We start from the raw sequence: 57,420 nt of genomic DNA, 5'->3' as shown, positions 1-57,420 counted from the left end.
CGCTGGGCAGATAGCGCTGCACCACACGCACGGAAAACTGCGTCACCGCTTGCATCGAGGTTCCCTCTAGCGATTTGTCGTTATGGGTTGCTGCTGACGAGCGTCACACCCGCTCGATCACCGTGGCGATGCCCTGGCCCACGCCGATGCACATGGTGCACAGAGCGAAGCGCTTGTGGCTGCGCGCCAGTTCGTAGGCCGCCGAGCTGATGATGCGCGCCCCCGACATGCCCAGCGGATGGCCCAGTGCGATGGCGCCGCCGTTGGGGTTGAGCCGCGGGTCGTCGTCGGCCACGCCGAGTTCGCGGGCGCACGCCAGCACTTGGGCGGCGAAGGCTTCGTTGAGTTCGATCACGTCCATCTGGTCGAGGCTCATGCCCAGCCGGTCGAGCAGCTTGCGGGTCGCCGGCACCGGGCCGATGCCCATGATGCGCGGCTCAACGCCGGCGGTGGCCATGCCATGAATGCGCGCGATGGGTTCGAGCCCGAAGCGTGTTAGCGCCGCCTCGCTCGCCACCAGCATCGCAGCCGCGCCATCGTTGACCCCGGAGGCGTTGCCGGCAGTGACGGTGCCACCCTCGCGGAACGGCGTCGGTAACTTGGCCAGCGCCTCCAGCGTGGTCTCCGGGCGCGGATGCTCGTCGCGGTCGAAGATCAGCGGCGCCTGCTTGCGCCGCGGAATCTCGATCGGCACGATCCCCTCGCCCAGCCGCCCGGCCTCCTGTGCCGCCTGGGTCAGTTGCTGCGAGCGATAGGCGTAGCGGTCCTGATCCTCGCGCGAGATGGCGAACTGCTCGGCCACGTTCTCGGCGGTCTCGGGCATCGAGTCGACCCCGTAGCGCTTCTCCATCAACGGATTGACGAAGCGCCAGCCGATGGTGGTGTCCTCCATCTGCTGCTTGCGCGCATAGGGGGAGCCGGCCTTGCCGATCACGTAGGGGGCCCGCGACATCGACTCGACGCCGCCGGTGAGGATCAGCTCGGCCTCGCCGGCACGGATCGCCCGCGCCGCGGTGCCGATGGCGTCCATGCTCGAGCCGCACAGGCGGTTGATGGTGGAACCCGGCACGCTGGTGGGCAACCCCGCCAGCAGCGCCGCCATGCGCGCCACGCTGCGGTTGTCCTCGCCGGCCTGGTTGGCGCAGCCCATGATCACGTCGTCGATCACCGCCGGGTCGAGCTGCGGATGCTGCGCCAGCACCGCCTCGAACAGCCGCGCCGCCAGATCGTCGGGGCGCACGCTCGCCAAGGCGCCACCGAAGCGGCCCACCGCGGAGCGCAGCGGCCGGCACAGATAGACGTCGTTCATGCGTTCTCTCCCATCTCGTTGCCGGCGTGGTGGCGTGCGGTGCGCGCCTTGAGCTCGCGCAGTACCTCGAGCTCCTGCTCACCCGGCTCGGGCGTGGTCTCGAGCCGCTCGGCGAAGCAGATCTCCCAGCCGGTGGCCTCGCGCACCTGCTCGGCGGTCACCCCCGGATGCAGCGAGACCACCACCAGCTCCTTGGTCTCGGGGTCGGGCTTCATCACGCACAGGTCGGTGATCACCCGGGTCGGACCGCGGCCGATGTGGGGCACGCCGTCGCGAGCGGTGCCGTCGCGGCCGAAGCCGACCGTGGTGACGAAATCCACCGCCTCGACGAAGGTACGCTTGGAGTGCTTGACGGTGATGAACACCTCGCCCGCGTTGGTGGCGATCTCAGGCGCCCCGCCGCCGCCCGGCAGCCGTACCTTGGGCTCGCGGTAGTCACCGATCAGCGTGGTGTTGAGATTGCAGTAGCGGTCGATCTGCGCGGTGCCCAGAAAGCCGACGTCGACGTGCCCGCCCTGCAGCCAGTAGCGGAACATCTCCGGCACCGAGACGGTGGTCAGCGCGGTCTCGCACAGCTCGCCATCGCCGATCGACAGCGGCAGCACATTGGGTTTGGTCTGCAGGGTGCCGGACTCATAAATCAGCACTACGTCCGGGGCATGGGTCAACCGCGCCAGGTTGGCCGCCTCACTGGGCAGGCCGATCCCGACGAAGCAGGTGGTGCCGTTTTCCAGCGCCCGGGCGGCGGTGACGGTCATCATTTCCGCAGCGGTGTAGTCGAGGCTCATCAGGCGGCTCCTCCGGCGTGGTAGACATGTTCCTCGAGCCAGGCGGCGAAGCTCTCGCGGTCGCGGGCGATCGCATCCCAGGCCTTGTAGAAGGCGTTGTCCCGCGGGTAGTAGCCATGGGCGTAGGAGGGGTAGGCGCCCTGCTCGGCCACGGCGATGGCATCGATCGCCCAAGCGGGAATGACGCAGGCGTTGGGCCCCGCCTCGAGATCGTCGACCACCTCCTCGACGGTGACGATGCTGTGGCGCGCCGCCAGCACCACCTCCTTCTGCACGCCGATGATCCCCTCCACCAGCACGTTGCCGGCGCGGTCCGCCTTCTGCGCGTGGACGATACCCACGTCCGGCCGCACCGCCGGCACCGCGGCCAGGCGCTCGCCGGTGAACGGGCACTCGATGAACTTGATCTGCGAATTGACCTTGGGCAGATCGCTGCCCACGTAGCCACGCAGCACCGCCAGCGGCAGACCGGCGGCGCCGGCCTCGAAGGCGCAGGCCATGGCGGCGTGGCTGTGCTCGAAGATCTCCAGCGGCTGCGGATAGCCGTGTTCCACCGCATCGCGCAGGCGGTGCAGCGAGCCCACGCCGGGGTTGCCACCCCAGGAAAAGATCAGGCGGCGGGCGCAGCCGGCGCCGATCATCTGGTCGAAGATCAGATCCGGGGTCATGCGGATCAGGGTCAGCTCACGCCGCCCCTGGCGGATGATCTCGTGCCCGGCGGCAAACGGAATGAGATGGGTGAACCCTTCCATGGCAAGGGTTGCCCCATCCTCGACATGACGCGCCACGGCGTCGTGAAGTGACAGGAATTCGGCCATCGTGCTCGACTCTCAGGTTGGTCCCACCAGGTTGGTCTCACACACAATGTTCGCTAAACGAACGCTAGTTTGTGATACGAACACGCTATCCTGTCGTCACTTCGTGGTCAAACGCCGAGCACAACGGCTCACGCAGAGCCATTTTGTGGCGTCTCTATTTTTATGATTTCAAATCAATCATTTAAAAAGATTGCAAATAGGAAAGGCAGCGGTCGACCTGGTGCAGGCTACTACCAATGTATAGTTCGATCGCGAGCGCCGACCGCACCTCGTCAGGATCAAGGCCCTCGGCGACGGCACTGAATTCGAGCAGCACCTCGGCGTAGTCACGACATTCACGGCGCGCCTCTTCTCCCGCACGCTGCGCCAGTTCCAGCGCGTCGTCGCTACTCATGATGTCGCATAACAGGCGCGTCGCCGGTTCGGCCATGATCGCCCCGCCGCTCAAGCGCAGATTGCGCTTCATCGACGCCTCGTGGACTTCCAGGCCCTCGAGCAGCGGCACCATCGATTCCAGCGCCCCCTCCAGACTGAGCACGGCATCCAGTAGTGGCGCCCATTCGGCGTGCCACTCGCCCAGTCCCCGCTCCAGCGGTTGCGCTCCGGCGTTGACGATGACCCCATGCTGACCGTGAATCTGGCGCGCGGCGGCACGGATGCGCGCGCAGGCGACCGGATTGCGCTTGTGCGGCATCGACGACGATCCGCCCACCCCGGGGGCCGCGGGTTCGCTGAGTTCACCTATCTCGCTCTGGCACAGCAGCGCAATATCCAGTGCCGCTTTCTCCAGCGCCACGGCAACGGCATCGACGGCCCCCATCAGTTCGAGGACCGGCTGGCGGTCGGTATGCCAGGGCAGCAGGGGGCTCTCCAGCCCCAGCGTCCGTGCCAGAGCCTCCATGATCGCAATGCCACTCGGGTCCAGCCCGGAATGGACGCCCACGGCACCGCCGAACTGCACGTAGAGCCTGGTGTCGACCACCGCCTGCAATCTCTGCTCCGCCTGGCACACTCCCCAGGTCCATTGCGCCACCTTGACGCCGAAGGTGATGGGCAATGCCTGCTGCATCAAGGTCCGTCCGATCATCGGCGTATCCCGGTAACGCCGCATCAGCTCGCCCTGGGCCCGGCGAAGACGCGCCAGATGCGACAGGCACGACTGCAACCGGGGTTTCAACAGCAGCATCAGCGCGGTATCGACGATGTCCTGGCTGGTCGCCCCCCGGTGAAAGGCCGGCTTGAGCGCCTCCGGCAGCATCGACCGCCCCTGCTTGACGAAAGGAATGGCAACATTGCCCCCCTTGCCGACATCGTCCGCCAGCGCAGCGAGATCGAAGGCTTCAAGGCGCAACGCCTGTTTCAGCGCCGCGGCGGTACCGGCTGGCAGCAAGCCTTCGGCCTCCTCTGCCCGAGCCAGTGCCGTTTCGACCTGGCACAGGGCTGCGACGACGGATGCCGCGTCCAGGGCGTCAATCCCTGCGCGGCTCATGAAGGGGTGGCGAAAGAAGTGATCGAACATGGAAGGCCCCGTCTGTGCGGGTCGTATGCCCGCCAAGCACTGACAATGGATGGTAGCGAGCATCGCCGATCGGTGTGGCGCTCGCCGTTGTACAAGGGGCAGAGCGCCCCGGACCTGGTGCGACACTCGACTCCGGCAAGCAGCCGTCGATGGTGTTCGAATAGCGTCAACAAGTTCGCATTATGAATTTTCGAAACCTGCCAGTGTCAAGTTGGCGCCTGTCAGCGCCTCACCAAAATCCGGTGGCACCTCGAAAGCATGCGGCAACGGTGGTACTTCACGCCTGACCTTCGTCTAACATCAACTCGCCCTTGCCGTCAGGCATTGCCCCGACGCGGTCTCTTCCTGCGAATCCCACCATTCCTGGCCCTCGCACCCGGAAAATTCTCTGGAACAGATGTTCGGCTTTCGAACTTTTCTCTGACACCGTAAGCTCACAGCCATCGATCCGGCAGACAGCAAGGAACTTCCAGGCATGCCCAGCAAGGATGAAATGCTTACTCCCGACGACCGCGACTTCGTCACCGCACTCGCCAGTGGGCTCGAAGTCATTCTCGCTTTCGATCAACAGTCGCCACGCATGACCCTCAGCGAGGTGGCAGCCAAGACGGGGATGAACCGAGCTCGTGCGCGTCGCTTCCTGCTCACGCTCCATGCCCTGGGGTACGTGCGCAAGCAGCACCGCTCCTTCGAACTGGCGCCCAAGGCCCTCCAGTTGGGTTATGCCTTTCTCTCCTCCAACGGCTACCGCACGGTGATCCAGCAGCATCTCGAGGCGATCACCGAAGCGACCGGGGAGTCGTCGTCGATGGGCGTGCTGGATGGAGACGAGGTGACCTACGTGGCACGCTCGGCGGCGCCGCACAGGCTGATGTCGATCTCGCTGTCGATCGGCACGCGCCTGCCGGCGGCCTACACCTCGATGGGACGTGTGCTGCTGAGCCAGCTGACGCCGGAGGAGCAGGATGCGTTTCTGGCCCGGGTGACGTTGACGCGGCACACCGAACACAGCCTCACCGACAAGTCGGCGCTGTGCGACTCGCTGAAGGCGGTGCGTGAACAGGGTTACTGCGTGCTCGATCAGGAACTGGACTCTGGACTGCGCTCACTGGCCATTCCCGCCTTCGATGCCCATGGCGAGCTGATCGGCGCGATCAACGTCAGCACCAATGCCGCCCGTATCAGCATCGCCACCCTGACCGACGAATTCCTGCCGATGCTGCGCGACAAGGCGGCGCAGATCGCGACACAGGTCAATTGACCCCTGGTGGCACGGGCGCCGCTTAAGTGAATTCACTTGCCGCTGGCGCCCCCGGGGCTCATGCTATTAGCCATAAGTCTAATTGGCAGCGATCAGAGCTTCGTGAACACCATCCTCGGCGCCATCATTCCCATCTTCATTCTGCTGGGTATCGGCTACCTGGCCGTACTCAAGCGTGTCGTCGACAAGGCCCATATCCAGGGCATGGGCCGTTACGTCATCAATATCGCGTTGCCAGCACTGGTGATCCAGGCGCTGCTGGAACGCCCGCTGGGTGATGTCTTCAACGTTCCGTATCTGCTGACCTATGGCCTCGGCTCGGGGCTGGCCTTCGCTGCCATGTTTGCGTGGGTCACCTGGCGCAGCGATCAGCCGCTGGAGCGCCGGGCGATGTATGCGCTGGGCACCTCGGCTTCCAACAGCGGGTTCATCGGCTATCCGGTGGCGGTGCTGGTGATCGGCCCCACGGCGAGCATCGCCATGGCGCTCAACATGCTGATCGAGAATCTGCTGGTGATTCCCACCGCACTGGTGCTGGCGGAGTTCGCCCGCCAGCCCGACAACGGTTTCTGGGCAACGCTCAAACCGGTGGCCGTGCGTATCCTGCGTCATCCCCTGATCATCGCCATCGCGGCCGGCACGATACTGGCGGCGCTGAACCTGCACCCGCCGGAACCGATCGCCCGGGTGCTGCAGATGCTGGCGGCATCGTCGTCGCCGGTGGCACTGTTCGTGATCGGGGGAACGCTATGCGGCTTGCGAGTGAGAGGCATGGTCGGAGACGTCTCGCAGATCGCCCTGGCCAAGCTGCTGCTGCATCCACTGAGCGTGCTGCTGATGATTCTGCTGATCCCCGGGCTGACGCCGGTGTTCGCCACCGCCGCCATCATCTTCTCCTGCGCGCCGATGCTGAGCATGTATCCCCTGCTCGGGCAGCGTTACGGTTTCGCCGAACTCGGCACCGCCGCCCTGGTCATGGCGACGGTGCTCTCCGCGGTGACGCTGGCACTGGGCATCTGGTTGAGCCATCTATGGTTGATGTAGGTCGCGCCGGCCCCGCTAGGTTCGCGATGCCAACAGCGATTCCAGGGCGTGCTTCCCCTGCAGCGCGGCCATGCCCGTCGGCATGACCCCGAGCGAATCGCTGAAGATCTCCAGCGACAGCGGCCCCTGATAGCCGGTTCGTTCCAGCGCTGTCATGAAGCGCTCGATGGGCAGTTCTCCGTCGCCGGGAAACGCTCGCCAGTGTCGGCTCAGCGATTGCAGCTCCTGTCCCCGCGGCCACGGCGAGTCGGCCAGTTGCACCAGGCCGATCCGGTCGCCGGGGATCGTGGCGAGGGTTTCCAGCTCTAGCTCCTGGGCGAGAATGTGGTAACTGTCGAGCACGATGGAGAGCGCCGGATGATCCGCCTGTCGAACGGTCTCCCAGGCGTCGCGATAATCGAAGACATGGCGCCCCCAGGCCAGCGCTTCGTAACCCACTCGCAGGTTTCTCTCGGCGGCCAGCTCGGCCAGATCGCTCAGCGTATCGACGGCACGGTCGATGTCGTCCTCGGCCTCTTCCCGGGTGCTGCTGCAGGCGAGCAGGAAGTCCCCACCGAGATCCGCCAGCGTATCGAGGTGGCGCCTGGCCTCGTCGAGCATTGTCCGCTGTAGCTCGGGCGGTAGCGCCTCGACATCGCGAAACGGCTGTAGCGCCACGACCGTCAGGCCAAGCTGCCGACAGCGATCGCCCACGGCTCGCGGCGACAGCCCACTGGACTGCAGGTCGTCGACGAAGATCTCCACCCCATCGAATCCCGCCCTCGCGATCGCCTCGAGCTTGTTGGTCAGTTCGCCACTCAGGCAGAGCGTCGCCATCGCTTCCGTCGTCATATTCCCTCCCGATCGTTGCCACACGGCACCGCGCTTAGCGTAGTCGATCCGCCACCTCCTCGAGGCGCTGATATACTGCCGCCTCGCTCGTTTCTGGAACCGCCACGATGTCGTCTTCGGTTACCGTTCTCCCCTGGCGTCAAGGGTTATCACTGCTGGCCTTGCTGGGCGCTCTCGGCTGGCTGTTGCTAGGCAGCGCCGATGGCTCGGTGCTGCAGGCCGGTATCGTCGTGGTGCTCTGTATCGGCCTGTGGGCCACGGGCTGGTTGCCACAGTGGCTGACCGCGCTGATCTTCTTCACGCTGTGCACCGTGGCGAAAGTCGCCCCGGCCTCGACGGCGTTCGCCGGCTTCGAGTCGGCGGCGACCTGGCTGGTGTTCTCGGGCATGGTGATCGGCGCCGCGATCAACCATACCGGCCTGGGCGAGCGCGTCGCCGCCAGGATCGGCCCTCACCTCGCATCGGGTTATCCACAGGCGGTCGTGGGCATCGGGCTGCTGGGATTGATCGCCTCGTTCTTCATGCCGTCGGCGATGGGCCGGATCGTGCTGCTGGTGCCGATCCTGCTGACCCTGGCCGACCGCTTCGGCTACGCCCCGGGCAATCCAGGCCGCAGCGGCATCCTGCTCAGCGGCATCATGTCGAGCTTCCTGCCCACCTTCACGATCCTGCCGGCCAATGTGCCCAACAACGTGCTGATGGGGGCCAGCGAAGCGGTGCTCGGCTTCTCGCCCAGTTACGGCGAATACCTGCTGCTGCACTTTCCCGTTTTGGGGCTGCTCAAGTGGGCGCTGATCATGGCGCTGATTCTATGGCAGTTCCGCGCGGAGTCACCGTCGCCGTTCGCGGCCGAGGCGGCTCACCCGCTCGGCCGCGGGGGCACCATGATGGGCGCACTACTGGCCTTCGCCGTGCTGATGTGGATGACCGATGCCTGGCACGGCATCTCGCCGGCCTGGATCGGCATGCTGGTGGCGCTGGCCTGCCTGTTTCCCGGCAGCGGACTGCTGCCGGCCAGGCCCCTGCAGCAGATGAATCTGGAACCGTTCATCTATGTGGCGGGTATCGTCAGCCTGGGCGCCCTGGCACACCAGAGCGGGCTGGGCGAGGCGATCGCCGGTCGGCTGCTCGAGGTGCTGCCGCTGTCACCCGAGTCGACCGCCGGCAACTTCGCCTGGCTCGCCGTGATCGGTACGGTGCTGGGCATGCTGGTCACGCTGCCCGGCATCCCCGCGGTGATGACGCCGCTGGCGCCGCAGTTGGCCGATGTCACCGGCTGGTCGCCGTCGGCCGTGGTGATGTCCCAGGTCATCGGCTTCTCGACCGTGGTGTTTCCCTATCAGTCGCCGCCACTGATCATCGGCCTGCTCACCTCCGGCGTGACCATTCGCCAGGCCATGCGGATCACGCTGCCGCTGGCGCTGATCACCATCGTGCTGCTGTGGCCGTTGGATTTCGTCTGGTGGCGTTGGCTGGGCGTGATCTGAGCGCGGCCCGAATTTTTTGCCTGGGGCGAGGGAATAGATCACCTAGAATGAGCGTCATACGAGACTCGGAGCAAGTCCCGGCGCGCGCCGAATGGCGCAATACGCATCCAGCCGCGCGCTGCCCGCGTATCCACGACATGCCACTGTTGGCGGTTGGAGACTCATCATGTTGATCAAGATTGCCAAACCCGGCGACCTGCGCGAATCGGACGTCACCCCGGAATCGGTCTACCTCTCGCGTCGTCGCTTTATGGGCGGTCTGGCGGGCGTCGGCGCGGGGCTGGCGCTGGCCGGCCGCGCCCAGGCCGCCGCGTCCGACTATCAGGACGTACCGGCCGGCAATCCGCCGGGCTGGTTCAAGCCAAAGCTGGAAAACGCCGAGTGGGATAGCGTGGTACCCGCCGATCGGGAGCTGGACAAGCTGACGCCGTTCGAAGACGCCACCCACTACAACAATTTCTACGAATTCGGCACCGGCAAGAGCGACCCCGCCCGCAACGCCGACTCGCTCGAGACTCAGCCGTGGAGCGTGGTGATCGACGGCGAGGTCGCCAACGGCGGGCGCTTCGACCTCGAGGATATCGCCAAGCCCTCTCGACTGCAGGAGCGCATCTATCGGCTGCGCTGCGTCGAGGCGTGGTCGATGGTGATTCCGTGGCTGGGGATTCCGCTGGGTGACGTCATCAAGCGGGCCGAGCCGACCTCGAAGGCCAAGTACGTCAAGTTCGAGACCCTGGTCGCACCGGATCAGATGCCGGGGCAGGACTCGTCGTTCGCGCTGATCGACTGGCCCTACACCGAAGGTCTGCGCATGGACGAGGCGATGCACCCGCTGGCGATCCTCGGGCTCGGCATGTACGGCCGCGAGCTGCCCAACCAGAATGGCGCGCCGTTCCGGCTGATCGTGCCGTGGAAGTACGGCTTCAAGAGCATCAAGTCGATCGTGCGCATCTCGCTGGTCGAAGAGCAGCCGGTCAACTCGTGGCAGGCGATCGCCCCGGACGAGTACGGCTTCTATGCCAACGTCAATCCGAAGGTCGACCATCCGCGCTGGAGCCAGGCTACCGAACGCCGGCTGCCCAACAGCCTGTTCAATCCCAACATCATCGACACGCGAATGTTCAACGGCTACGCCGACGAGGTCGCGAGCCTCTATCAGGGCATGGACCTGAGGAAGAGCTTCTAATGTCGATGCCACGCTATACGCTGACGCTGTGGCGCATTGCGGTGTTCATTGCCGCGCTGGTGCCGCTGGCCTACTGGAGTTCCCAGGTCGCCATCAACGCCGCCGGCCCGGAACCCGGCCGCTATCTGCTGCTCAATATCGGCCAGGGCATTCTGTGGATGCTGCTATTGACGCTGAGCCTGACCCCGCTGACCAAGCTGACGCGCTGGAAGGGCTTCACCCTGATTCGACGTCAGCTCGGCCTGTGGACCCTGACCTACGCGCTGCTGCACCTGTTCTGCTATGCCGTCTTCATCCTCGGGCTGGATCTGTCCCGGCTCGGCAGCGAGATCGTTCGTCGCCCTTACATCATCGTCGGCATGCTGGCACTCACCGGTCTGATCGTGATGGGCGTGACCTCCAACAAGTGGTCCATGCGCAAGCTGGGCAAGCGCTGGAAGACGCTGCACAAGATCGTCTATCTGGTGCTCGGCCTGGGGCTGCTGCACTTCCTCTGGGTGGTCCGTGCCGACCTGGAGCAGTGGAGCCTCTACGCCGCCGTCGGCGCCCTGCTGATGATCCTGCGTTTACCGCCCATCGCCCGGCAGCTGCCGAAATTCCGTCAGTTGATCAAGCGGCCCGGGCAGGCTCGCGCTTGATCCCCGCGTCCTCTCTGGCGGCTTGCGCTCAGAACCGCGTCGGGGCGTAGGGCGCGGGGTCGATATAGGGTGTCTCGCCGCAGATCATTTCCGCCAGCAGCCGTCCGGATGCCGGCCCCAGCGTGAAGCCCTGATGCGCGTGCCCGAAGTGCAGCCACAGCCCAGGGTGTTTCGGCGCCGGGCCGATGATCGGTTTCATGTCGCTGGTGCAGGGTCGCGCACCCAGCCAGGACGAGGTTTCGACCGCCTCGCCGAGATCGAGAATCTGGCGCGCCGCGACTTCGGCCTTGCCGGACTGCATCGGCGTGGCGCGGGCATCGAGACGCGCGAATTCCGCGCCCGTGGTGATCCGAAGCCCGCGGTTCATCGGCGCCAGCATGATGCCGTTTTCCGCATCCAGCATCGCCATGCCGAGCGGTTTCTGCATCGCATAGTGGCGATGGTAGCCGCGCTTGACGAACAGCGGCAGGCGATACCCCAGACGCCGGGTCAGCGTATCCGCCCAGGGGCCGAGAGCGATGACCGCCTGTTCGGCATCGATCACCCCTTCCTGAGTGGTCACGCGCCAGCCGCTGCCGTGTCGTACCAGCGTCGTCGCGTCGCCGTTGGCGAAATGGCCGCCCCGCTGTCGAAACAGCTCGGCGTAGCTCGCGACCAGTGCGCCGGGATCGCGCACCGACCAGGGCTGGGTCCAGTGCACCGCACCGGCCAGTTCGCGCTTGATGCCCGGTTCCTGCCGGCTGAGTTCCGAACCCTCGACGATCGCGTGCTCGACGCCATACTCGCGCTGCAGCCGCTCGGCGTGCGCGATGCCCTGCGCCATGGCGCCCGGTGTCCGAAACGCCGTGCGCCAGCCGGTCTGGCGCACCAGCGCTTCGGCGCCCGCCTCTCGGATCAGGCTGTCGTGCTCACTCAAGCAGTGCTCGATCAGCCGGCTGTATTCCCGCGCGACCCTGGCGTAGCGCGACGGTGACGACCACCACCAGTACTGCGCCAGTGGCGAGGCCAGCTTGGGCAGCGCCAGCGGATGATAGTTGACGTCGATGCCGCCCTTGCGCATGACCTTGAAGATCATGCGGCTGTCGTGGGGAAACGGATAGGGCTCGACGGCTTCGCGCTGAATCAGCCCAGCGTTGCCATAGGAAGTCTCCTCCCCCGGCGCCCGCCGATCGATCAGCGCCACCTGCCTGCCCCGCCGCTGCAACTGCAACGCCGTCGACACGCCGATCATGCCGGCACCCAGCACCACAACGTCCGCTTGCATCGTCACGCCTCGCCTCATCACGAATATACCGTCCACATTACAAGGTTCCGCCAACGGCGCCACCCCAAGGCGGCAGCCATCAGTCCGCGTTTCACTCGTCCAGGCGTTCGTCGGACCAGCCACGCGATGACATTCCCGGCCACTCGCGCGCTCACTGGTCTAGACTTTCGTCGGAGCATCGTCTCAAGGGGCCGGGTTTGTCGGTAAGCTCGTGCGTCTCTCGTCTCGCGGGCGTTGACGTCATCGCCCGCGGCATCATGCATCTTCCAGCCGGAGAGTCTTCCATGCGCAAGCGCATCCTGGCGTACCGCCGCCTCAACGACCAGCAACTCGACCAGCTCAGCGAACGCTTCCACGTCGACTACTTCGGCAAGCTCAAGTCGCCCGACGACCCGGCGTTTCGCGAAGCACTGGGCGAGGCCCACGGCCTGATCGGTGCCGGGGTCACCCTGACGCCAGAGCTGCTCGACGCCGCCCCCAGCCTCGAAGCGATCGCCAGCATCTCGGTGGGTGTGGACAACTACCCGGTCGAGGAACTGACCCGACGCGGCATTCTGCTCTGCAACACCCCGGACGTGCTCACCGAGACCACCGCCGATACCGGCTTCTCGCTGATCATGTCGACCGCGCGTCGGGTGGTGGAGCTGGCCGAGTACGTCAGGCGCGGCGACTGGAAAGCGAGCATCGGGCCCGAGCAGTTCGGCAGCGACGTCCACGGCAAGACGCTGGGCATGGTCGGTTTCGGCCGTATCGGCCAGGCCGTGGCTCGCCGGGGCGCACTCGGCTTCGGCATGAAGATCCTCTACGCCAACGCCTCGCCCAAGCCGGCGCTCGACGCGGAACTGGGCGCCCACCACTGCGAACTGGACGAGTTGCTGCAGCAGTCCGATTTCGTCTGCGCCATCGTTCCGCTGACCCCGGAGACCCGCCAGCTCATCGGTGCCCGCGAGTTCGAGCTGATGAAGGAGAGCGCCATCTTCATCAACATCTCCCGCGGCCAGGTGGTGGACGAGGCGGCGCTGATCGAAGCCCTCGAAAGCGGCCGCATTCGCGGTGCCGGTCTCGACGTGTTCGAACAGGAGCCGCTGCCGGCGGACTCCCCGCTGCCCAGGATGCCCAACGTCGTCGCACTGCCGCATATCGGCTCCGCCACCCATGAAACGCGCACGGCAATGGCGCAGCGTGCGGTGGACAACATCATGCTGGCGCTGGAGGGCAAGCGTCCGCTCAGCCCGTTCAACGAGGAAGCCTGGGCAGGCCGTTTCGACTGATATCACGCTCGTGTCTTTGACAGTGCCGCGCTCATCCGGCCGGGGCCTCTGCGTCGAGGCTCCCGACTGCCGGTGATGGGATATACCACCAAAGGGGGATAGGCGACATCGTCGTGGCACACTAGCCTTTTCGACACTTTTGGATCGATCCAAATACGAGGATACGATGGGATCCACTGCTCGAACCCGCGTGACGCTCAAAGACATCGCCGCCCATGCGGGCGTGTCTCGTTCGACCGTCTCGCTGGTGATGCAAGAGAGTGAATTGGTGGCGGGGGCGACCCGAAAGCGGGTGCAGGAAGCCGCCGCCGCGCTGGGTTACGTCTACAATCGCGGCGCCGCGACCTTGAGAAGCTCGCGCACCGCCACCGTCGGGGTGGTTGTCCACGATATCGCCAATCCGTTCTTCGGGGCCTTGATGGCGGGGATCGACGAGACACTGCAGGCCGCCGACTACATCCCCTTCCTGGCCAGCAGCGGCGACAGCCTGGATCGTCAGGCTCGGTTTCTCGCCCGCATGCGTGAGCATCGGGTCGACGCACTACTGCTGTGCCCGGCGGAAGAGACACCGGCGGCATCGATCGAAGCGATAGCCGACTGGGGCATGCCTTGTATCGAGGTCATGCGACACGTCGGCAAGTCGCCGCTCGGCGACTATGTCGGCGCCGATCTCCGCACCGGCGTCATCAATGCCGTTCGTCATCTCGTCATCCAGGGGCATCGCCGCATCACGCTGCTCGCGGGTATCGCCGATCACTCCGCCGGCCGGGAGCGCCTCGCGGGCTATCGACACGCCATGCACGAAGCCGGTCTCGACGATCTGTCGAACGTCGATCGCGGGCCATTGACCCGTTGCGCGGGGCGCGAACGAACCCTGGCGCTGTTGCGCGGCAACACCACGCCTACCGCACTGATCTGCCACAACGATCTGGTCGCGCTCGGCGCCCTGCTGGCGCTGTCGCATCTCGGGCTTCGCGCGGGACGGGATTGCGCGGTGATCGGCGTCGACGACATCGAGGAAGCCGCTCTCGCCGAGCCCGCCCTGAGCAGCATCGCGACGCATCCTCGTGCCATCGGTCGCAACGCCGCCGAACTGGCCCTGAAGCGGATAGCGCAGCCCGAAGGCGAGCGACAGCGCATCGTGCTCGAGGCGCCCCTGGTGATTCGCGCCAGTTCCCGAATCTCATCCGCTGTCGCGCAGGAGTTGACATGAACCACCGCCCCTCGGCCTATCGCGGGTTCGCCACCGCCCTGCTGACGACACTGGCGCTGACGGCCCTCGTCGCCATCATTCCTCACGCCCAGGCCCGAGAGCTGATCTTCGGCCATGGCGCCACCGAGGACACGGCCTATCACCTCAGTGCAAAGCGCTTCAAGCAGCTGCTGGAGGAGAAGACCGACGGCGGCCTGACGGTCAACATCTACAGTAACTCGGTGCTGGGTCACGAAACCGAGATGTTCGAGCAGCAGACCGCCGGTGCGCTGGACCTCTCGATCGTCAACCCGGGGCTGATCTCGGAGTTCTCGCACACCGCCAGCATCTTCTCGATTCCCTTTCTGTATCGCGATCTCGACCACTGGCGTCACGTGCTGGATGGCGAGCCGGGCCGGGAAATCGCCCGGCGTATCGAGGAGGAAACCGGGGTCAAGGTGCTCGCCTACTACGGCGGGAGCACGCGTCAGATCGTCAGCACGCGACCACTCGAGAATCTCGACGCGCTCCGGGGCATGAAGCTGCGCACCAATCCGACCCGCCCGGTGATCACCGCCTGGGCGGCGCTGGGTACCCAGCCGACGGTGATGGCCTACAAGGAGATCTACACCGGCCTGCAGCTCGGCGCCATCGACGGCCTGCTCAACGAGGCGGAGTGGATCTACCGCATGCGTTTCCACGAGGTCGCGCCCTATATCGGGCTCTCCGAGCACGACATCACCGTACGCCTGCTGACGCTCTCCGACGACACCTGGGACTCGCTGACGCCGGCACAGCGGCAGGCGGTGCAAGCGGCTGCCGACGAGAGCGAGCAGTACGCGCGCAACCTGCAGATCCGGCTCGACAAGGAGTCCCGGGACAAGCTGAAAGAGGAAGGCGCCACTTTCTACCCCATGGACCGTGAGCGGATGCAGCAGCTCGTCGCCGAACCGCTGGGACGGGTCATCGACGACATGGGGCTAGGCGATCTCCACGAACTCATCATCGACACGGATTGAGGAGCACCTCATGCCATTCGCAATGGCCCTGGGCCGCGTCAACCGCCAGCTGGAGCGCTTCCTCAATGGCGTGTTGCTGCTGTTGCTGGCCAGTTTCATCGTACTGATCGTCTATCAGATCGCGAGCCGCAACCTGGGCTTCATGCCGCGGCTCTACTGGACCGAGGAGATGAGCCGTTTCGCCTTCCAGTGGATGATCATGCTGGGCACCGCCATCGGCGTGCTGCATGCCGACCACTTCGTGCTGGAGGCATTCCCGCGCGGTTCCCGGCCGGATCGGATCACGCGAGTGATTCGCGACGTCGCCTGCCTGCTGGTGGGCGTGATCTTCGTCGTGTTCGGCTTCGACTTCCTGCGCTCCGGTTTCGATCGCATCGCCAGTGCCTCGCAGCTGCCGATGATGGTGACCTACTCGACCTTCTTCGTCAGCGGCCTACTGATCGTGCTGTTCAGCCTGCAGCGCCTGCTGGTGACGATGGCCCACGGCGTCGACGCCATGGAGCGCAAGCTCGACACGCCTTCCGAAATCGATGAGCCGGGGTACGCGCCCCCGACGCAGACACTCGGCTCGCCGGAGAACAGATCATGATGCCCACTGACTGGTTACCCCTGCTGCCGTGGCTTCTGTTCGCGCTGCTCGGCGTATTCATCATACTCGGCGTCCCAATCGCCATGTCGCTGGTGCTGACGTCGTTCTCGATCATCGTGCTCGACCCACGTCTCATACCCTGGGTCATGTTCCAGCGCATGTACTACGGCATGGATTCGTTCGTGCTGCTGGCGGTCCCGCTGTTCCTGCTCGCCGGCAACCTGATGAACGCGGCCAGGATCACCGACCGCCTGATCACGCTGTGTCTCAATCTGGTCGGCCATGTCAAAGGTGCACTGGCCCACGTCAACGTGCTGGTGAGCATGCTGTTCGCCGGGGTTTCGGGCTCATCGACGGCGGATAGCGCCGGCATCGGTACGGTGCTGATCCCGGCAATGAAGAGAGAGGGCTACCCGGCCCATTTCAGCGTCGCTGTCACTGCGGCCTCCTCGGTGATGGGCATCATCATTCCGCCGTCGATCAACATGATCGTCTGGGGTGCGCTGACCAGCACCTCGATCGCCGGGCTGTTCTTGGGTGGAATCATCCCCGGGGTCCTGATCGCGGTGGCACAACTGCTGCTCAACCTCGGCTATGTGCGCCGCTACGACGTGCCGACGCGCAAGCGGGCCACGCTCAGGCAGCTGGCCAGCTCGGGCAAGGACGGCCTGCTCGCCGCCGGCATACCGGTGTTGATCATCGGTGGCATTACCCTCGGTATCGTCACGCCGACCGAGGCGGCGGTAATGGCGGTGCTCTATGCCCTGCTGCTGGGTTTCATCGTTTACCGCGAGCTGACCTTCAGAAGCGTGCTGGACGCCTCGACCGACACCGTTCGACTCTGCTCGCTGTCGCTATTCAGCCTGGTGGGTGCCGCCATCTTCGGTTACCTGATCAGCTTCTATCGCATTCCACCGCAGCTGATGGCTGGCGTCGAGATCAGCGACCCGACCACGCTGCTGATCATCGCCACCATCGTCATGCTGCTGGTCGGCACCTTCATGGATTCGCTGCCGGCGATGGCGATTCTGGCACCGATCTTCCAACCGCTGGCGGCGCAGGCGGGCGTCGATCCGCTGCAGTTTGGCGTGATCAGCGTCATGGCGCTCGGCCTTGGCCTGATCACCCCGCCTTACGGCCTGTGCCTGATGATCTCGGCCAAGATCGGCGGCATCCCCCTGCTCGCGGCGCTGGGCACGACGATGATCTATCTGTTGGTCATGCTGCTGGTGATCGGCCTGCTGATCGCCTTCCCCGACCTGATCCTCTACCTGCCCCAGACTTTCGGCCCGGACGCCGGCTGATATCGGATGATCAAAAAGTGTGCAATTTCTGGGGAGCCCTTTGCTCCGGCTTGTGATTTCCAGCCAGGGCGACTAAAGTTGCAAGACAGATTAAAAACAGTGTTCCGTAATCCTACAGTCTTCGATCACGGGGCCGATAATCAGAGAACTGGAGTCAACCGCAGCGGCCCGACACATCATCACCGGCCGGCGTAACATCCACTGACAGCGCCCTCGAGGCGACCCACCATGCCCGATCCCCTCTGCTTGCTTTTCGATTGCGATGGCACTCTGGTCGATAGTGAACCCCTGCTCGCCGAAGTCATGGCGAAGTATCTGAATCAGGCTGGCTTGCCCTTTCAGGCCAGCGAGTACATGACGGACTTTCGTGGCGCACGGTTCGCCAGCATCGTTTCCCATCTGGAACGACTGCACGGGCGTCTCGAGGATCCCGTTCGTCAGCGAATCGAGACGGCGATGCGTCAGGAGATGCACGAACGCATGGTCGACGAACTCAAGCCCATCGCCGGCGTGCCGGAAGCGCTCGACGCGCTCGGCGCCCTGCCGCGCTGCGTTGCCTCCAACGGGCCCGAGACCAAGATTCGGCGAGCGCTGGACAGCACGGGATTGCGGGGCTTCTTCGGCGATCACATCTACAGCGCCTACACCGTGGGCAGCTGGAAGCCGGCGCCGGGCCTGTTCCTGCACGCCGGCCGCGACATGGGCTTCGCACCGTCCGACTGCATCGTGATCGACGACGCCCAGGTGGGCGTCCGCGCCGCGCTGGCCGCGGGAATGCGGGTCGTCCATCTCAATCGCTTCCCCGACCTCGAGCCCACGCCCTCCGGCGCCATCGGGATTCGCCACATGCGCGAACTGCCGGCGGTGATCGACAAGCTGATCCCGGCCCTCGCCGTCGGCAACCTCTAGCAGCTCGACCGAGCGCGTTCGGCGGCAGCCACCGACCGAGGATCCACCGCTGACGGCGATGATCGCGGCCCGAGCCCCTGGCTCGGGCCGCGATCGTTGTGGATCGCTCGTTAGCGGCCGGATGGCCGCGTTATCATGTGCCCTTCACGTCTTATCGGAGTTCCCATGCCTTCGTTACAGGATCAACTGCGCGGTCTGGTCTATTCGACCGAACATGGCGAGACCTGCCCCGACTGCCGTCGCCCTGTCGCCGAGTGCGAGTGCCGGGCGCGCGAGGAAGCCGAACGGATCGCCGCGCTCGACGGCATCGTTCGCATCCGGCGTGAGACCAGTGGCCGCAAGGGCAAGGGGGTGACGACGATTCAAGGCGTGCCGCTGGATGCCGAAGCGCTGAAAACGCTGGCCAAGTCGCTCAAGAAACGCTGTGGGACGGGCGGCTCGGTCAAGGATGGCGTGATCGAGATCCAGGGCGACCATCGCGATGTGCTCAGGCGTGAGCTGGAATCGCTAGGCTACAAGGTCAAACTCGCCGGGGGGTGATCCCGGAGAGCTCCCGCGCCGTGCCCGGTGCAGGGAATTTACGCTCCGTTCTCCTGTCCCAGTGGTACCGCCGCGCGCTTCAACGCTCAAGGGGATTCGATGTTCTCGTTCAACGCTTCATGGTGGCTCCGACTCGCCACTGCCGCACTGGCACTCGGGATGCTGGCGGGCTGTGCCGGCGGCCCCCGGTTCGACACCCTCGCGGCTCGCGTGGTTGCCGACGAGCCGGTCACGTTGCCCGAATCCGCGGTGCTCGAGGTCCAGCTCAAGGACATTTCCACCGGCGACGTACTGGCCAGCAGCCGCTACGAACAGCTGGGGCGGCTGCCGATTCCGGTCACGCTGCAGTATGCCGCCGAAGCGATCGATCGCGACGATCTCTATCGCCTCAGCGCGCAGATTCGCGACGACGACCGTATCCTCTACCTGAATCCCGATCCGGTGTCGGTTTTCGGCGCCGGTGACGCCGCCGAACCCGACATCCCGGTCACGACCACCGGCGCGGCACCGACTCGCTGAAGAGACCACCCGCCGAAGGTACGGCTTGTGGTGGACGGGCTGGCACCTCACCCTGTAAATCTTCGATTCATCACCAAGGAGGGCAGGATGGAAACACTGACATTACCGGGTACGGATATCGTCACCTCGCGTATCGGCCTCGGTACCTGGGCCATGGGCGGACGCATGTGGGGCGGCACCGACGACCCCAACGCGATTCGCACCATCCACGCCGCCATCGACCGGGGCGTCAACCTGATCGATACCGCCCCGGCCTATGGCTTCGGCCACTCGGAGGAAGTCGTCGGCAAGGCGGTTGCCCAGTCCGACCAGCGCGACAAGCTGGTACTGGCGACCAAGGCCGGCCTCGAGTGGTACGACGACAACAGCCTGGCCCGCAATGCCACCGCCAAGCGCCTGGAGAAGGAGCTCGACGACTCGCTGCGGCGACTGAAGACCGATCATATCGATCTCTATCAGATTCACTGGCCGGATCCCCTGGTCGAGCTCGAGGAGACCGCCACGGCGATGGCGCGCTTCCACCGCGAAGGCAAGATCCGGGCGATCGGCGTGAGCAACTTCTCCCCCGAGCAGTGCGACATCTTTCGCCGGTCGGCGCCACTGCACACGCTGCAGCCGCCCTACAACCTTTTCGAGCGCGATATCGAAGGCGAGATCCTGCCTTACGCCGAGGACAACGACCTGACCCTGCTCACCTACGGCGCGCTCTGTCGTGGGCTGCTCACCGGCAAGATGCACCCGGACTACACCTTCAGCGGCGACGATCTGCGCAACAAGGATCCCAAGTTCCTGCCGCCGCGCTTCGCCCAGTATCTGGCCGCCGTCGACGCGCTGACCGAACTGGCCCGCACCCGCCACGATAAGAGCGTGCTGGCACTGGCGGTGCGCTGGATCCTGGACCGTTCGCCCAACATCGTCGCGCTGTGGGGCGCCCGCAAGCCGGAACAGGTCGACCCGCTGGGCGACATCACCGGCTGGCGTCTGAGCGACGAGGACATGGCGGATATCGACGCGATTCTGTCGAAGCAGGTGAAGGACCCGGTCGGCCCGGAGTTCATGGCACCGCCGACGCGCCAGTGAACGCCCGGTACCGCTGGCGACATCAGAACCCGGCCTCGGCCGGGTTCTTTCGTTCCGGGGCGTTGCCGCGTCGCCGCCGTTCCAGCTCGTCGACCAGCGCCGTCAGCGTCGGCCCGATCGGCGCCGCGATCTTGAGCGCGAACAGCTCATCGGCCCGCGTGGTGCCGAGATTGACGCAGGCGAGCGACTTGCCGTCCCTGGCCGCCCGACGGGCAAAGCGAAACCCGGAATAGACCATCAGCGACGACCCGATCACCAGCACCCCCGAAGCCGCCTCGAGGGCATCGAAGGCCCGTTCGACGCGGGCCCTGGGGACGTTGTCGCCGAAGAACACCACGTCCGGCTTGAGAATGCCGACATGACAGCGATGACAGTTCGGCACCACGAAGGTCGAAAAATCGTAGCCATCGAGATCGGCATCGCCGTCCGGCCCGAACTCCGCGGTCAACGCCAGCCATTGTGGATTGAGGCGGGAGAGCTCGTCGTGGAGCGCATGGCGCATCATCGTCGCGTCGCAGCGCAGGCACTTCACCACGTCGGCCTGCCCATGCAGATCGATGACGCGACGGGCACCCGCACGCTGATGCAGGCCGTCGACGTTCTGGGTCACCAGCGCGGTGATGCGCGACTGCCGTTCCAGCACCGCCAACGCCCGGTGCGCCTGGCCGGGATGCGCGTTGGCCAGGGCACGAAATCCGACCAGGCTACGCGCCCAGTAGCGCTGCCGAACCCCGTGACTCCCCATGAAAGCCTGATGACTGACCGGTGGCGGCCGCTTCCAGTCGCCCCGCGCATCGCGATAGTCGGGAATGCCGCAGTCGGTGCTGACGCCGGCGCCAGTCAGCACGAACAGTCGCGGGTGGCGCTCGACGAAATCGACCAGCGCCGCGAGATCCGGAATTGACTCTTTGGACATGCTATTTTCCGGCGACCGATGTTAGATATGAAAGATAGATACGATTCGTTGACACAATATAGGCGTCTTCGACGCCGGATGGCTGCCGACATGCCCGATACGCCTCTGGATCCCGTGGTCGACAAGCGTTTGAGGGGCATGTCTCGCTAAACGCATCTACGCGCCACGGACCCTTGGGCTTCTGATTGGCGGACTGTGCATCGGTAGCGCGCTCCATGAATTGCCGACCCCACCTTGGGTCTGGACGCTGTGGGCAAGGCAGATCCTGTTCTGGTCTCGCCTACTGGCGAGCGAGGCACCACGCCTCACCCTATCGTGCCGAACGTCAGAATCTCGGCGCCATCAGGCGCTCTACGCGGCCAAGCATGCCGGACGCAACCGGATCTGCATCGACGGCGCACCAAGATCGCAGACGACACTCGACCTCGGCTAGAATGGAGCCTCTTCCCGCCCACGCCACTGCAAGGACAACCGCTCATGGCCTGGTTGGAGTACGTGCTGCCGCTGATCTTTCTCGCCCCGCTGGGCGCCGCCGCGCTGGTGGCGATCACCCTGCGCGACGTGCAGACCGTCGGCCTCCGCTCCCCGCACGACGGCAAGCCGATCCGCGAAATCGCCCAGGCGCACCGGGACCGGCTGGAAAAAGCGCGCATGGTGTTCTTCCTCGATGCCACGCTGGCGCCGACGCTCACCCTGATGCCACTGGTCTACGGCATGGGCCGGATGCTGTTCGCCGAGGAGCAGAGCTGGCTGGAGTGGTCGCTGTACGGCGTCGTCAGTACCTTGCTGGCGATGCTGTTCTGCTTTTTGATCCTGCGCGACGTGCAGCGGGTGCGCCGCCTGACGCGCAGCCTCGCCTGTGAACTGGCGGTGGGACAGGCCCTGGACCACCTGATTCGCCCGCTGGCCAAGCCTTACTTCGTATTCCACGACTTCCCCGCCGACTCCTACACCATCGACAACGTGCTGGTGACGCCGCAGGGCGTGTTCGTGATCCAGACCGTGGCCCGCGAGTTTCCGCTCGATATCGAGGGCCACCCCATCAATACCGTCTCGGTGGAGAGCGAGCGGCTGCGCTTTCGCGGCTGGAACGAGCGTCAGGTCCTGCGCAAGGTCAGGCTTTCGACGGTCTGGCTACGTCAGTGGCTGGCGCGTCACGCCAAGTTGAGCGTGCCGGTGAGCGGCATACTGGTGCTGCCCGGCTGGGAGATCGATGACGAGACCGAGCATCTCGGCGACAGCCGCGATGTCCGGGTAGTCGATGGCGCCGATCTCGCCACGCAGTTGGGCACTGCCCAAGGCGAAGCGATCGACGACGCCCAGCGCCAGCATCTGGTGGAGGTCCTGAACCGGCGCTACCAACGCGTCGAGAACAAGCCACCGCCCCAGTGACATCTCCGGGGCGACGTTTCGCAGCGGCTCCCCGGACGCGACTTCCCCACTATTCTTTCACGTCACGTTTTCGACAAAGCGTGCTTGCACCCACCAGGAGACGCCATGCCCCGTTCCGATACCCGCACCGATTACGATGTCCTGACGTTTGGCGAGGCGATGGCGCTGTTCATCGCCGACGATCAAGGGCCGCTGGATCAGGTGACGAGATTCCATCGCCGCACCGCCGGTGCCGATACCAATGTCGCGATCGGACTGTCGAGGTTGGGCTTCGACGTTCGCTGGCTCAGTCGGGTCGGCGCGGATCACAACGGCACCTTCCTGCAGCGAGCGCTGGAGGCCGAGGGCCTCGACTGCCGCCATGTCCGGCATGACGCAGCGAACGCCACCGGAATGATCTTCAAGGAGCGTGCCATCAACGGCGCCGATCCTCACGTCGAGTACGTCCGCCGGGGCAGCGCGGCCAGCCACCTGAGCGTCGCCGACGCCAGCGATGTCGAGCTGGAGACGGCCCGCCATCTCCACGCCACCGGTATTCCGCCCGCCATTTCCGATTCGGCGCGCGAACTCTCCTTCCACCTGCTGCGCCAGGCTCGCCGCGCCGGACTGTCGGTCTCGTTCGATCCCAACCTGCGTCCCAGCCTGTGGCCCAGCGAAGCGGTCATGATCGAGACCCTCAACGCGCTGGCCGCGGAGGCCGACATCGTGATGCCGGGACTGGGCGAGGGGCGCATGCTGACCGGCCGCGAGACGGCCTACGACATCGCTGGCGACTACCTCGATCGGGGCGCCAGGGCAGTGGTGATCAAGCTCGGGCCGGAAGGCAGCTATTTCCGCACCGCCGACAGCGAAGGCACCGTCGGCGGCTCGCCCGTCGCGCAGGTCGTCGATACCGTCGGCGCCGGCGACGGTTTCGCGGTGGGCATCGTCAGCGCGTACCTGGACGGACTGGACTGGCACGCGGCGCTGCATCGCGGCAACCTGATCGGCGCCCGCCAGGTCCAGGTGATCGGCGACATGGAAGGTCTGCCCAACCGGGAGCAGCTGGTCGCCATGGAGCGCAGCGGTGACGCCCGCTAGCCAGGAACGCGCTCGTCATCCCGCGTCGATGGCCGACCGTTGGCGGCCTCGGCGCGCGCTCGGTCGCGAAGCCCGGCCAGCACCGCCGGCTTGAGGGCACCCAGCGCCTCGCCGGAGAGGCCGCTGAGAACGATCAGCCTGGCATGGCGGCCCGGCCGCCCTGGCGCATACCCCAGCCACAGTGGAAATTCGACCGGACGCAACGTCGCAGGCATGACCCGCAGCGCCCACCGCCGCGGCCGGGCCAGTCGCTCCCACAGCCACCAGCGCTCGAACTGCGAGAGCGTCGGCGGGCCACCGCCTTCCAGGACCAGCGCGCCGTCACGTTCCGCCGGGTGGGAGGTCAACGCCCCCGCCATCAGCATGGCTCTCGGCAGATTGTCGGCCGCCAGCAACCAAGCCAGCGTTTCTCCCGTGTCGCGGCCGATCGCCAGTGCCCACAGCGACAGCCACGCCGGCTCGAACCGCTCGGCACCGTAACGCCGCAGCCGGGGCTCGGCGGCGACGGCGCCCAGTCGCCGAGGCAGTCTCGCCGTCGGCGCCGTCGTGCCCACCTCCGGCATCATCCGCCGCTCGTCCTCGCGATCAGCCATTGGCCCAGGCCTGCAGCAGCCCCAGCGCGGCCAGCGACACGAAGAACCAGAGGATCAGGCCGAGGCAGCGTCGCCGCGTCAGGCGCGCATCGCGGCCAATCTCGGCGGCACCGTCACTGCGCCCCTTGAGGATCGCCTGCATGTCGGGCGCGGTCTCGTCGATCACCACGTCCGAGAGCTGCGCGGCCGACGGTGCCGGCGCGGTCAAGCTCACGGCGTAGCCGACGACGACCGAGACGATCAGCCCCACGAAATTCTGGTAGAGCCAGGAGACATCGGTCTGCGAGACGGCCCACACCGCCGCCATACCGACGATGATGCCGCTGACCGCCCCCCTGCCGTTGCTGCGATGGCTGAGCACGGCCAGCAGGAAGGTCCCCAGCAGCGCGCCGTAGAACCAGGAACCGATGCGGTTGACGGCTTCGATGACCGGGCCGAGATTACCGGCGAAGAACGCGAACGCGGTGGCGTAGAGCCCCCAGAAGATGGTCGCCCAGCGCGACGCCTTGAGGTAGTGCTTCTCGTCGGCGTCGGGCCTGACGTAGCGGGCGTAGAAGTCGCGCACCGTCACCGCGGAGAGCGAGTTGAGCGCGGAATCCAGGCTCGACATCGCAGCCGCGAACACGCCCGCGATCACCAGCCCGGTCACCCCGACGGGAAAGGCGTTGACCACGTAGCGCGGGAACAGCTCGTTCAGGTTGTCCGGCGCGGTGAGGCCGTGCTGCTGGTAGTAGGCGGCGAGCATTACGCCGATGAACAGGAACAGCAGCATCTGCGGCACCAGCAGATAGCCGCCGATCAGCAGCGAGCGCTGCCCCTCGGCGATCGAGGGGCTGGTCAGCACCCGCTGGATCTGGCTCTGGTCGGTCCCGAAGTAGGCGACGTGCATGACCACGCCACCGATCAGCCCCGCCCATAGCGAGTAGGTCACGGTGGGGTCGAGCGATAGGTCGATGGTATCGAACATGCCGCTGGCGGCACCGTAGGCGAACACGTCGCCCCAGCCGCCGGGCAGGCTCGAAACCATCAGCACCATGCTCAGGATCGCGCCCAGCCACAGCACAAACATCTGGATCACGTCGGTCCAGATCACCGCGCTGATGCCGCCGAGCACGGTGTAGCTCACTGCGATCACCGCCATCAGCACGATGGTCAGATTGACATCCCAACCGGTCACAACCGAGAGCACCAGCGCCGGCGCATAGAGCACCACGCCCGTGGCGAGGCCGCGCGCGATCAGGAACAGCAGCGCCGCCAGCGACCGGGTCAGTGCCCCGAAACGACGCTCGAGCAGCTCGTAGATGCTGTAGATGCCGGCGCGATGGAAGATCGGCACCAGCACGACGATCAGCACCGCCATCGCCAGCGGCACGTTGATGAACGTGGCCAGGCGTTCCAGGCCACCCTCGAAACCCCAGCCGGGCGCACCGATGAACGTGATCGCGCTGGCCTGGGTTGCCATTACCGACAGGCCGATGGCCCAGCCGGGAATCTTGCGACCACCGAGAAAGTAGTCCTGCGTGCTCTCCTGATCCTTGCCGAAGCGGGCTCCCACCCAGGCAATCCCCACCACGTAGACGATCAGAACCGCGGTATCCCACCAGGTGAAAGCGCCCACATCCCGTCCTCACTTTTTTGTTATCGACAAAATTGAGCGTAGCACGTCGCTCTCGCCGCGCTTGGCGACATCACGGGTTAGGTATCGCGTCCGATATATCCCAGGGCGGCACGATCGATCACGAGGACATCCCCTCATCCGCGCTCGCGCTGGTTCAGCGTGTGGCCGCGCGCATGGGGGTCGATCACGCTGGATTCGACGTCGCCATGGTCGGGGATCACCCTTTCCTGTTCGAGCTCAACCGTCTGTTCGGCACTCAGGGGATCGCCGACCCCGGCAGGACGACCGCTACCGCGATCCTGGAATGGCTCTCCCGCAGCCAGGGCACGCCTGCCGCGAATGATGCGGGCATCGAGACGCCTTCCGGACAAAAAGACCCCGGCCAGATGGCCGGGGTCGTGGTCAGCGAGAAGAGAACCGATGTCAGCCTGGCGGCTGCTCGGGACTATCGGGCATGTTGATACTCCCTGGTTCCATGCGATTGAGATGCAGGAACTGCAGATGTCGCTCGTACTGGTCGAGGATGTCATCGATGACCTGCTCGCGGCTATAACCCATCAGGTCGTAGCCCTGGCTACCCTCCAGCAGGTATACCTCCAGACGATAGTAGCGACTGCTGCTGCGCGGTGTTCGCATGGCGAAGGACGGCGTCGAGAACGGATGCGTCCAGATCTGGTAGGCGAAGTTCTGCTCGCTGCCGAGATCGACGTAGAGCGAGAGGTAGTCGTCACCGTTCTGCGTGCCGGTGCTGATATCGACCTCGACGCCCTGCTTCATCAGTTCCTCGCGTACCGCATCCATCGCAGGCCGTCCGGTCTCTTCCAGGAACTGCTGCGCCTGCTGACGATTGGGGAACGACATGGCTCGCTTGAGTCGTGTCTTCCAGTCGTGAGCCCGATCGCGACTGCCGACCGACATACGCCCCGAGAGCGAGCCGGACAGACTGAGCCGATGGCTATCTTCCTTGAACGCCTCGACCTTCAACGCCTTGTAGAGCCCCGCAATCATGAAGAACAGTACGATCGAGAACGGCAGACCGGTGATGACCACAGCACTCTGCAGCGTCGACAGCCCCCCGGCCAGCAGCAGCGACAGGGTCAGCACCCCGATCACCGCCGACCACAGGATGCGCATCCAGATCGGTGCATCGCTGTTGACGTCCTTCAGCTTGGAGGTGAAGTTCGACAGAACCAGGGCGCCCGAGTCACCGGAGGTGACGAAGAACACGATGGCCAGAATACTGACCGCAATGGTCGAAATGACCGGGAACGGGTACTGCTGCAGGAACAGATAGATTCCTGCCGGCGGCGTCTCCATGACCTGCTGACCGAAGTCGGTGGCGCCGTTCATCGCCATGTCGAGCGCGCTATTACCCAGAATCGACATCCAGATCATCATGAACGCGATCGGCAATGTCAGCGTTCCGGCCACGAAAGTGCGGATGGTGCGACCGCGCGAGATACGCGCCAGGAACAGCCCGACGAACGGGCCCCAGGCGATCCACCAAGCCCAGAAGAACAGAGTCCAGCCGTTCAGCCAGTCGGTCGGACGGTCGAAGGCGTAGGTGTTGAACGACATCGAGATGAAATTGGACAGGTAGTCACCGACATTCATGACTAGGGCGTTGAGCAGGAACACCGTCTTGCCGGCGAACAGAACGAACAGCAGCAGGGCAATCGCCAGCAGAATATTGAACTCGGATAGACGGCGAATCCCCTTCTCGACACCGGTCACCGCGGAAATCGTGGCGAACAGCACGATCATCAGCACCAGGATGGTCTGGGTCCAGGCGCTTTCCGCGATGCCGAACATGAAGCTCAGACCGTAGTTGAGCTGGATGACGCCGATTCCAAGACTGGCCGCGATGCCGAACACCGTGCCCAGCACGGCGGCGATATCCACCACATGGCCGATAGGGCCGTAGATTTTCTTGCCGAAGATCGGATAGAGCGCGCTGCTGATGGTCAGCGGCAGGTTGTGCCGATAGCTGAAGAACGCCAGAGACATGCCCACTAGCGTGTAGATCCCCCAGCCCGACAGGCCCCAATGGAGGAAAGTCAGCTGCATCGCGTGACGGGCGGCTGCCACCTGGTCACTCGGCGTATTGGGCGCGTTGTAGAACTGAGTCAGCGGTTCCGCCAGGGCGAAGAAGATTACCCCGATACCGATGCCGGCAGAGAACAACATCGCCGACCAGGAGAAGATATTGAAGTCGGGCCTCGAATGCTCCGGCCCGAGGCGAATCTTGCCAAAGCGGGAAAAGCCCACAAACACCACGAAGGCCAAGTAGATGACGACTGTCAGAAAGTAGTACCAGCCGAAAGTGTTGGAGATCCAACCCAGCAGCGCGTTGATGATGCCGTTCGCTTGCTCGGTAGCGATCATCGCCCATAGCGAAAAGGCGACGATGCCAATGACCGACCCATAGAAGACGATTGGATTCAGCCTGTCCTGGGTCGTGGAATTATTATCGGGGCTTGTGCTCATGCGGCTCCCATCATGTTCAGATAGTTTGCGTTGACGAGCATCAGCGCACCCTGGAGGCTGACGTGGCCTGCAGGGGCACAGGGCGTTGAAACCCTTGACTCGTTTCCGTATTCCCGCCGCGAGGCCTTATGACCTCGAGTTGAGTTAAGTCGACCTCGGTCGTTGAATCCAGCCACACCTTCAACGGAAGATTCGACCCACTCTTTGCCCTGACACTCCGCAGTCGCCTGCCGGGCTTCGTGTCAGGTCGTGGAACCGCCAGCCAACTCGTCGCGCATCTTTGCCAGGTTGGTGATGCCGACACTGGCGTATGAAAGATGGCTCATCGCCGGATAAAAGCGAGAATGGTTTCTCCCATCGGGGGGGAGGCGGCGACATTGACAAGCGGTCTGAAGCTATCGACAGTAATTTTTATTGATTAACCGTTCAATTAAAATACGGCGTTATGGACCGACTTTCAACAGCCCTACCCAACACTCGCATGATGCGATGGGCCGATGGGTACCAAAAACGACGAGGCCGGACACGGGCCCGACGACGAGATGAAAAAGCGGGGGACTCAGTCGCCCTTGAGGCGCCCACCCATCTCCTGGGCCAGTTCGACCGCGTAGTGGTCGGTCATGCCGCCGATGAAATCGAGCATTCGACGATAGCTGTCGTAGAGCGGCCAGTTCGGCTTCGGCGTGTTCTCGCCGATCAGCGCGAGGACACGCTGATGCTTGAAGGAGGAGTGCCCGGTGTGATGCAGCTCGTGGGCCGCGCCGATGAATGCCTCCAGCAGAATACCGAGCGTGGTATAAGCGCCGATCTCGAGCTTGGCCTTGCGCTCGTTCTGGAAGATGCGCTCGCGGGCCAACTGCTTGGCCGAGGAAACGCCCCAGGTGAGATCCGGGTGACAGAGCTCGAGCAGATCATCATTGAGCGTGCCGTTGAGCAGCGCTTTCTCGTGTTGAACGAAGACATCACCGACTTCATTGACGGCGCGCTCCATCGCCGCACCGCGCAGCGCCGCGATCCGTCGGCGCTGCGACACCCCTTCGACGGCCATCTGCTCGTATCCCGTCGGCGGCTCGCCGGCAATCTGTAGCAGCACCTGTGCGACCTCTTCATACCGCAAGATGCCCATCTCCAGGCCATCTTCGAGATCAAGCAGCGCATAGCAGATATCGTCCGCGGCCTCGACCAGATAGGCCAGGGGATGGCGGCACCACTTGGAACCATCGACGGACTTGAGCCCGAGCCGCTCGGCGACCTCGATCAGCAAATCCTTCTCGGACTGGTAGCAGCCGAACTTGCCCATCTGGCCGCCGTGCTCGACCGTCCACGGATACTTGAGCAGCGTGCCCAACGTTGCGGCGGAGAGCCGCATGCCGCCGCGAAACTGGTTGTACTCGATCTGGGTCACGATCCGGAAGCCCTGGGCGTTCCCTTCGTAGGTCAGCAGATCCCGGCGCTGCGCCTCGTCCAGCCCCTCCAGCAAACCGCTCCCCTGCGCCTCGGCCCACTTGAACCAGTCGCGAATCGCATATTCACCGGCATGGCCGAATGGCGGGTTGCCGATATCGTGGCCGAGACAGGCTGCCTGGACAATGACGCCGAGATCGGCGGGCGTGACCCAGCCCGGCAGGCTGTCGCGCAGTTGCTCGCCGACGATCATTCCCAGACTGCGACCGACACAGCCGACCTCGATCGAGTGGGTCAACCGGGTATGGATATGATCGTTATCGGTCAGCGGATGAACCTGGGTCTTGCGTCCCAGGCGCCGAAATGAACCGGAGAAGACGATACGGTCGTAGTCCTTGTGGAACGGACTACGGCCAATTTCACCACGCGACGTCCGAGCATCGTGCAGTCGGACGGGATCGAGCAGGCGTTCCCATTGCATGACAGTCATCGTCATCTCCGTTCGAGGAAAATACAGCTTCGGGCGGCCTAGAATGCCGCTTCGTGACAACAAGGGAAACCGCTGACCGGATCGACCCGACGCTTACCAATGTTTCGCCGCGCAGCTCTACTCGTCGTCGCTCGTAGCCTTGGCTCGTCGCTATTCTTTCACATCCATGTACTCGCGGGCCCAGATCCGATACTCCTCGAGCGTCGAGTACCGCGTCGACAGCTGCGAAGCGTCCAGGTCGTTGGTGGCAATGTTGCGCTGCTCGCGCAGGCAGTCATAGGTCGCCTTGATCGCCGCGAAGTAGGCGGCGTGACCGTTGACCACGATGCGCACCCCGAGCCTGGCCAGTCGCGCTCGATCACGTAGCGCCGGATTGTCGTAGGTCACCAGCATCAGCGGCACCGTCAACGGCGCCGCCAGCTTTTCGAGATGCTCGAAGTCCCTGACGCCGACCAGGCAGATGGCATCGACGCCGGCCGCCTGATAGGCCCGGATGCGGGCGACGGCAGCATCGTCATCGAGCTGGCCGGCATTGGTGCGTGCAATGATCGACAACGCCGGGTCGATCCGCGCCTCGAGTGCCGCGCGCATCTTGCCGACACCCTCCTCGACGGGAATCAGATCGGTCGACTTGTGCCCATACTGCGCCGGCAGCAAGGTATCCTCGATCGTCAGCGCGGCGACACCGGCACGCTCCAGTTCGGTGATCGTACGCATCACGTTGAGCGCGTTGCCGTAGCCATGATCGGCGTCGGCGATCACCGGCAGTCGCGCCACGCGGCCGATCCGGGTGGCCTGTTCGACGAATTCGCTCAAAGTGATCAAGGCGAAATCGGGCGCCGCCAGCACCTGCAGCGAGGCGACCGATCCCCCCAGAATGCCTACCTCGAAGTCGAGATCGGCGGCGATGCGAGCCGACATCGGGTCGAACACCGACGCGGTGTAGTAGCACTCGCCGCTGGCGAGCAGTTCGCGGAAGGCGTTGCGTAAATCATGCTGCGAAGGGGTCGTCACGGGACACTCCTGTTCTTTACCCCCGTCATTCGAACTGGGGCGCGATGGAAAAAACTCCCGGCCGATGCCGATGGCACGTCGGTGAATGCGTCGGCGGGGGTCGACAATCCTACCACTAAAGTTTGAGAGCGCGACGCCGGTACGACAGGCCACGAATCTCACGATGAATGATGCACATGGCGACCTTGAACTGGCTTCATTGGCCGAATGGCCGCCCAGCCCGCATCATTGGCGACCTCGGTATCGACGCTCGCCGATGACACCGCATGGCGAAGTCCCAGAACAGGAGACAGATTCATGTCACAAGCGCATCCCCCATTCCGAGCCGATATTGTCGGCAGCTTTCTTCGTCCGCCGGCGTTGAAAGAGGCCCGGGCCCGGCACCAGCAGGGCGATATCGACGACGCCGCGCTCAAAATCGTCGAGGATCGAGAGATTCGCCAGGTGGTCGAGCAGCAGGAAGCCTCTGGCCTCGAGGTGGTGACCGACGGGGAATTTCGCCGCGCCTGGTGGCACTTCGATTTTCTCGAGCAGCTCGATGGCGTCACCGGCTTCACCGGCGACCAGGGCATCCAGTTCCAGGGCGTGCAGACGAGTGCAAAACAGATCCGGGTCGACGGCAAGGTCGGCTTCAACGATACCCATCCGATGCTGGATCATTTCCGCTATCTGGCCAGCGTCGCCAACGTCATGCCCAAGATGACGATCCCGAGCCCCAGCGTGCTGCACTTCCGCGGTGGCCGCAAGAAGATCGATAGCGGCGTCTATCCCAGCCTGGACGCCTTTTTCGCCGACACCGCCGACGCCTACCGCGACGCCGTTCGCGCCTTCTACGATGCCGGCTGTCGCTATCTGCAACTGGACGACACCGTGTGGGCCTATCTCTGCTCGGAAAAAGAACTGCAGGCGGCCCGAGACCGCGGTGACGACCCCGATCGACTGCAGGCGATCTACGCCGAGATGCTCAATCACGCCCTGGCCGACAAGGCGGACGATCTCTACGTCTCGCTCCACGTCTGTCGCGGCAACTTCCGTTCCACCTGGATCAGCGAAGGCGGGTACGAGCCGGTAGCCGAGACGCTGTTCGGCAGGGTCAACGTCGATGCCTGGTTCCTGGAGTACGACAGCGATCGCGCCGGCAGCTTCGACCCGCTGCGCTTCGTCCCGGAGGGCCATCAGCAGGCGGTGCTGGGGCTGATCACCACCAAGGTGGGCGAGCTCGAGGACCCGCAGGCCGTCAGAGCGCGTCTCGACGAAGCCACGCGGTTCGTCGACAGGCGTCAGCTCTGCCTGAGCCCGCAGTGCGGTTTCGCCTCCACCGAAGAGGGCAACGAACTCGCCGAACGGGCACAGTGGGACAAGGTACGCCTGGGAGTCGACCTGGCCCGCGACTACTGGGGCGGGTGAGACGCTGACGAAACCCGGCGCGCGGACTCAGCCCTGCCGCGCGCCGCCCTCTTCCTGCCCCATCAGCGACCCCAGCAGCCGACTGAGGAATCCCTTGCGCTCGGGGTCGGGCTCCTGATCGATCAACGCCCGGGGGTCGATGCTGCCCCGGTCGATATGCACGAACGCCGCCTGGAATGCCGGCAGCGTCAGCCAGCCATCACGCAGATGCGCGGTAAAGCCCGCCTGGAAGACGATGTCGCCGGCACCGGCGGGCAGGCTGGTGGATCGGGATTCGCTGGTGAGATTGAAGACCGCCAGAATCGCCTGGTCCCGCGAGACCCGCAGCCAACCCAGCAGTTCGTCGTCGAAGTCACTGAGGATCAGCGTGCCGTCGACCATCGCCGATTGCGATTTGCGCCAATGCAGAAACTCCCGCGTGACGTGCAGCGTGCTATCCGCGCTGGACAGCTGTCTTTCGACCGAGAGTTGGCGATGATGCCCATCTACTGGCAACCACGACTCCACCGAGGTGAAACCGCCGTGCTCATCACTCGTCCAGGGCATCGGTGTGCGGCAGCCATCACGCCCCTTGTACTCCGGCCATAACGCCAGACCATAAGGATCCACCAGACGCTCGTAGGGCACGTCCGCTTCCGGCAGGCCCAACTCCTCCCCCTGATAGAGACAGATGCTACCGTAAAGCGAGCAGAGCATGACCGTCGCGACCTTGGCCACCAACGGCCCATGCTGCTCCAACTGGTCATGTTGGGTCCAACGCGATACGACGCGCATGACGTCATGGTTGGAGAGCGCCCAGCACGGCCAAGCGTCACCCGCATAATACTGGAAGTGCTCGATGATATCGCGCAGCCGCTGCGCGCTGAACTCGGCATCGAACAGGTCGAAGGTGTAAGCCATGTGCAAACGATCGTTGCCGATGGTGTACTCGACCATGCGCTCCAGCGGCCGATCGTCGGAAATCTCTCCCACGGTCATGGTGCCAGGATACGCTTCCATCAACGCGCGCAGCTCGTTCAGGAACCCGAGATTTTCCGGCTGGCTGATATCGAACTGGTGGCGCTGCATCGAATAGGGGTTCGATGCCGGTACGCTGGGCGTCTTGAGCTCACCGCTGCCGAGCGCTGGGTTGTCCTGCAGCGCCAGGCTGTGGAAATAGAAATTCGAGGTATCCAGACGGAAACCGTCGACACCGAGATCGAGCCAGAAACGGGCGTTTTCGAGCTGCTCCTTGCGCACCGCCGGATTGTGAAAGTTGAGATCCGGCTGGCAGGACAGAAAGTTGTGCAGGTAGTACTGGCGGCGCCGGCTATCGAACGTCCAGGCGCTGCCGCTGAAGAAAGACAGCCAGTTGTTGGGCGGCGTGCCATCGGGCTTGGGATCGGCCCATACGTACCAGTCGGATTTCTGGTTCTCCCGCGAGCTGCGACTCTGGATGAACCAGTGGTGCTGATCCGAAGTGTGACTGAGCACCAGGTCGATGATCACTTTCAGCCCCAACCCGTGGGCCCGCTCGAGCAACATCTGGAAATCATGAAAGGAACCGAACATCGGATCGACGCCGCGATAATCGGTGACGTCGTAGCCAAAATCCTTCATCGGCGAAGGAAAGAACGGCGAAATCCAGATTGCATCGACGCCCAGTTCGGCTACGTAGTCCAGCTTCGCGGTGATGCCGGGTAGGTCGCCGACGCCATCACCACGGGCATCCATGAAACTTCTGGGGTATATCTGATAGATGACGCTGCCACGCCACCATTGGGTCGAATCGGACATGCGAGTCCCCGTGTTGGTGTCATCTATTCCACGCCGGTAACGACCAGCCCGCGACGACAACGCCCGGCCCAGCATGAGAGCCAGCGCCGGGCGTCATTATCAACCTAACGTTACTTAGGTCCCAGACGCTACTCATCCGCCAGCGCCGGCAGAAGCACTTTCACCTTGCGCGTCAGGGTATTGCGCCCCCACCCCAGCAGCTCGGCGGCCTCCCCCTTGCGCCCGCCGGTATGCTTCAAGGCCGTCTCGATCAGGATGCGTTCGAAATCGGGCACCGCCTCCTCGAGCAGATGCGTGTGTCCCGATGCCAAGGCCCGATCCGCCCACTCTCGGAACGCGTTCCGCCAGTCCCCGCTTGGCGCCTCGGTCCCCTCGAGTTCGCGTAGCTCAGGCGGCAGATCATCGACCAGCACCTCCCGGCCGGACGCCATCACGGTGAGCCACCGGCAGGTATTTTCCAACTGACGCACATTGCCGGGCCAAGGCAGACGCGTCAAATGCGTCTCGGCGTCCTTGGTCAGAACCTTGGGTTCGGCCGAGAGTTCCTTGGCGGCTTCGGCGAGAAAGTGCTGGGCCAGGCGTGGAATGTCCTCGCGGCGCTCCGACAGACGGGGCAGGTGAACACGAATCACATTGAGACGATGGAAGAGATCTTCGCGAAAGCGCCCCTCCGTCACCAGCTTCTCCAAATTCTGGTGGGTCGCGGCAATGATCCGGACATCGACCTTGACCGGCACGTGGCCGCCGACCCGGTAGAACTCGCCATCCGCCAGCACGCGCAACAGCCGTGTCTGTGTCTCGGCGGGCATATCGCCGATCTCGTCCAGAAACAGCGTGCCGCCGTCGGCCTGCTCGAAGCGCCCGCGACGCTGGGCGGCTGCGCCGGTGAAGGCCCCCTTTTCATGGCCGAACAACTCCGACTCCATCAGATCCTTGGGAATCGCCGCCATGTTGAGCGCTATGAAGGGATGACCACTGCGCGGGCTGTGCTGGTGCAGTGCCAGGGCGACACGCTCCTTGCCGGTGCCCGACTCGCCGTTGATCAGCACCGTGATGTGCGACTGCGACAGCCGGCCGATGGCACGGAACACCTCCTGCATCGCTGGCGCCTCGCCGATGATCTCGGCGGAGAGCCCTTCCGGCATCGCCGCCGGCGAGCGCCGTTCGCGGGCGTGGGCAACGCCACGACGCACCAGCGCCAGCGCATCGTCCACATCGAATGGCTTGGGCAGGTATTCGAAGGCGCCTCCCTGATAGGAGGCGACGGCGCTATCCAGATCCGAGTGTGCCGTCATCACGATCACCGGCAAATCGGGATGCATCTCGCGCACCTTGGCCATCAGGTCGAGACCGTCGAGCCCCGGCATGCGGATGTCGGTCAAAAGCACATCCGGCGGCTGCCGCTCGATCGCTTCGAGTGCCGCATCGGCACGTTCGAAGGATTGCACCTCGAGATCCGGCTGCGCCAGCGCCCTTTCCAGGACCCAGCGGATCGCGCGATCGTCATCGACGATCGCGATACGGGCGACTTCAGTCATGACAGTTCTCCAGCAGAACGGTGAATCGCGCGCTTGGCGGCATCGGTGTGGGCCTGCGCGCCCGACCCGGCAGGCGGCCACGCACTATGCCAATAGTGGGCCGACACACTCACTGTGTCGCCTCGAAGGGGATCAATAACCGGAATTCCGTGACCCCGGGGTGGGATTCGCACTCGATCAAGCCCTGGTGCTGATGCAGGATCGACTGCGCGATCGACAGGCCCAGACCGCTACCCTCGGCACGCCCGGATACCATTGGAAAAAACAGCGTCTCGCGTATGTGTTCCGGTATACCGGGGCCGTTGTCGATGATCGCGACTTCGCAAACCAGCCGGTGGCGGTCGGCGCCGAGCGTGAACTGACGGCGAACACGAGTACGCAGCAGCAGGCGAGGCTCGGGCGTACCGAACTCCTCCATCGCCTGGACGGCGTTGCGCGCGATATTGAGAACAGCCTGGATCAGCTGCGCCTCGTCGCCAACCAGATCCGGCACGCTAGGGTCGTAGTCACGCTCGAAGCTCAACTGATGGTGCTCGACCTCGAGCAGTGCCCGCACCCGCTCGAGCACCTTGTGCACGTTGAGGGGCTCGTGACGCACCAGCGTATTGGGCCCCAGCATCCGATCGACCAGATCTCGCAGACGATCCGCTTCCTCGACGATGATCCGGGTGAACTCGGTGAGCTGCGGGTCGGGAAGATCGCGTTCCAGCAGCTGCGCGGCACCACGGATTCCCCCCAGCGGATTCTTGACCTCATGGGCGAGACCGCGCATCAGCACCTTGACCGTTTCCTGGCGCGCGATCAGGGCTTCCTCCCGCGAAATGCGTAGCAATCGATCCCGCGGTTCGATCTCCAGCAGCAGTTCGCGGCTGGTGATCGGTGTCGCGGTGAAGTCCACCGTGATCACGTCGCCGGCGTTGAGCACCAGTGCCGCTTCCCGCTGCGTGTAGGGATGAAACTCCTGCATCGCCTTGAACAGAACCTGGCGAACGCTACCGTCCTCGCCATTCAAACACTCCAGCCACTGACCGACGACACGGGGCCGGCTTGCGGCGAGCAGCGCCTCGGCCGCAGGGTTGAGCCAGCGCACGTGAAGACGCTCGTCAAGTAGCAGGACGGCGGTCGTCAGGTGCTCCAGCAAACGTTGATACATGCGTCGTTCCATTGTGGTGATCCGGTATGTGCTTATACAGTGCAAAAACCGCGCCACTCCCTGATTCTGCCCACCTGCGGGGAGGTTCTGATAAGAAGCGGGACGTCATTCACCAAAATAGTGCAACCGCTAAAGGCTGTGCTTACCGATCGGGATTACTCTCTACGGTTGGAATTATTGGGATTGGCCGGCAGGTTGACGCTGGCACGCTGCACGTAGAGGGTCACCGGTGGCGTAGACAACTTCACCTGGCCTTGAGCATCAACCAGGTCAGCTTGAAGCTGATGCTCGCCTCGCGGTAATTGACTCAGTACGAAGACGCTGGTGTGCATGGGCGACTGGCTCACCTTGCCGTCTACTCTGAGCTGGACGCGATCTCCCCTCTGCAGCGCGGGCTCGATCGCCAATTTCACCTGAACGTTTCCCGCTTGCCCGGTTGGCAGCGTCTGCTGGTCCCCTGGTCTGGTGATCACGAAACGCTCGTATTCGACCGCAGCCGCCTCGGGCGCGACCGACCGATGAGGGCCCGAGCGTATCTCGCCCCCGGCGGGGTCGACCACCGTGATCGGTTTGAGATTGACGCGGTTGCCCGCTCCTGGCTCGTCGCTATAGATCACATTGCCCTGAGCGTCGACATGTCGATAGATCGGAGCAGCCATCACGGGCGAGGCGGCCCAGACCATCAGGAAACTCGATATCACCGATACCACTATCCCCGTTTGCATCAGCGCCAGCTCCATTGTCGATTCTCTTATATCGGCCGGCGGCCTTGCCCCTTCACCTGTCCGGGAGCATCCTCTTGCTCTCCCGCGTCCTGCTCTTGCGGCGGGCGTCTTCAGGAGACGACCTCACGAAAAAGCCCCACCGGAGTGGGGCTTTCTGTCAGGCGTAGGACCGGCCTTAGACGCTGTAGTAAAGGTCGAACTCGACCGGATGCGTCGACAGGCGTAGACGCTCGACGTCTTCACTCTTCAGTTCGATGTAGGCATCGAGCATCTCGTCGGTGAATACGCCACCCTCGGTCAGGAAGGCGCGATCGGCGTCCAGCGCTTCCAGTGCCTGGTCAAGGCTGGTCGCCACGGTCGGCACCTTCTTGCCCTCTTCCGGCGGCAGGTCGTACAAGTTCTTGTCCATGGCATCGCCAGGATGGATCTTGTTCTTGATACCGTCGATACCGGCCATCAGCATAGCGGCGAAAGCCAGATACGGGTTGGCGGTCGGGTCGGGGAAACGGCACTCGACGCGCTTGCCTTTCGGGCTGGCGGTATAAGGAATACGAATGGAGGCGGAGCGGTTGCGCGCGCTGTAGGCCAGCATGACCGGCGCTTCGAAACCCGGCACCAAGCGCTTGTAGGAGTTGGTCGACGCATTGGTGAAGGCGTTCAGGGCACGTGCATGCTTGATGATGCCGCCGATGTAGTACAGCGCCATTTCGGACAGGCCAGCGTACTCGTCACCCGCGAACTGGTTCGAGCCATCCTTCCAGAACGACTGGTGGACGTGCATGCCTGACCCGTTGTCGCCGACCAGCGGCTTGGGCATGAAAGTCGCCGTCTTGCCGTAGGCGTGAGCGACGTTGTGAACCACGTACTTGAGCTGCTGCACCTCGTCGGCTTTTTTCACCAACGTATTGAACTTGACGCCGATCTCGTTCTGACCGGCATTCGCCACTTCGTGATGATGCACTTCGACTTCCTGGCCAACGGCCTGCAGCGTGTTACACATGGCGCTACGGATGTCGTGGAAGCTGTCGACCGGCGGCACGGGGAAGTAACCACCCTTGACCCGCGGACGGTGCGCCAGGTTGCCACCTTCGACCTGACGGTCGGTGGACCAGGCACCCTCTTCGGAGGAGATCTTGTACATGGAGCCTTCGATATCGGACTTCCAATGCACCTCGTCGAAGATGAAGAACTCGGGCTCCGGGCCGAAGAAAGCGGTGTCGCCCAGGCCGGTGCTGGCCAGGTAGGCCTCGGCACGCTTGGCGATGGAACGCGGGTCACGCTCGTAGCCCTGCATCGTCGCCGGCTCGATGATGTCGCAGCGCAGGATCAGCGTGGAGTCTTCGGTGAACGGATCGAGGAAGGCGGTACCATCTTCCGGACGCAGAATCATGTCGGACTCGTTGATGCCCTTCCAGCCTTCGATGGAAGAGCCATCGAACATCTGACCGTCTTCGAAGAATTCCGCATCGACGGCGCTGGCAGGAATCGTGACGTGCTGCTCCTTGCCCTTGGTGTCGGTAAAGCGCAGATCCACCCACTTGACATCGTGTTCTTCGATAAGGGCGAGGGTTTTCTCAGACATGTTGTCCTCCACTGTGAGCCATGGCTCGATTCGTTGGCGAATATCCAACACCGTTTTGTGGCATGCGTGTTTTGTAGCACGAAGTCGGCACTCTTGCCCACGCGCACACCGTTTTTACATAACCATGCAGAGAATGTGCCAAAATGAGGCAAAGCACAGATGGCCGTTAATAAACAATTGATAAAAATGATGTTATCGAAAAACCAATGGACACTACTGGGCGCCATCTCGGGCATCACCATTAATGAGCCGACGCTTCAGATCACCAAAAGCACCAATTTGGCGCAAATATTTGCTTCATTGCACCAAAAAAGAAAGCGGACAAATCCTCTCCGGAACCTTTGCCGAAAATCGATAGGCAACGGATACTGTGGACAACGCCATGTTTCGATGGCGACCGACGACTCGAGTGATGGAATGACCCATGCCTAGGCTGGATCGCACACAGGATGTGGTACAACGCCTACGCGGTCACTGGCGTCTCAGCCTGAGTGAGCCGCTGTGGGGTCGAAGCGCCATTCTCGCGATGAATCGCGTACTAAACGATGAAGCCGAGGCACGTTTGCCCCATAGAGCCGACTGGTGCCTGGGGCCGGATAGCTTCCGTCAGTTATTGGAGAGTCTCAGCGAGAGTGCGCAGATCGTCAGTCTGGAGAGCGTGCTGCAGTTGCATCACGACCAGTTGCCTCGTATCGCCCTCACCTTCGACGGCGGCTGGCGCGATACGCTGAAACAGGTGTCGCCGGCCCTCGAGCGGCTGGCGTTGCCGGCCAATGTGTTCCTGCCCTGCCCGGTCACCCAGCGCGCCTGGAGCTCATGGCGCGAGGCCATCGGCGAATCCCTCTGGCGCGATGAGACGGCCAAACACGCAAAGCGACTGCTCGCCGAAGCCGGCCTGCCGGCACCGCCCGCCATCGGCACGCACCGCGACGAGCGCTACAGTCAGGCGATCAGGAACTACGTCGCCGAGCTCGGCCAGTCGCAAGACGCCACCGCATTGCATGCTGTCGCCTCGGCCCTGGATGCCGATCCGGCATTCGCCGACAAGGCCCTGGATGCCTTTAGCATTCGCCGTCTGGAGCAAGGAGGCCTGTTTCGCTTCGGCAGCCTGATACCTCCTCACGCCACGACGCAAGACGTTTCCGCACTGGTACAGCTCCGCGAAAGCCAGCACCAGTTGGCGGTCCTTTGTCGCCACCCGCTTCGCATCGCCACCAGCGCCTCGGCACAAGCGGACAAGGGATTGGCTCGACTGGCGGCCAACGCCGGCATCGAACGTGTGCTGACGCACAGGACGGGCTGGCTCGAGCCACCGGTCGACACGGTGCTGCTGCCGCGTTTCGTCATTACGCAGCCGGTCGCCAACAGTCCGGGAAGACTGTTCGACTGGCTGTTGGGCAATCTGCCCTCGTAGGAACCCGTTCAAAATCCCCGAATCTCGAGCCTTGGCCAGCGACGCTGCCACCCCTTGGCAATGACGCGGTGCCGAAACACCTCGCTATCGCCATGCCTAGGGTTGTGCGTCACCTGGCCGGATAACAAGGAGGCGGTGCCAAAAAGGGCCTTCAGGCGTATGCGATCATCGTCGCCGAGAGTTACCGCCACTGCCGTTTCACACTCGACCCAGACACTCAACGCTTCCTCTATGGAGGCGTAGGGGCGATGTCCATGGCGCCCATGCATCCGCGCCTGGTTCTTGACCGACCAGGGCAGCGGGGCAACGCGCCGGAGCTCGTCCTCGTGCGCCCGGTCGATGCACTCGCTGGCGTGAGAGGTGTCGAAATAGACGAGATCGATATCGTTCAGCGGCGTCGATGGCGAGTAGCCGTGCAGCCGGTCCCAGACCAGGTTGCGCACGAAACCGGCGGCCAGCCACCAGTCAGGGAGACGCAACGCGCGCGCCTGGCGCAGCACGTCCAGGCGCCAGGCGTCGGTCCGAATCCATTCGATGATTCGTTCCGCGCGCTCCCACTCCCCTTCCTCTGGAGACATGACCCCCTCGTCTTTCAATGGGTTGGCCCGCCGCGTTCAGAGCCCTTGACCCAAGCATGTCGCGGCGGAATCGTCGTCGAAAAAGCGCTCGAATGGCGCCGATAGACTAAAGTAGCCAGTGTCGCGCGCTTGCCTGTACAATGCGCGCCCGACCCTCCTACTCAGTGCCCAGGGGACTCGTCGATCCAGCGCTAGAGCGCGGATCATCGACTTAGGGGCTGTCGGCGTTTCATGCACGGCCGCGCCCGGCCCTTCGGTTCGCGCTGAAACGTCAACAGCCCCTAGACATGGGCGCACACATTTTACGATGGAAACCGCCCCATGAGTGACAACGCCTCTAACGCTCGTATCGAGAGCATTAGGAACATTGCCATTATCGCCCACGTCGACCATGGCAAGACGACACTGGTCGACAAGCTCCTGAGCCAATCCGGCACCCTGGACCGCAAGGCCGAAGGTCAAGAGCGGATCATGGACTCCAATGACCAGGAGAAGGAACGCGGTATCACCATCCTGGCCAAGAACACCGCGATCCGCTGGAACGACGGCAACGGCCGCGACTACCACATCAATATCGTCGACACCCCGGGACACGCCGACTTCGGTGGCGAAGTCGAACGCGTCATGTCCATGGTCGATTCGGTCCTGCTGCTGGTCGACGCTGTCGACGGCCCGATGCCGCAGACCCGCTTCGTGACCCAGAAGGCCTTCGCCCAGGGCCTCAAGCCGATCGTCGTGGTCAACAAGATCGACCGCCCCGGTGCCCGTCCGGACTGGGTCATCGACCAGATATTCGATCTGTTCGACAACCTCGGCGCCACCGACGAGCAGCTCGACTTCCCGATTATCTACTGCTCCGCGCTCAATGGCATCGCCGGCATGGAACCGGACGACATGGCCGAAGACATGACGCCGATGTTCAAGAGCATCGTCGACATCGTCGAGCCGCCCAAGGTCGAGCTCGACGGCCCGTTCCAGATGCAGATCTCGGCGCTGGACTACAACAGCTACGTCGGCGTCATCGGTCTCGGCCGCATCAAGCGCGGCAGCGTCAAGCCGAGCCAGCAGATCAGCATCATCACCAAGGAGGGCGCGACCCGTAAGGGCAAGATCGGCCAGGTCATGACCCACATGGGGCTGGAGCGGGTCCAGACCGACGAAGCCACTGCCGGCGACATCGTCTGCATCACCGGCATCGACAACCTGGCGATCTCCGACACGCTCTGCGACGTCAACAACGTCGAAGCGCTGCCGCCGCTCTCCGTCGACGAGCCGACCGTCTCGATGACTTTCCAGGTCAATGACTCCCCGTTCGCCGGCAAGGACGGCAAGTACGTCACCAGCCGCAACATCAAGGATCGTCTCGAGCAGGAGCTGATCCACAACGTTGCGCTACGCGTCGAACAAGGTGAGTCCTCCGAGAAATTCAAGGTCTCCGGGCGTGGCGAGCTGCACCTATCGGTGCTGATCGAGACCATGCGTCGCGAAGGCTTCGAGCTGGCCGTGGGCCGCCCCGAGGTCATCATCCGCGAGATCGACGGCGTCAAGCAGGAGCCGTACGAAGAAGTCATCATCGACTGCGAAGAGCAGCATCAGGGCGCGGTGATGGAAGAGCTCGGCTACCGCAAGGGCGAACTCTCCAACATGAACCCGGACGGCAAGGGCCGTGTACGCCTGGACTTCATCATCCCCGCGCGCGGCCTGATCGGCTTCCGTGGCCAGTTCCTGACCCTGACCTCCGGTACCGGCATCCTGACCAGCCGCTTCGATCACTATGGTCCGCTCAAACCGGACGCCGCGATCGAGCGTCGCAACGGCGTGCTGGTGTCGATGGTGCCGGGCAAGGCGCTGGCCTATGCGCTCTACACCCTGCAGGAGCGCGGCAAGCTGATCGTCGACCACGGTACCGAAGTCTACGAAGGCATGCTGATCGGCATCAACAACCGGGCCAACGACATGGTCGTCAACCCGACCAAGGGCAAGAAGCTCGACAACATGCGGGCTTCCGGCAATGACGAGAACATCGTGCTGACGCCGCCGATTCGCTTCACCCTGGAACAGGCCATCGAGTTCCTCGACGACGACGAGCTGGTCGAGATCACCCCCAGCTTCATCCGCCTGCGCAAGAAGCACCTGACCGAAAACGAGCGCAAGCGGGCCGGCAAGAAAGGCTGATCGCCCCGCGATCCACCGCTGCCGTCAAATCGCTGTTGCCACACCGACGACACCCGCCCTCCGGCGGGTGTCGTCGTTTGGGCTGGCGTAGCGTTGATCAAGAAAAACTACTCAAGCCAAACGACGGCTGTACAATCGGCAACATCACGGCTACAAGACACCGCCGCTCCGTCTCGCCACCTATGGCCTGATCGATCGAGACGACGTCGAAATCGCGGTAGACAGAGGCAGGCGCGCCACCCCAACGGCGCACCAGAGGACAATATCAATAAACGCTCGGGGGAAGACGCGATGACGCCGATCATCGATGTCCGCAACATTCGCAAGTCGTTCGGCGGCCTGACCGTCATCGACGACTGCTCCATTCAAGTCTCCAAAGGCTCCATCACCGGGATGATTGGCCCCAACGGCGCCGGCAAATCCACGCTGTTCAACATCATCGCCGGCAGCCTCGCGCCCGACAGCGGCGAGGTCCTGCTCAACGGCCAGGCGATCACTCAACTCTCCGCCAACCAGCGCTTCCACCGCGGGCTGCTTCGCACCTTCCAGATCGCCCACGAGTTCAGCCATCTGACCTCGCTGGAGAACCTGATGATGGTGCCGCCGCTCCAGGAGGGCGAGAACCTGTTCAGCACCTGGCTGAGGCCGGGAGAAGTGCGGCGCCAGGAGGCCGAGGTCCGCCGTCGCGCGCTGGAAGTGCTCGACTTCGTCGGCCTGTCCCATGTCCGCAACGAGTTGGCAGGCAACCTCTCCGGCGGCCAGAAGAAGCTGCTCGAGCTCGGCCGCACCATGATGACCGATGCCGAGGTGGTGCTGCTCGACGAGATCGCCGCCGGGGTCAACCGCACGTTGCTCGGCGATCTGATGGGCAATATCGAGCGGCTCAACCGTGAGCTGGGCTATACCTTCCTGGTCATCGAACACGACATGGACATGATCGGTCGCCTGTGCGATCCGGTGATCGTGCTGGCCCAGGGGCAGGTGATGATGGAAGGCTCGATCGGCGAGATCCAGAACAATCCGGAAGTGATCGAAGCCTATTTCGGTTCCGAAACCGCCTAGGGTTCCGAAACCGCCTATGGTCCGAAACCGCCCAGGGCTCCGAAACCACCCAGAGTTACAACGCCTCCGGACGTGAGACACGACGGCAACCCATCGCCAAGCAATAACAAAGAGCACTCAATGCCATTACTCGAAGCAGTTGACGTTCATGGCGGCTACGGCGGCATGAACATTCTCAACGGCGTCAACATGACGATCGAGGCCGACGAAATCGGCGTCATCGTCGGCCCCAACGGCGCCGGTAAATCGACCATGCTCAAGGCGGTCTTCGGCCTGCTGACGATCACCCAGGGCGAGATTCGGCTGCGCGGCAAGCCGATCACCAATCTTTCACCGCACAAGCTGGTGGAGATGGGCATGGGGTTCGTGCCCCAGGAGAAGAACATCTTCCCGAGCCTCTCCGTGGAGGAGAACCTGGAGATGGGCGCGTTTCTCAAACCCGCCACCGTCTCGCGGCTCAAGGCGCAGATCTACGAATTCTTCCCCCCGCTACTGGAGAAGCGCCGCCAGCCGGCCGGCGAGCTCTCCGGCGGCCAGCGCCAGATGGTGGCCATGGGGCGTGCGCTGATGAACGAACCCAGCGTGCTGCTGCTCGACGAACCCACCGCCGGACTCTCGCCACGCTACATGAACGAGATCTTCGAGCGGGTGAAGACCATCAATGCCGCCGGCGTCGGCGTGTTGATGGTCGAGCAGAACGCCAAGCAGGCACTGCGCATCGCCCACAAGGGCTTCGTGCTCGCGGCCGGCCAGAACCGATTCAGCGATACCGGCGAAGCGCTCCTCAACGACCCTCAGGTGGCCAAGAGCTTCCTCGGTGGTTGATGTCCATCGTCCCGCTGGCGAGCCCCGGCTTGCCAGCGCCCGTATTCAAACCGAGACGTTTCCGTTAAAGAGAGCTGGTCGTGAATGAGCTGATCTACTTCTTCAACTACGTGGTGGTGGCCGGCAGCGTCACCGGCTGCATCTACGCCATCGGTGCCGTCGGCGTGACGCTGATCTACAGCATCCTGCGCTTCGCCCACTTCGCCCATGCCGACATGATGACGCTCGGCACCCTCGCCGTGCTGCTGCTGACGCTGGCCTTTCCCCACGCCGGAGATCCCCTGGGGCTGCCCACCGCGATCGTCATGCTGCCGGTGGCGATGGCGTTCACCTCGCTGGTGGCCGTAGGCATCGATCGCGCCTTCTACCAGCCGCTGCGAAGCCATGGCGTCAAACCGATCGTGATGGTGATCGCCTCGCTGGGCGTCACGCTGATGCTGCAGGGTCTGATCCGGCTGTTCGCCGGCACCGGTTCGCAGAACCTCTACGTCGATGCGCGCAAGGAGATCTTTCGCATCGACGTGCCGGGCGTGACCCGGCCGATCATCCTCACCGAGCCGCAGGTCATCCTGTTCGTGATCACCATCGTCGCCGTGGTCGGGCTGCACCTGTTCCTGACCCGGGCACGGCTGGGCAAGGCGATGCGGGCGATGTCGGACAACCCCGACCTGGCGCGCGCCTCCGGCATCAATACCAGGCTGATCATCACCCTGACCTGGGTCATCGCCGGTTCGCTGGCCACCATCGCCGGCACGCTGCTGTCGCTGGATGTCGCCTTCAAGCCGGACCTCAGCTTCTTCCTGCTGCTGCCGATCTTCGCCGCCGCCATCGTCGGCGGCGTCGGCCATCCCTACGGCGCCATCGCCGGCGGCTTCCTGGTCGGCTTCGCCGAGACATTGGCGGTCTTCAACTGGTCGGTACTGCTCAGGCCGCTACGGGACAGCCTGCCGACCTGGCTGGAATTGCCCAGCAACCTGGCGCTGGTGGGTACCGAATACAAGATCGTGGTGCCCTTCTTCATTCTGGTGGCGGTGCTGATCTGGCGCCCGACCGGCATCTTCAAAGGGAAGGTGATCTGATGACTGCCCCCTCACCGCAACGTCCCGCTTCCTCCGCGACCTCCACCCGTCACGCGCTCCCCATCCGCGAGCTGGCGCTGTTCGGCGGCCTGGCCCTCGTGGTTCTCACCGTCTTCGCGACCATGGGCCCGGCCTACTCCACCCGCATGCTGGTGGAGGCCTCCTGCTACGCGATCCTGGCTCTCGGCCTGACCATCCAGTGGGGCTACGCCGGCCAGTTCAACGCCGGCATCATGGGCTTCGTCGCGCTGGGCGGTTTCTCGGCGACCTTCTTCAGCATCCCGGTCAACCATGCGTTCTGGGCCAGCGACCTTCCCGGCCGGCTGGGCTGGGTGCTGCTGGCGATGGTCGTGGTCACGGCGATCGTGTTCGGCATCAGCCGGCTCGACCGCATCGGCGTGCCCAAGCTGCTGCGCACGATCCTCGCCATCGTCGCCGGTCTGGTCGGCTACCTGGTCGTGATCAGCTGGTTGCGCAGCGTCACCGGCGATATCGAGTCCCAGGTGGAGTTCATCGGCGGGCTGGGGCTACCGGTGTGGCTGGGCTGGATCGTGGGCGGCGCCCTGGCCGGCGGTGTCGGCTATTTCATCGGCCATATCTGCCTCGGCCTGCGCAGCGACTATCTGGTCATCGCCACGCTGGGGATCGCCGAGATCATCAAGGCGTTCCTCAAGAATTCGGACTGGCTCACCCGCGGCACCGCGACCATCTCGCCCCTGCCCTGGCCGGTACCGGACCCCGGCGAGGTCGGATTCCTGACCGCCCGTGCACTCTACCTGTCGGTGACCGTGGTCATGATCGCGGTGATCTTCTTCCTGCTCCACCGCGCCTATCACGCCCCCTGGGGCCGCATGATCCGTGCCATCCGCGACAACGAGGTTTCCGCCGCGGCCATGGGCAAATCGATCAATCGCCGCCGTCAGGAGATCTTCGTCTTCGGCTGTATCCTGATGGGGATCGGTGGCGCGGTGCTCACCAGCTTCAACGGGTTGTTCGATCCGCAGGGCTACCTGCCGCTCAACCACACCTTCCTGGTGCTGGTGATGGTGATCCTCGGCGGCCCGGGCAACAACCTGGGCACGCTGTTCGGCGCGGTGCTGGTCTACGTGATCTGGATCATGTCGGGGCCGATGGCGCTGGCCGTGATGCACGCCATCGTCGCACTGGGCTCGCACTGGTTCGACTGGCAACCGGGGAATCTCGACAGCCGCGCCCTACAGGCGAGAGTGTTCGTGATCGGGCTGCTGATCCTGCTGGTGCTGCGCTTCGCCCCGCGCGGGCTGATCCCGGAGAAGGTGGCGCACCACAATTGAGCGATTCTACGAAACCTGAAACGCAAAACCCCGAGCCTGAGCTCGGGGTTTTGCGTTTTGGAACGCCGGCGAAGGTTATTCGTCGATCGCCCCCTTGGTGACAAATTTGCCATCCTCAACCGCCATTTCGACCACGATACCCGGCACGTCGCCGTTGTCGTCGAACTCCGCGCTGCCGGAGGCGCCTTCGTAGTTGATCTCCTTGCCTTCACCGATCAGCTTCTTGGCCTTTTCCCACTCTCCCGGCAGGATCGTCTCGCCCGGCGCCGTGGCGACGTCGCGCAACGCCTTGGACAAGCCCTCGCGATCCGCGCTGCCGTTCTTTTCGATGGCGAGCGCCAGCAGGAACGCAGCATCGTAGGACTGCGCCGCGAACACCGCACTGGGATCGATATCGGCTTTCTCGGCCAGATCATTGAAGATGTCCGAGCCCGGCACGTCCGGCGAACCCGGACGCGTCGCGATCATGCCCTCGAGCACGTCGGCGCCCACGGCGTCGACCAGCGCGTTTCCGACCATGCCATCGCCGCCGGCATACTGGGTGAAGGCGCCGCTCTCGTAGGCCTGGCGCAGGATCGTCTGACCGGACGTATCGGCGTAGGCCAGTACCACCAGCGTCTGCGAACCGCCGGAGGAGAGCTTGCCGATCTCCGACCGGTAGTCCGCCCGGTTGTCCTCATGGGCCAGGTTGGCGGAGATCGAACCGCCTTCCGCCTCGAACGTCTTGGTGAACGCGTCGTCGAGGCCCTGGCCATAGTCGTTGTTGACGTAGGTCACGGCGACATCCTCGATCCCCTTGGAGAGCAGCAGCTTGGCCAGCTGCTCACCCTGGAAGGCGTCGGAAGGCACGGTACGGAAGACCAGATCGTCGTCGTCGAGATCCGTCACCGCCGGTGCCGTGGAAGCCGGCGATACCATCACCACACCGCCGGGAATCGCGGCGTTGTTGGCCGCGGCGATGGTGGCGCCGGTACACAGCGCCCCGACGATCGCGGTCACCTGCTCGCTGTTGACCAGCCGGTCGGCGGCGTTGGAAGCGGCCGAGGCATCCGAACAGGTGGTATCACCCGAGGGCATGACCATCTTTTCACCATCCAGCAGGCCGCCCTGATCGTTGATCTCCTGCACCGCGAGTTTGGCGCCATCGAAGATCGGCGGCGTCAGACTTTCGATACCGCCGGTGAATCCCCCCAGAAATCCCACTTTGACATCCGCCTGCGCAACACCGGCGCATGCCGTGGTTGCCGCAATGGCGAGTGCAAGTACTGTCTTTTTCATCGCTGTTGTCGCTCTTTGTTGGATTGCGAAAGACCACATTCACTCTGCTGGCAAGCCGCCCAAAAGACAAGCGTCCGTAACCGTTCGTGTCTTCACCTTTCGGCGTGCCCGATCGACACGATCACAGCGCGGCCGCGATCTCGTCGAACACGAGGGAAACCCGCCATGCCGGCGGCAAATCAACCGATTAGAGGCGACGTCGATTAGGGACTACGCTGAAACCGCGACAACGCTAACGGCAAGGAGAACGCCATGCACAAGCATATCGAGTGGGATGCGCCGGGCGGCGCCAGTGTCGACGCCCACTACGCCAAGGACGAACAGCATCGTGTCACCCCGCAACCGGGGATGATGCTGACCGCCCGCTACCACGGCGCCACGGTGCGCGTTCAAGTCGAGGCCTACAAGGATGGTGTCAGCATCGGCAAGGTCGCGGCACTGATCGGTGACGACGGGGAGCGCCACAACAGCCATGGAGATCTCGCCAAGGGCGACATGGTGCGCCTGCCCGACGACAAGCGCGCTTTCCAGACGCCCGAGGACGACGAGGACTGAACATAAAAAGCCCCGGTCCTGGGGGTGGACCGGGGAAGTTGGAGGTACTGGAAGGTCGCGGAACCCGAAGCAGTGCCTACCGTTTCAGTACGCCCGTCAGCACGGGCGCAACGCAGGGATATCGTCTGTAGTTCGTCTCAATCGAGGCTGGCGAAGGTCATTTCCACGTTGCCACGATCGGTATTGCCGCCATTAACGTTCTGCAGCGCCCGGGCAGCGGCATCGCTCTGGCCTTGGCCGACCAGTTCGTTATTGCCGCCAGTGATATCGGTTGCCCGCTGCGTGATCGCCGCGACATAAGCCAGGGAGTGATCGGCTGCGGTGCTATGACCGCCGCTGACGGTATTGATGCGATAGTCGGATGGCAGCAACTGATACTCGGAAGTTGCCTGGGTATTCAGCGCTTCGTGCTGTTGGGCGAATGCCCGCTCTTCCATGACGCTGTTGGCCTGAGCGGCGGCAGGAAGTGCAACGGCAAGTGCGATAGCGGCGAGAATGCGAGTTTTCATGGTGAACCTCCAATCATCTTCGTTTGAGTGGCCAGCCCCTTGGCCTGACCGATGAAGTGATTATGGAGATCACCTTGTTAGCTTGCTAATCAGTTGGCACAAAACTGAATATCACCAGGATTAATGGATCGGATGCCGGACAGCAGCAAGCCATCTCGTGCCCGCAATAACCGGCTACGATGGAAGAGTCGTTCGACGTATATCGAAACCGGAGAAAACGAGATGCTACAGCTGCGAAGCGCGATGGTTCTGGGAGGGCTGCTGGCAATCGGCATGATCTGGGGTGGCAGCTACATCGAGGATGCCGCCGAAACCTGGCGTGACGCCGGTCGCAGCGTCACGGTCAAGGGCCTTTCGGAGCGCGAAGTGCCGGCGGACATGGCCCTTTGGCCGCTGCACTACACCGTCACCGCCAACGAACTGGAAACGCTGCAACGCGAGCTGACCACCCAGGAAACCCGCATTCGCGAATTTCTCACGCAGCGAGGCTTCGAGACTGACAACATCACCATGACCTCGCCCCAGGTGACCGACCGATTCGCCAATCTCTACGGTGCCGACCGACCCGACGAGCGTTACCAGGCCGAAGCCACGGTGCTGCTGCGCACGCCGGCAGTGGACAGCGTCAAGAAAGCGATGCCCCAGACCGGAGAACTGGTCCGCGCCGGCGTCGTGCTGTCACCCAACTACGACTACCGCACCGAATTCCTGTTCACCGGCCTCAATGACATCAAGCCGGAGATGGTCGCCGAAGCCACCAAGGATGCCCGCGGCGTCGCCCAGCAATTTGCCAGGGTCTCAGGCAGTCGCGTCGGCGAGATCCGCAGCGCCAACCAAGGCTACTTCTCGATCGAGGATGTCGACAGCTACACCCCCGATATCAAGCGGGTACGGGTGGTGACGACGATTGATTACGCACTTGAGGAGTGAGATCAGTTCTAGCGTCCGCTTTCGGCCAAAAGCGGACATTTAGCCAAAGCAGGTATAGCGGATGAGTTAAGCCGAGCCGCGAAGCGGCGTCGGCTTGAATGAATTGTTAGAGCGCACCGAGACTGCCAATGTGCTTCTCCAACATTTCGCTCGATTCTTTGGCTCTCAGGTAGCCAATACTAAGATACCAATCAACAAGTTGATCGGTATCTGGCTCTTGGTTTAGTGCATATGGCTTTATCTGCACCAATCTGCAACCGAGCTGAAGTGCGTGCTTCTCTCCGTACTCAATCAGGGATTTCCCGATGCCTTGCCTCCGAAATTGAGGAAGCACGTATACTTCATATATGAACCCAAGATTTTTCTCTTTCCAATCTTCGTAAGATAGAAGCCCCGCCTCTTGTCCATTGACTAGCGCCGCGAACTCACATGACCTTCTGGCATGACCTCTTAAAGCACGCTCGCGAAGAGTTTCGTCATGAAGATCTTCCGGGGCGTTGATTGCTGAGATAACCAACATGCTCATGTCGTGCGATCTAATGCCAAGCTTTGGGGCAGCTGAAGCGCTGCGTAAGCCATCCCAGCCGCGATAGCGGTGACAACAGCACCTTATTAGAAAACTTTACCACGTTACATCTACTACGATTTTTCCATTCGCATCACGCTGTTCAACTGATTGGGTGCGATTGAAGCCTTTAATTGAAGTGTGATCCGCATGAACTACAGAACCTACTTTATTCCCGCTTAAATCCAAAACTGCATATGTCCAGATATCGGTCTCAGCCATAGTACCTTTTGAACGATGGCTTTCTTGCTTTAAGGTTTCGCCTGGATTCAACTTAACTCTATCTTTCAACGCTCGATCTCCATTGGTTATATAACGCCGCGCTCTGCGGCAAATTTGAAGCGCAGCGTAAAATTTGTCCGACAGCAGCGCCTTGTTAAGCAAGGTGCTCAAGTTTTCCAAAATGTAAAACGTGAAGAAGCTCCTCAAATAATCGGAGTCACCAATCCAGCTTCCTGGATTAGCGTATCTATTAGTTTCAATAGCTTAGACACGTTATAATTACCATCAAGCAAGTGGTTATCGGGCTGCTCGTAAAAATTCTTTGAATAGGATTCTTTGTGATCTAAAATACCATGCCATGCATCGATATCTTTTTTGAAATTACTCCATGTGACCTGTGCTGGAGGGTATTGATCTAGGTGAAGATCAAGATAACACTCAATCGCAGCAGCTCTACCATTTATATCAGAGGTACTAACTCCTTCAGGTCCGAGAGTTACAAACTCCCTAAATTCATCAAGATCAGGTAGTAGCATTGCCCTCATGTTGGTAGGGGAATTCAAATTTTCAAATTTGCGCAAAGCATCAACGCCCTCTGCATCGTTATCGAAAACAAATAAGACCTGATTTAAGACCTCGATTCGTAACAGCCCCTCTGCAAACTTTACTAGATTGCCCGTTCCCCAGTAAGGATGTCGTTCATCGACATCCACAAAATTGAAAAAATCAGCCACATCCGGACGTAAGATCTGTAGAGCTCGCTGAATAATGCGTGTATCTGATGTACCCTCGGTTGCTATCAGAACCTTTTGCTTTTGGAGTGCTCCAGCCCGAAACGCCTCTCGTTGAACCCATCCAGCATGAACAATAGGACCAAATTCCCAATTAACCTCAACATCAGAATTTTCTGCATTTTGCGCAAAAACCTGAAGCATAGATTCAGCACTAAGAATACAAACTCTTGAAGACAGATAACTGGCCTCAGACCAATACAGATCTGAGCCACCAGGCCAAGGAACTCGATCAAACAATTCGACATCAGTTGCGAGACGACCTTGAGAAATAGTGTCTCGATCTTGTGTGTCATATTCTATATAGTCGTTTTTTAACTCAGACAGCGGATAGCGACATGCCAAGTGGCAAAACTCTTCAAACGTCAGATATTCCTTTTTTGATTCATCTATATCAATATCGTTTGAGATCTCTTCCGCTTCTGCTATCAACGAATTGTATTCAGCACGTGCCGCGTCAAGTGTATAGCCGAGTATGTTTAGTCTTGGTATAACGCGATATAGAGCCCTAGCAAAAGCCTCCCCCGCCTTTTCTACCTCATGTTTTAACTCAGGATTTTCTTCATAATATTTGTAGTCTATTGACTCAGACTTTCGGCGTATTAAGTCACCATCTTGAAAAAGAAACCCATAATCTATGCCCATGTGATTTTTGGAATACGACAGAGAAACGTTCCCTGCATACAGCTCTATCGATGTTCCCATTTAAATCACCTTCTTATTGCTAGCTTAATTATTCGCACTCGTGCTGCCTAACAGGTATTAGATAGCGCGATCGTTTGCTGATTTGAGCGCGCCTGCGCGTTCAATAATGTTATCTAGCACACTATCCGCATCCCAATCTATTGAAATTGCTCGACATTAACTATAGTTCGGCAACATAGCGCCGATAACCGTACCTGCTATATAACACCCCCGAACGTGCTTTCGCACCGTACTCAGCCCGTCCGCTTTGGGTCGTCAGTTGCCTCCTCCATCAGAGTAGCCTTAAGATCAGAATTCGGCCAAGAGCGGCCATTGAAATTTTTCTGATATTTAACGCCTAAGCTCAGCCGCCGACTACTGCGTAGCGGTTGGATGGTCGACTGGAGCGTCTTGTTAGGCATTGATATGGCGTGAGTTGCACCTCAATTGTTAATTCGCCCATGCCGTCTGAATGAACGCATTGTGAGGCCCGGTACTGTCTTGAACTCGGTGGGCCATGGCTGCCCCTCATCAGCAGCTATAAACCTGAAACGGTCGTCATCAATGTTATAGATAGCCGGTAGGCGTTTCCCTGCGTCGGGCCCCATGGAATCGATCCATGTGATACGTTTCGGATGTTTCGAAGGATCGATCTCGAAGCTCCCTTCAATAAGGACCGTTCCATCGCGCGTACGAACAGTGAACAGCGTCGTAGACAAGTAGCAGAGCGCCCCAGGAACCGTATGTTCATCAGGAGGACACAACGCCGTCCGCTTCCAAGGAGATTTGTTGCCAAACGCCTTGAAGCTTTTCAAGCTCGTCTGCAATCAGCTGTTCTCGTCGATTCATTCCAAGTGCCATCACATTTCCTTGAGCCTTGAGCGATCAAAGCCTAACGCCGCATTCATCGGCTAGTCCGGTGCAATGCTTTATTATATTTTGCGTTCAAGTATTACACTATTTTGAGAGCCTGCGGTTCTCTTGGTAGGATCATGAAAAGTGTCCATTATTTTAAACCCAGCCTTTCGCATCATTCCCGCTGAAGCTAGATTGTCTTCGTGTCTTTCAATTAAAACAGCACTAGCTTTTCTACTTTTAGCCACTGCCAAACACTCATTTAGCAATTTTGTTGCAACACCTTTGCCTGAGCATAATGAAGAAACAACAACATCTCCTATAAATTGTATGTTTTCCAAAGAGCAATACTTCTCAAGGTAACTTGGGCTAAATATGCCGTCAATGAGAACAGCAAAACCTATAATTTTTGAATCATGTGTTGCTATGAGGGCTTGCGCATTTCCACTACATACAAGATAAAATTCCTGACTTACACCTTCTTTAGTTAAGTGGTTCCATTCATTGGGGCCATATTTCCAGAGAAGCTTCTTTAATTCATCTACTTCTTCGAATTTCGCCTTTCGATATTCAATCAACGACTAATACTCCACAAAAATATAACAGGTATTAGACAGCGCGCTCGTTTATTGACTTGAACGAGCGCGCGCGTTCAAGAATGTTATGCCGCTTGCATGCAGACCCCTAAAGCACCGAAATATAGAAAGTCACATATAGCTCGGCTACATAACAGCGATCATAGTGCATGCTGCATACCCCTTAATGAGCGTGCTTGCTGCCTTTGTCGCCATGGCGGCTTTGGGTCGCTAGCAGTCATCTTGGCCACCCTATCGACACTGCAGTCAAACGCAGATTCCATCGTCGTATTAGGCAACCGTCCTTTCACGTAAACGATTCGTTTCAAAAAACTCCTCCGCAACAATCGTAGTCTTGAAATCGGCCTCCTCACCACCAATTTCCTCAACAGCATCTCGAATCCTATTAAGCTCGACACGGAAAAATTCCTTGCGAAGATTGACAGCATTTACACGATGATTCCTAAACTTCCTATGGAGTGAGGTTTCCATTGCAGGCGCATCATCGGAAAAGATAATAGCATGCACATCAAAAGAAAATGGAACACTAGCATCACCTAGCTCTTTTACTCTATCCATCGGGTCTAGGCGTCGTGTCATGCCAATTTTGTACACATGCTCACCAAAAGATCCGACATTACTTATAACATATACATGACCTCGACGGGTTTGCTCAGCCAAGCTCTTAACGCGATTTTCCTTGGCCTCAGCTTCGGCAAGGCGTTGTTCAAGTTCTGCAACTCTGGCCTCGACAAGAGCGCGCTCTTCGACAGTGCTCTGACCTAGTTCCTTGCGAGCTTTTTCCAAGATGTCACGGTAAAGTTTCTCTTCTTTCTCTGCTGCATCCAAGGCATTACGATATTCTTTTTCTGCACGGGCCTCTTCGCGCATCTGCTCTCTAATTAGCTTTTGCTCTTCCTGCTCGTCTTTCTTCTTGAGGGTGTATTGATATTGAATGCCACACTCTTCGTATTTCAAGGCGACGTAATCAATGCTGATGCCACATCGTAGGGAGGCCACTAATTTTTCCAGATCATTGGCAAGCTTTTCAATTCGACCCAAGGTGCGATCAAAATTGGCGGGGCTGACTTTTCCTATAAGCATATCGCATTCAATATTGAAGGCTCGGAGAATCAGCTTCATTTGACCGTCGATGATCTTTTTATCGACACGGCCATCTCCGGTGAGATTGACTTCACCTTCTTGAGCAAAGGCGCTACTTTCTTTGATCATGGACTTCTGTTTATCCCGAAGAATCTTGATCTCGGCTGAGAAACGCTCTCCCGTTTCATAGAGATATTCTGGCACTTCAAAGTGCCCGTATTCTACGAAAGTATCCAGGCGGCTGTAGAGATCTATCTTTGACATGATTTCGTGGATAGCAGTCTCTTTTTCCTCGACAGATTTCTGGTGCTGGGCGATCAAAGCCTCAACTTCATCTAAAGCAGCTCTATCTTTGGCCAGCTGGTCTGCAATGCTACCAGCATTATTTCGGAGCACCTGAAGATCTTTAGTTTCGGCATCAAGCCGAGTGAAGGCCTCTTCAGCCTGCTTAATCTTCTCAAGCTCTCCTGTAAGAGCATTTTCTGCTCGCTGTTTCTCGGTTACAGCTGTACTGATGGCTTCAGTAAGTGTCCTGTATTGCTGGATTTTTTTATCTGATCTCTTAGTAGTTAGTACGTACACCACACCCAGTGAGGCCAGATAGACAATGATCGCCAGGCCAATGATTCGCACGTCCATGTTTTCACCTCATGTATGCACTGATGATGTCTTCTTTGACGAGACGGCGCTCCTCGGCCCGGTCTTCGAAGCACGCTTTTGCGGTCTGGAATTCGTCTTTAATCGCCTGGGTTTTTGCCCTCATCCGAGCACGCTCAGACTGTTCAGCACGGCGCTGTCGAGCCTTTGCTTCTCGCTCGATTTCCCTATAACGACGCTGCCTATCCCGCTCCGCTTGTTTTGCCGCTCGATCAATGGCTTTTGCTACTTTTATTACAGTTCTTAATCCGCTTGCTCGCCTAGCCATTGTTATCCTTAAACTTTATTGATTATGCGCTCTCAACCAACCCTGCGCTGAAAGCTTTTGAATGATCACTATTGGCATGTATCCGCTAATAAAATAAAGCCACCACCACTGGTGAACTGCACCCCGAAAGTTGGACACCCATCCAATCTTCGGGGTGTTTTTGATGGCGAGATACGATGAGAGCTTCAAACTGCGGGTTGTTCAGCAGTGTTTGCGTGAGGATGTCAGTCAGAGGGAG

Annotated in this window: 55 protein-coding genes (1 of these 55 only partly in view); 27 read left to right on the top strand and 28 right to left on the bottom strand. The window is 62.0% G+C overall.

Annotated features, from left to right (window positions below; all coding sequences use genetic code 11):
- The 5 genes from F0A16_RS18970 to F0A16_RS18950 form a co-directional block, all read right to left on the bottom strand.
- Positions 1–55, bottom strand: partial view of a short-chain fatty acid transporter gene (locus F0A16_RS18970; RefSeq protein WP_149437182.1) — the 5' end (the start) only. 1,256 nt of this gene lie to the left of the window's left edge; the window shows 55 of its 1,311 coding nt (coding positions 1–55); the start codon lies at positions 53–55; its stop codon lies off the left edge, out of view.
- Between the two features lie 48 nt (positions 56–103).
- On the bottom strand, positions 104–1,309 hold the full coding sequence (pcaF, locus tag F0A16_RS18965; RefSeq protein ID WP_149437180.1) for a 3-oxoadipyl-CoA thiolase: 1,206 nt from the start codon (positions 1,307–1,309) through the stop codon (positions 104–106).
- Entirely contained in the window at positions 1,306–2,097 is a 792-nt protein-coding gene (locus tag F0A16_RS18960) for a CoA-transferase subunit beta (RefSeq protein ID WP_149437179.1), read from the bottom strand. Before F0A16_RS18960 ends, pcaF begins: the two co-directional genes overlap by 4 nt.
- A complete protein-coding gene (locus tag F0A16_RS18955) occupies positions 2,097–2,915 on the bottom strand; it encodes a CoA transferase subunit A (RefSeq protein WP_149437176.1) in 819 nt (272 codons plus the stop codon). The genes F0A16_RS18960 and F0A16_RS18955 overlap by 1 nt, the downstream gene beginning before the upstream one ends.
- A 181-nt stretch (positions 2,916–3,096) precedes the next feature.
- Entirely contained in the window at positions 3,097–4,434 is a 1,338-nt protein-coding gene (locus tag F0A16_RS18950; protein ID WP_149437174.1) for a class-II fumarase/aspartase family protein, read from the bottom strand.
- A 475-nt stretch (positions 4,435–4,909) separates the two neighbouring features.
- Between F0A16_RS18950 and F0A16_RS18945 the strand changes: the two genes are divergently transcribed.
- Together F0A16_RS18945 and F0A16_RS18940 are read left to right on the top strand one after the other, a co-directional pair.
- Complete coding sequence (locus tag F0A16_RS18945) at positions 4,910–5,695, top strand: IclR family transcriptional regulator domain-containing protein (RefSeq protein WP_149437172.1); 786 nt, start codon at positions 4,910–4,912, stop codon at positions 5,693–5,695.
- 102 nt (positions 5,696–5,797) lie between these two features.
- On the top strand, positions 5,798–6,739 hold the full coding sequence (locus F0A16_RS18940; RefSeq protein ID WP_239023888.1) for an AEC family transporter: 942 nt from the start codon (positions 5,798–5,800) through the stop codon (positions 6,737–6,739).
- Positions 6,740–6,754: 15 nt separating this feature from the next.
- On the opposite strand, the gene F0A16_RS18935 is transcribed toward F0A16_RS18940, so the two are convergent.
- Positions 6,755–7,570 (bottom strand): sugar phosphate isomerase/epimerase family protein, encoded by an 816-nt coding sequence (locus F0A16_RS18935; protein WP_149437168.1) that lies wholly within the window; start codon positions 7,568–7,570, stop codon positions 6,755–6,757.
- Between the two features lie 107 nt (positions 7,571–7,677).
- On the opposite strand from F0A16_RS18935, the gene F0A16_RS18930 reads away from it, so the two are divergent.
- From F0A16_RS18930 to msrQ, 3 genes are all read left to right on the top strand, one after another.
- Positions 7,678–9,057 carry an SLC13 family permease gene (locus F0A16_RS18930; protein WP_149437166.1) on the top strand — a complete coding sequence of 460 codons (1,380 nt, stop codon included), beginning with the start codon at positions 7,678–7,680 and terminating at the stop codon, positions 9,055–9,057.
- A gap of 166 nt (positions 9,058–9,223) precedes the next feature.
- Complete coding sequence (gene msrP, locus F0A16_RS18925) at positions 9,224–10,243, top strand: protein-methionine-sulfoxide reductase catalytic subunit MsrP (RefSeq protein ID WP_149437164.1); 1,020 nt, start codon at positions 9,224–9,226, stop codon at positions 10,241–10,243.
- On the top strand, positions 10,243–10,881 hold the full coding sequence (gene msrQ, locus F0A16_RS18920; protein ID WP_149437162.1) for a protein-methionine-sulfoxide reductase heme-binding subunit MsrQ: 639 nt from the start codon (positions 10,243–10,245) through the stop codon (positions 10,879–10,881). Before msrP ends, msrQ begins: the two co-directional genes overlap by 1 nt.
- Before the next feature lie 28 nt (positions 10,882–10,909).
- On the opposite strand, the gene F0A16_RS18915 is transcribed toward msrQ, so the two are convergent.
- The gene (locus tag F0A16_RS18915; RefSeq protein WP_149437160.1) at positions 10,910–12,145 is read right to left on the bottom strand and encodes an NAD(P)/FAD-dependent oxidoreductase; all 1,236 of its coding nucleotides are present in this window, start codon (positions 12,143–12,145) and stop codon (positions 10,910–10,912) included.
- 284 nt (positions 12,146–12,429) lie between these two features.
- Between F0A16_RS18915 and F0A16_RS18910 the strand changes: the two genes are divergently transcribed.
- From F0A16_RS18910 to F0A16_RS18870, 9 genes are all read left to right on the top strand, one after another.
- Complete coding sequence (locus F0A16_RS18910) at positions 12,430–13,416, top strand: 2-hydroxyacid dehydrogenase (protein WP_149437158.1); 987 nt, start codon at positions 12,430–12,432, stop codon at positions 13,414–13,416.
- A gap of 166 nt (positions 13,417–13,582) precedes the next feature.
- A complete protein-coding gene (locus tag F0A16_RS18905) occupies positions 13,583–14,629 on the top strand; it encodes a LacI family DNA-binding transcriptional regulator (RefSeq protein ID WP_149437156.1) in 1,047 nt (348 codons plus the stop codon).
- Positions 14,626–15,627 carry a TRAP transporter substrate-binding protein gene (locus F0A16_RS18900; protein WP_149437155.1) on the top strand — a complete coding sequence of 334 codons (1,002 nt, stop codon included), beginning with the start codon at positions 14,626–14,628 and terminating at the stop codon, positions 15,625–15,627. The genes F0A16_RS18905 and F0A16_RS18900 overlap by 4 nt, the downstream gene beginning before the upstream one ends.
- Positions 15,628–15,637: 10 nt before the next feature.
- Entirely contained in the window at positions 15,638–16,216 is a 579-nt protein-coding gene (locus tag F0A16_RS18895; protein ID WP_149437152.1) for a TRAP transporter small permease, read from the top strand.
- Complete coding sequence (locus tag F0A16_RS18890; protein WP_149437150.1) at positions 16,213–17,520, top strand: TRAP transporter large permease; 1,308 nt, start codon at positions 16,213–16,215, stop codon at positions 17,518–17,520. Before F0A16_RS18895 ends, F0A16_RS18890 begins: the two co-directional genes overlap by 4 nt.
- Before the next feature lie 228 nt (positions 17,521–17,748).
- Complete coding sequence (locus F0A16_RS18885; RefSeq protein ID WP_149437148.1) at positions 17,749–18,429, top strand: HAD family hydrolase; 681 nt, start codon at positions 17,749–17,751, stop codon at positions 18,427–18,429.
- Positions 18,430–18,594: 165 nt separating this feature from the next.
- A complete protein-coding gene (locus F0A16_RS18880; RefSeq protein WP_149437146.1) occupies positions 18,595–18,969 on the top strand; it encodes a translation initiation factor Sui1 in 375 nt (124 codons plus the stop codon).
- 99 nt (positions 18,970–19,068) lie between these two features.
- Positions 19,069–19,488, top strand: a complete 420-nt coding sequence (locus F0A16_RS18875; RefSeq protein ID WP_149437144.1) for a YbaY family lipoprotein — start codon at positions 19,069–19,071, stop codon at positions 19,486–19,488.
- A gap of 87 nt (positions 19,489–19,575) precedes the next feature.
- Positions 19,576–20,568 (top strand): aldo/keto reductase, encoded by a 993-nt coding sequence (locus F0A16_RS18870; protein WP_149437142.1) that lies wholly within the window; start codon positions 19,576–19,578, stop codon positions 20,566–20,568.
- Between the two features lie 22 nt (positions 20,569–20,590).
- Here F0A16_RS18870 and F0A16_RS18865 read toward each other — a convergent pair whose 3' ends face one another.
- Complete coding sequence (locus F0A16_RS18865) at positions 20,591–21,484, bottom strand: NAD-dependent protein deacetylase (protein WP_149437140.1); 894 nt, start codon at positions 21,482–21,484, stop codon at positions 20,591–20,593.
- A gap of 154 nt (positions 21,485–21,638) precedes the next feature.
- On the opposite strand from F0A16_RS18865, the gene F0A16_RS22305 reads away from it, so the two are divergent.
- The 3 genes from F0A16_RS22305 to F0A16_RS18850 all read left to right on the top strand — a co-directional run bounded on the left by F0A16_RS22305 (position 21,639) and on the right by F0A16_RS18850 (position 23,956).
- Positions 21,639–21,917 (top strand): MASE2 domain-containing protein, encoded by a 279-nt coding sequence (locus F0A16_RS22305; protein WP_149437223.1) that lies wholly within the window; start codon positions 21,639–21,641, stop codon positions 21,915–21,917.
- 44 nt (positions 21,918–21,961) lie between these two features.
- Positions 21,962–22,876: a nuclease-related domain-containing protein gene (locus F0A16_RS18855; RefSeq protein WP_149437138.1), complete on the top strand. Its 915-nt coding sequence runs from the start codon at positions 21,962–21,964 to the stop codon at positions 22,874–22,876.
- A gap of 105 nt (positions 22,877–22,981) precedes the next feature.
- On the top strand, positions 22,982–23,956 hold the full coding sequence (locus tag F0A16_RS18850) for a sugar kinase (RefSeq protein ID WP_149437136.1): 975 nt from the start codon (positions 22,982–22,984) through the stop codon (positions 23,954–23,956).
- On the opposite strand, the gene F0A16_RS18845 is transcribed toward F0A16_RS18850, so the two are convergent.
- Positions 23,953–24,549, bottom strand: coding sequence for a hypothetical protein (locus F0A16_RS18845; RefSeq protein WP_149437134.1), 597 nt, complete (start codon positions 24,547–24,549; stop codon positions 23,953–23,955). The genes F0A16_RS18850 and F0A16_RS18845 overlap by 4 nt on opposite strands.
- Positions 24,542–26,167, bottom strand: coding sequence for a sodium:solute symporter family protein (locus F0A16_RS18840; RefSeq protein WP_149437132.1), 1,626 nt, complete (start codon positions 26,165–26,167; stop codon positions 24,542–24,544). Before F0A16_RS18840 ends, F0A16_RS18845 begins: the two co-directional genes overlap by 8 nt.
- A gap of 32 nt (positions 26,168–26,199) precedes the next feature.
- Here F0A16_RS18840 and F0A16_RS18835 point away from each other — a divergent pair, with 32 nt between their 5' ends.
- On the top strand, positions 26,200–26,628 hold the full coding sequence (locus tag F0A16_RS18835; protein WP_149437130.1) for an ATP-grasp domain-containing protein: 429 nt from the start codon (positions 26,200–26,202) through the stop codon (positions 26,626–26,628).
- Here F0A16_RS18835 and betT read toward each other — a convergent pair.
- The 3 genes from betT to F0A16_RS18820 form a co-directional block, all read right to left on the bottom strand.
- Positions 26,591–28,654, bottom strand: a complete 2,064-nt coding sequence (gene betT, locus F0A16_RS18830) for a choline BCCT transporter BetT (protein WP_149437128.1) — start codon at positions 28,652–28,654, stop codon at positions 26,591–26,593. The two genes, F0A16_RS18835 and betT, sit on opposite strands and share 38 nt — an antisense overlap.
- Positions 28,655–29,213: 559 nt before the next feature.
- Positions 29,214–30,548 carry a deoxyguanosinetriphosphate triphosphohydrolase gene (locus F0A16_RS18825; RefSeq protein WP_149437126.1) on the bottom strand — a complete coding sequence of 445 codons (1,335 nt, stop codon included), beginning with the start codon at positions 30,546–30,548 and terminating at the stop codon, positions 29,214–29,216.
- A gap of 150 nt (positions 30,549–30,698) precedes the next feature.
- Entirely contained in the window at positions 30,699–31,562 is an 864-nt protein-coding gene (locus F0A16_RS18820) for an isocitrate lyase/PEP mutase family protein (RefSeq protein WP_149437124.1), read from the bottom strand.
- A 297-nt stretch (positions 31,563–31,859) separates the two neighbouring features.
- Between F0A16_RS18820 and F0A16_RS18815 the strand changes: the two genes are divergently transcribed.
- Entirely contained in the window at positions 31,860–32,969 is a 1,110-nt protein-coding gene (locus F0A16_RS18815) for a cobalamin-independent methionine synthase II family protein (protein WP_149437122.1), read from the top strand.
- A gap of 27 nt (positions 32,970–32,996) precedes the next feature.
- Here the strand turns inward: F0A16_RS18815 and F0A16_RS18810 are convergent, their stop codons facing one another.
- From F0A16_RS18810 to glnA, 5 genes are all read right to left on the bottom strand, one after another.
- On the bottom strand, positions 32,997–34,745 hold the full coding sequence (locus F0A16_RS18810; protein ID WP_149437120.1) for an alpha-amylase family glycosyl hydrolase: 1,749 nt from the start codon (positions 34,743–34,745) through the stop codon (positions 32,997–32,999).
- Positions 34,746–34,873: 128 nt separating this feature from the next.
- On the bottom strand, positions 34,874–36,283 hold the full coding sequence (gene glnG / locus F0A16_RS18805; RefSeq protein ID WP_149437118.1) for a nitrogen regulation protein NR(I): 1,410 nt from the start codon (positions 36,281–36,283) through the stop codon (positions 34,874–34,876).
- Positions 36,284–36,392: 109 nt separating this feature from the next.
- Positions 36,393–37,436: a nitrogen regulation protein NR(II) gene (glnL, locus tag F0A16_RS18800; RefSeq protein ID WP_149437116.1), complete on the bottom strand. Its 1,044-nt coding sequence runs from the start codon at positions 37,434–37,436 to the stop codon at positions 36,393–36,395.
- Positions 37,437–37,591: 155 nt separating this feature from the next.
- On the bottom strand, positions 37,592–38,176 hold the full coding sequence (locus F0A16_RS18795) for a DUF4124 domain-containing protein (RefSeq protein WP_239023887.1): 585 nt from the start codon (positions 38,174–38,176) through the stop codon (positions 37,592–37,594).
- Between the two features lie 160 nt (positions 38,177–38,336).
- Positions 38,337–39,743, bottom strand: a complete 1,407-nt coding sequence (glnA, locus tag F0A16_RS18790; RefSeq protein ID WP_149437114.1) for a glutamate--ammonia ligase — start codon at positions 39,741–39,743, stop codon at positions 38,337–38,339.
- Between the two features lie 424 nt (positions 39,744–40,167).
- Here glnA and F0A16_RS18785 point away from each other — a divergent pair, with 424 nt between their 5' ends.
- The gene (locus F0A16_RS18785; protein WP_149437112.1) at positions 40,168–41,157 is read left to right on the top strand and encodes a polysaccharide deacetylase family protein; all 990 of its coding nucleotides are present in this window, start codon (positions 40,168–40,170) and stop codon (positions 41,155–41,157) included.
- Positions 41,158–41,165: 8 nt separating this feature from the next.
- On the opposite strand, the gene F0A16_RS18780 is transcribed toward F0A16_RS18785, so the two are convergent.
- The gene (locus tag F0A16_RS18780; RefSeq protein ID WP_149437111.1) at positions 41,166–41,735 is read right to left on the bottom strand and encodes a nucleotidyltransferase family protein; all 570 of its coding nucleotides are present in this window, start codon (positions 41,733–41,735) and stop codon (positions 41,166–41,168) included.
- Positions 41,736–42,056: 321 nt separating this feature from the next.
- Here F0A16_RS18780 and typA point away from each other — a divergent pair, with 321 nt between their 5' ends.
- From typA to F0A16_RS18755, 5 genes are all read left to right on the top strand, one after another.
- Positions 42,057–43,910, top strand: a complete 1,854-nt coding sequence (typA, locus tag F0A16_RS18775; RefSeq protein WP_149437110.1) for a translational GTPase TypA — start codon at positions 42,057–42,059, stop codon at positions 43,908–43,910.
- Positions 43,911–44,201: 291 nt separating this feature from the next.
- Positions 44,202–44,972, top strand: coding sequence for an ABC transporter ATP-binding protein (locus tag F0A16_RS18770; protein ID WP_149437108.1), 771 nt, complete (start codon positions 44,202–44,204; stop codon positions 44,970–44,972).
- Between the two features lie 120 nt (positions 44,973–45,092).
- Positions 45,093–45,797 carry an ABC transporter ATP-binding protein gene (locus F0A16_RS18765; protein WP_149437106.1) on the top strand — a complete coding sequence of 235 codons (705 nt, stop codon included), beginning with the start codon at positions 45,093–45,095 and terminating at the stop codon, positions 45,795–45,797.
- A gap of 80 nt (positions 45,798–45,877) precedes the next feature.
- Positions 45,878–46,876 carry a branched-chain amino acid ABC transporter permease gene (locus F0A16_RS18760; protein ID WP_149437104.1) on the top strand — a complete coding sequence of 333 codons (999 nt, stop codon included), beginning with the start codon at positions 45,878–45,880 and terminating at the stop codon, positions 46,874–46,876.
- Positions 46,876–48,189, top strand: coding sequence for a branched-chain amino acid ABC transporter permease (locus F0A16_RS18755; protein WP_149437102.1), 1,314 nt, complete (start codon positions 46,876–46,878; stop codon positions 48,187–48,189). The genes F0A16_RS18760 and F0A16_RS18755 overlap by 1 nt, the downstream gene beginning before the upstream one ends.
- A gap of 75 nt (positions 48,190–48,264) precedes the next feature.
- Here the strand turns inward: F0A16_RS18755 and F0A16_RS18750 are convergent, their stop codons facing one another.
- The gene (locus F0A16_RS18750) at positions 48,265–49,467 is read right to left on the bottom strand and encodes an ABC transporter substrate-binding protein (protein ID WP_149437100.1); all 1,203 of its coding nucleotides are present in this window, start codon (positions 49,465–49,467) and stop codon (positions 48,265–48,267) included.
- A gap of 252 nt (positions 49,468–49,719) precedes the next feature.
- On the opposite strand from F0A16_RS18750, the gene F0A16_RS18745 reads away from it, so the two are divergent.
- A complete protein-coding gene (locus F0A16_RS18745) occupies positions 49,720–50,022 on the top strand; it encodes a hypothetical protein (protein WP_149437097.1) in 303 nt (100 codons plus the stop codon).
- A gap of 137 nt (positions 50,023–50,159) precedes the next feature.
- Here the strand turns inward: F0A16_RS18745 and F0A16_RS18740 are convergent, their stop codons facing one another.
- Positions 50,160–50,531: a hypothetical protein gene (locus F0A16_RS18740; RefSeq protein WP_149437095.1), complete on the bottom strand. Its 372-nt coding sequence runs from the start codon at positions 50,529–50,531 to the stop codon at positions 50,160–50,162.
- A gap of 222 nt (positions 50,532–50,753) precedes the next feature.
- Between F0A16_RS18740 and F0A16_RS18735 the strand changes: the two genes are divergently transcribed.
- A complete protein-coding gene (locus F0A16_RS18735; protein ID WP_149437093.1) occupies positions 50,754–51,461 on the top strand; it encodes an SIMPL domain-containing protein in 708 nt (235 codons plus the stop codon).
- Between the two features lie 106 nt (positions 51,462–51,567).
- Here F0A16_RS18735 and F0A16_RS18730 read toward each other — a convergent pair whose 3' ends face one another.
- The 7 genes from F0A16_RS18730 to F0A16_RS18700 all read right to left on the bottom strand — a co-directional run bounded on the left by F0A16_RS18730 (position 51,568) and on the right by F0A16_RS18700 (position 57,182).
- Positions 51,568–51,987 (bottom strand): GNAT family N-acetyltransferase, encoded by a 420-nt coding sequence (locus tag F0A16_RS18730; RefSeq protein WP_149437091.1) that lies wholly within the window; start codon positions 51,985–51,987, stop codon positions 51,568–51,570.
- 96 nt (positions 51,988–52,083) lie between these two features.
- Complete coding sequence (locus F0A16_RS18725) at positions 52,084–52,419, bottom strand: hypothetical protein (RefSeq protein WP_223119829.1); 336 nt, start codon at positions 52,417–52,419, stop codon at positions 52,084–52,086.
- A 32-nt stretch (positions 52,420–52,451) separates the two neighbouring features.
- A complete protein-coding gene (locus F0A16_RS18720; protein WP_149437087.1) occupies positions 52,452–53,744 on the bottom strand; it encodes a HEPN/Toprim-associated domain-containing protein in 1,293 nt (430 codons plus the stop codon).
- Between the two features lie 422 nt (positions 53,745–54,166).
- The gene (locus F0A16_RS22300; protein ID WP_420853086.1) at positions 54,167–54,442 is read right to left on the bottom strand and encodes a TIGR03067 domain-containing protein; all 276 of its coding nucleotides are present in this window, start codon (positions 54,440–54,442) and stop codon (positions 54,167–54,169) included.
- A 213-nt stretch (positions 54,443–54,655) separates the two neighbouring features.
- Positions 54,656–55,156 (bottom strand): GNAT family N-acetyltransferase, encoded by a 501-nt coding sequence (locus F0A16_RS18710; protein WP_149437085.1) that lies wholly within the window; start codon positions 55,154–55,156, stop codon positions 54,656–54,658.
- 288 nt (positions 55,157–55,444) lie between these two features.
- Entirely contained in the window at positions 55,445–56,896 is a 1,452-nt protein-coding gene (locus F0A16_RS18705; RefSeq protein WP_149437083.1) for an SNIPE associated domain-containing protein, read from the bottom strand.
- Positions 56,897–56,900: 4 nt separating this feature from the next.
- Entirely contained in the window at positions 56,901–57,182 is a 282-nt protein-coding gene (locus F0A16_RS18700; RefSeq protein ID WP_149437081.1) for a hypothetical protein, read from the bottom strand.
- Between the last annotated feature and the right edge of the window lie 238 nt (positions 57,183–57,420).

It is taken from the genome of Salinicola corii, from assembly GCF_008298015.1.
GTDB classification, from domain to species: domain Bacteria; phylum Pseudomonadota; class Gammaproteobacteria; order Pseudomonadales; family Halomonadaceae; genus Salinicola; species Salinicola corii.
The sequence above is the reverse complement of the archived record's forward strand: the minus strand, read 5'-3'. Positions and strand labels throughout refer to the sequence as shown.

Coding starts and splice junctions, on each gene's coding strand:
- typA (WP_149437110.1), top strand. CDS start 42,057: ATGAGTGACAACGCCTCTAACGCTCGTATCGAGAGCATTAGGAACATT.
- F0A16_RS18730 (WP_149437091.1), bottom strand. CDS start 51,987: ATGAGCATGTTGGTTATCTCAGCAATCAACGCCCCGGAAGATCTTCAT.
- F0A16_RS18935 (WP_149437168.1), bottom strand. CDS start 7,570: ATGACGACGGAAGCGATGGCGACGCTCTGCCTGAGTGGCGAACTGACC.
- F0A16_RS18810 (WP_149437120.1), bottom strand. CDS start 34,745: ATGTCCGATTCGACCCAATGGTGGCGTGGCAGCGTCATCTATCAGATA.
- F0A16_RS18855 (WP_149437138.1), top strand. CDS start 21,962: ATGGCCTGGTTGGAGTACGTGCTGCCGCTGATCTTTCTCGCCCCGCTG.
- F0A16_RS18780 (WP_149437111.1), bottom strand. CDS start 41,735: ATGTCTCCAGAGGAAGGGGAGTGGGAGCGCGCGGAACGAATCATCGAA.
- F0A16_RS18870 (WP_149437142.1), top strand. CDS start 19,576: ATGGAAACACTGACATTACCGGGTACGGATATCGTCACCTCGCGTATC.
- F0A16_RS18825 (WP_149437126.1), bottom strand. CDS start 30,548: ATGACTGTCATGCAATGGGAACGCCTGCTCGATCCCGTCCGACTGCAC.
- F0A16_RS18770 (WP_149437108.1), top strand. CDS start 44,202: ATGACGCCGATCATCGATGTCCGCAACATTCGCAAGTCGTTCGGCGGC.
- F0A16_RS18890 (WP_149437150.1), top strand. CDS start 16,213: ATGATGCCCACTGACTGGTTACCCCTGCTGCCGTGGCTTCTGTTCGCG.
- F0A16_RS18850 (WP_149437136.1), top strand. CDS start 22,982: ATGCCCCGTTCCGATACCCGCACCGATTACGATGTCCTGACGTTTGGC.
- F0A16_RS18785 (WP_149437112.1), top strand. CDS start 40,168: ATGCCTAGGCTGGATCGCACACAGGATGTGGTACAACGCCTACGCGGT.
- F0A16_RS18895 (WP_149437152.1), top strand. CDS start 15,638: ATGCCATTCGCAATGGCCCTGGGCCGCGTCAACCGCCAGCTGGAGCGC.
- F0A16_RS18885 (WP_149437148.1), top strand. CDS start 17,749: ATGCCCGATCCCCTCTGCTTGCTTTTCGATTGCGATGGCACTCTGGTC.
- pcaF (WP_149437180.1), bottom strand. CDS start 1,309: ATGAACGACGTCTATCTGTGCCGGCCGCTGCGCTCCGCGGTGGGCCGC.
- glnG (WP_149437118.1), bottom strand. CDS start 36,283: ATGACTGAAGTCGCCCGTATCGCGATCGTCGATGACGATCGCGCGATC.
- F0A16_RS18930 (WP_149437166.1), top strand. CDS start 7,678: ATGTCGTCTTCGGTTACCGTTCTCCCCTGGCGTCAAGGGTTATCACTG.
- glnA (WP_149437114.1), bottom strand. CDS start 39,743: ATGTCTGAGAAAACCCTCGCCCTTATCGAAGAACACGATGTCAAGTGG.
- F0A16_RS18955 (WP_149437176.1), bottom strand. CDS start 2,915: ATGGCCGAATTCCTGTCACTTCACGACGCCGTGGCGCGTCATGTCGAG.
- F0A16_RS18750 (WP_149437100.1), bottom strand. CDS start 49,467: ATGAAAAAGACAGTACTTGCACTCGCCATTGCGGCAACCACGGCATGC.
- betT (WP_149437128.1), bottom strand. CDS start 28,654: ATGAGCACAAGCCCCGATAATAATTCCACGACCCAGGACAGGCTGAAT.
- glnL (WP_149437116.1), bottom strand. CDS start 37,436: ATGTATCAACGTTTGCTGGAGCACCTGACGACCGCCGTCCTGCTACTT.
- F0A16_RS18815 (WP_149437122.1), top strand. CDS start 31,860: ATGTCACAAGCGCATCCCCCATTCCGAGCCGATATTGTCGGCAGCTTT.
- F0A16_RS18720 (WP_149437087.1), bottom strand. CDS start 53,744: ATGGGAACATCGATAGAGCTGTATGCAGGGAACGTTTCTCTGTCGTAT.
- F0A16_RS18900 (WP_149437155.1), top strand. CDS start 14,626: ATGAACCACCGCCCCTCGGCCTATCGCGGGTTCGCCACCGCCCTGCTG.
- F0A16_RS18795 (WP_239023887.1), bottom strand. CDS start 38,176: ATGGAGCTGGCGCTGATGCAAACGGGGATAGTGGTATCGGTGATATCG.
- F0A16_RS18765 (WP_149437106.1), top strand. CDS start 45,093: ATGCCATTACTCGAAGCAGTTGACGTTCATGGCGGCTACGGCGGCATG.
- F0A16_RS18705 (WP_149437083.1), bottom strand. CDS start 56,896: ATGGACGTGCGAATCATTGGCCTGGCGATCATTGTCTATCTGGCCTCA.
- F0A16_RS18915 (WP_149437160.1), bottom strand. CDS start 12,145: ATGCAAGCGGACGTTGTGGTGCTGGGTGCCGGCATGATCGGCGTGTCG.
- F0A16_RS18740 (WP_149437095.1), bottom strand. CDS start 50,531: ATGAAAACTCGCATTCTCGCCGCTATCGCACTTGCCGTTGCACTTCCT.
- F0A16_RS18845 (WP_149437134.1), bottom strand. CDS start 24,549: ATGGCTGATCGCGAGGACGAGCGGCGGATGATGCCGGAGGTGGGCACG.
- F0A16_RS18945 (WP_149437172.1), top strand. CDS start 4,910: ATGCCCAGCAAGGATGAAATGCTTACTCCCGACGACCGCGACTTCGTC.
- F0A16_RS18880 (WP_149437146.1), top strand. CDS start 18,595: ATGCCTTCGTTACAGGATCAACTGCGCGGTCTGGTCTATTCGACCGAA.
- F0A16_RS18700 (WP_149437081.1), bottom strand. CDS start 57,182: ATGGCTAGGCGAGCAAGCGGATTAAGAACTGTAATAAAAGTAGCAAAA.
- F0A16_RS18875 (WP_149437144.1), top strand. CDS start 19,069: ATGTTCTCGTTCAACGCTTCATGGTGGCTCCGACTCGCCACTGCCGCA.
- msrP (WP_149437164.1), top strand. CDS start 9,224: ATGTTGATCAAGATTGCCAAACCCGGCGACCTGCGCGAATCGGACGTC.
- F0A16_RS18960 (WP_149437179.1), bottom strand. CDS start 2,097: ATGAGCCTCGACTACACCGCTGCGGAAATGATGACCGTCACCGCCGCC.
- F0A16_RS18905 (WP_149437156.1), top strand. CDS start 13,583: ATGGGATCCACTGCTCGAACCCGCGTGACGCTCAAAGACATCGCCGCC.
- F0A16_RS18865 (WP_149437140.1), bottom strand. CDS start 21,484: ATGTCCAAAGAGTCAATTCCGGATCTCGCGGCGCTGGTCGATTTCGTC.
- F0A16_RS18950 (WP_149437174.1), bottom strand. CDS start 4,434: ATGTTCGATCACTTCTTTCGCCACCCCTTCATGAGCCGCGCAGGGATT.
- F0A16_RS18910 (WP_149437158.1), top strand. CDS start 12,430: ATGCGCAAGCGCATCCTGGCGTACCGCCGCCTCAACGACCAGCAACTC.
- F0A16_RS18755 (WP_149437102.1), top strand. CDS start 46,876: ATGACTGCCCCCTCACCGCAACGTCCCGCTTCCTCCGCGACCTCCACC.
- F0A16_RS18735 (WP_149437093.1), top strand. CDS start 50,754: ATGCTACAGCTGCGAAGCGCGATGGTTCTGGGAGGGCTGCTGGCAATC.
- msrQ (WP_149437162.1), top strand. CDS start 10,243: ATGTCGATGCCACGCTATACGCTGACGCTGTGGCGCATTGCGGTGTTC.
- F0A16_RS18745 (WP_149437097.1), top strand. CDS start 49,720: ATGCACAAGCATATCGAGTGGGATGCGCCGGGCGGCGCCAGTGTCGAC.